The organism is Streptomyces sp. NPDC093111 (genome assembly GCF_040683955.1).
In the GTDB taxonomy this organism is placed as follows: Bacteria; Actinomycetota; Actinomycetes; order Streptomycetales; family Streptomycetaceae; genus Streptomyces.
Window position 1 is genome coordinate 1 of record NZ_JBFBNW010000009.1, and the last position, 57077, is coordinate 57077.

General features: G+C 71.2%; 53 protein-coding genes and 2 pseudogenes (1 of these 55 running past the window's edge). 39 read left to right on the forward strand and 16 right to left on the reverse strand.

What is annotated here, in order from left to right:
* Window positions 1–940 precede the first annotated feature (940 nt).
* The 4 genes from AB0Q96_RS16925 to AB0Q96_RS16940 form a co-directional block, all read right to left on the reverse strand.
* Complete coding sequence (locus AB0Q96_RS16925) at window positions 941–1330, reverse strand: hypothetical protein (RefSeq protein WP_365326082.1); 390 nt, start codon at window positions 1328–1330, stop codon at window positions 941–943.
* A 254-nt stretch (window positions 1331–1584) separates the two neighbouring features.
* Complete coding sequence (locus AB0Q96_RS16930) at window positions 1585–1929, reverse strand: hypothetical protein (RefSeq protein WP_365326084.1); 345 nt, start codon at window positions 1927–1929, stop codon at window positions 1585–1587.
* Window positions 1930–2298: 369 nt separating this feature from the next.
* Window positions 2299–2751, reverse strand: a complete 453-nt coding sequence (locus tag AB0Q96_RS16935; RefSeq protein WP_365326086.1) for a hypothetical protein — start codon at window positions 2749–2751, stop codon at window positions 2299–2301.
* Window positions 2752–3075: 324 nt separating this feature from the next.
* Window positions 3076–3426 (reverse strand): hypothetical protein, encoded by a 351-nt coding sequence (locus tag AB0Q96_RS16940; RefSeq protein ID WP_365326088.1) that lies wholly within the window; start codon window positions 3424–3426, stop codon window positions 3076–3078.
* Between the two features lie 1168 nt (window positions 3427–4594).
* Here AB0Q96_RS16940 and AB0Q96_RS16945 point away from each other — a divergent pair.
* A protein-coding gene (locus AB0Q96_RS16945) for an IS5 family transposase (RefSeq protein WP_365326090.1) occupies window positions 4595–5394 on the forward strand; the annotation gives its coding sequence in 2 pieces (ribosomal slippage) (window positions 4595–4931 and window positions 4931–5394; 801 coding nt in all).
* A gap of 502 nt (window positions 5395–5896) precedes the next feature.
* Here AB0Q96_RS16945 and AB0Q96_RS16950 read toward each other — a convergent pair.
* Both AB0Q96_RS16950 and AB0Q96_RS16955 read right to left on the reverse strand, forming a co-directional pair.
* The gene (locus AB0Q96_RS16950; RefSeq protein ID WP_365326091.1) at window positions 5897–6718 is read right to left on the reverse strand and encodes a hypothetical protein; all 822 of its coding nucleotides are present in this window, start codon (window positions 6716–6718) and stop codon (window positions 5897–5899) included.
* Window positions 6719–6927: 209 nt separating this feature from the next.
* Complete coding sequence (locus AB0Q96_RS16955; RefSeq protein ID WP_365326093.1) at window positions 6928–7317, reverse strand: peptidase inhibitor family I36 protein; 390 nt, start codon at window positions 7315–7317, stop codon at window positions 6928–6930.
* 97 nt (window positions 7318–7414) lie between these two features.
* Between AB0Q96_RS16955 and AB0Q96_RS16960 the strand changes: the two genes are divergently transcribed.
* Window positions 7415–7624, forward strand: coding sequence for a hypothetical protein (locus tag AB0Q96_RS16960; protein ID WP_365326095.1), 210 nt, complete (start codon window positions 7415–7417; stop codon window positions 7622–7624).
* A 369-nt stretch (window positions 7625–7993) separates the two neighbouring features.
* On the opposite strand, the gene AB0Q96_RS16965 is transcribed toward AB0Q96_RS16960, so the two are convergent.
* On the reverse strand, window positions 7994–9040 hold the full coding sequence (locus tag AB0Q96_RS16965) for a PIN domain-containing protein (protein WP_365326097.1): 1047 nt from the start codon (window positions 9038–9040) through the stop codon (window positions 7994–7996).
* A 1127-nt stretch (window positions 9041–10167) separates the two neighbouring features.
* On the opposite strand from AB0Q96_RS16965, the gene AB0Q96_RS16970 reads away from it, so the two are divergent.
* The 15 genes and pseudogenes from AB0Q96_RS16970 (at window position 10168) to secD (ending at window position 24820) form a co-directional block, all read left to right on the forward strand.
* Window positions 10168–10524: a DEAD/DEAH box helicase family protein gene (locus tag AB0Q96_RS16970; protein WP_365326098.1), complete on the forward strand. Its 357-nt coding sequence runs from the start codon at window positions 10168–10170 to the stop codon at window positions 10522–10524.
* 83 nt (window positions 10525–10607) lie between these two features.
* Entirely contained in the window at window positions 10608–10805 is a 198-nt protein-coding gene (locus tag AB0Q96_RS16975) for a hypothetical protein (protein WP_365326680.1), read from the forward strand.
* Window positions 10769–11368 carry a hypothetical protein gene (locus AB0Q96_RS16980; RefSeq protein ID WP_365326100.1) on the forward strand — a complete coding sequence of 200 codons (600 nt, stop codon included), beginning with the start codon at window positions 10769–10771 and terminating at the stop codon, window positions 11366–11368. The genes AB0Q96_RS16975 and AB0Q96_RS16980 overlap by 37 nt, the downstream gene beginning before the upstream one ends.
* Before the next feature lie 140 nt (window positions 11369–11508).
* A complete protein-coding gene (locus AB0Q96_RS16985) occupies window positions 11509–12813 on the forward strand; it encodes a CHAT domain-containing protein (RefSeq protein ID WP_365326102.1) in 1305 nt (434 codons plus the stop codon).
* A gap of 33 nt (window positions 12814–12846) precedes the next feature.
* Window positions 12847–13218, forward strand: a complete 372-nt coding sequence (locus AB0Q96_RS16990; protein WP_365326104.1) for a hypothetical protein — start codon at window positions 12847–12849, stop codon at window positions 13216–13218.
* Window positions 13215–13874, forward strand: a complete 660-nt coding sequence (locus tag AB0Q96_RS16995; protein WP_365326106.1) for a hypothetical protein — start codon at window positions 13215–13217, stop codon at window positions 13872–13874. The genes AB0Q96_RS16990 and AB0Q96_RS16995 overlap by 4 nt, the downstream gene beginning before the upstream one ends.
* Window positions 13871–15625, forward strand: a complete 1755-nt coding sequence (locus AB0Q96_RS17000) for a hypothetical protein (RefSeq protein ID WP_365326108.1) — start codon at window positions 13871–13873, stop codon at window positions 15623–15625. The genes AB0Q96_RS16995 and AB0Q96_RS17000 overlap by 4 nt, the downstream gene beginning before the upstream one ends.
* A gap of 129 nt (window positions 15626–15754) precedes the next feature.
* A pseudogene (locus tag AB0Q96_RS17005) lies at window positions 15755–16033 on the forward strand (hypothetical protein); the annotation flags it as partial.
* A gap of 474 nt (window positions 16034–16507) precedes the next feature.
* Window positions 16508–17866, forward strand: a complete 1359-nt coding sequence (locus AB0Q96_RS17010) for an alpha/beta fold hydrolase (RefSeq protein WP_365326110.1) — start codon at window positions 16508–16510, stop codon at window positions 17864–17866.
* Entirely contained in the window at window positions 17866–19455 is a 1590-nt protein-coding gene (locus tag AB0Q96_RS17015) for an alpha/beta hydrolase (protein ID WP_365326681.1), read from the forward strand. Before AB0Q96_RS17010 ends, AB0Q96_RS17015 begins: the two co-directional genes overlap by 1 nt.
* A 558-nt stretch (window positions 19456–20013) precedes the next feature.
* Window positions 20014–20778 carry a class I SAM-dependent methyltransferase gene (locus AB0Q96_RS17020; protein ID WP_365326112.1) on the forward strand — a complete coding sequence of 255 codons (765 nt, stop codon included), beginning with the start codon at window positions 20014–20016 and terminating at the stop codon, window positions 20776–20778.
* Between the two features lie 132 nt (window positions 20779–20910).
* Window positions 20911–21144, forward strand: a complete 234-nt coding sequence (locus tag AB0Q96_RS17025) for an alpha/beta hydrolase (RefSeq protein WP_365326113.1) — start codon at window positions 20911–20913, stop codon at window positions 21142–21144.
* Window positions 21077–21217: pseudogene (locus AB0Q96_RS17030) on the forward strand (alpha/beta hydrolase); the annotation flags it as partial. The gene AB0Q96_RS17025 and the pseudogene AB0Q96_RS17030, both read left to right, overlap by 68 nt.
* Window positions 21218–22009: 792 nt before the next feature.
* The gene (locus AB0Q96_RS17035; protein WP_365326702.1) at window positions 22010–22387 is read left to right on the forward strand and encodes a hypothetical protein; all 378 of its coding nucleotides are present in this window, start codon (window positions 22010–22012) and stop codon (window positions 22385–22387) included.
* Between the two features lie 99 nt (window positions 22388–22486).
* Entirely contained in the window at window positions 22487–24820 is a 2334-nt protein-coding gene (gene secD, locus AB0Q96_RS17040) for a protein translocase subunit SecD (protein WP_365326115.1), read from the forward strand.
* A gap of 421 nt (window positions 24821–25241) precedes the next feature.
* Here secD and AB0Q96_RS17045 read toward each other — a convergent pair whose 3' ends face one another.
* The 3 genes from AB0Q96_RS17045 to AB0Q96_RS17055 form a co-directional block, all read right to left on the reverse strand.
* Window positions 25242–25709, reverse strand: coding sequence for an NUDIX domain-containing protein (locus tag AB0Q96_RS17045; RefSeq protein ID WP_365326117.1), 468 nt, complete (start codon window positions 25707–25709; stop codon window positions 25242–25244).
* A gap of 167 nt (window positions 25710–25876) precedes the next feature.
* Window positions 25877–26167: a hypothetical protein gene (locus AB0Q96_RS17050; RefSeq protein WP_365326119.1), complete on the reverse strand. Its 291-nt coding sequence runs from the start codon at window positions 26165–26167 to the stop codon at window positions 25877–25879.
* Between the two features lie 85 nt (window positions 26168–26252).
* Window positions 26253–26720, reverse strand: coding sequence for a DUF2809 domain-containing protein (locus tag AB0Q96_RS17055; protein ID WP_365326121.1), 468 nt, complete (start codon window positions 26718–26720; stop codon window positions 26253–26255).
* A 719-nt stretch (window positions 26721–27439) separates the two neighbouring features.
* On the opposite strand from AB0Q96_RS17055, the gene AB0Q96_RS17060 reads away from it, so the two are divergent.
* Both AB0Q96_RS17060 and AB0Q96_RS17065 read left to right on the forward strand, forming a co-directional pair.
* Window positions 27440–28123, forward strand: a complete 684-nt coding sequence (locus AB0Q96_RS17060; RefSeq protein WP_365326123.1) for a phosphotransferase — start codon at window positions 27440–27442, stop codon at window positions 28121–28123.
* 294 nt (window positions 28124–28417) lie between these two features.
* Window positions 28418–28885 (forward strand): NADAR family protein, encoded by a 468-nt coding sequence (locus AB0Q96_RS17065; protein WP_365326124.1) that lies wholly within the window; start codon window positions 28418–28420, stop codon window positions 28883–28885.
* Between the two features lie 288 nt (window positions 28886–29173).
* Here the strand turns inward: AB0Q96_RS17065 and AB0Q96_RS17070 are convergent, their stop codons facing one another.
* A complete protein-coding gene (locus AB0Q96_RS17070; RefSeq protein ID WP_365326126.1) occupies window positions 29174–30166 on the reverse strand; it encodes a helix-turn-helix domain-containing protein in 993 nt (330 codons plus the stop codon).
* 52 nt (window positions 30167–30218) lie between these two features.
* Between AB0Q96_RS17070 and AB0Q96_RS17075 the strand changes: the two genes are divergently transcribed.
* Complete coding sequence (locus AB0Q96_RS17075) at window positions 30219–30614, forward strand: cupin domain-containing protein (RefSeq protein ID WP_365326128.1); 396 nt, start codon at window positions 30219–30221, stop codon at window positions 30612–30614.
* Between the two features lie 290 nt (window positions 30615–30904).
* Here the strand turns inward: AB0Q96_RS17075 and AB0Q96_RS17080 are convergent, their stop codons facing one another.
* Window positions 30905–31072, reverse strand: a complete 168-nt coding sequence (locus tag AB0Q96_RS17080; RefSeq protein WP_365326130.1) for a hypothetical protein — start codon at window positions 31070–31072, stop codon at window positions 30905–30907.
* A 327-nt stretch (window positions 31073–31399) separates the two neighbouring features.
* Between AB0Q96_RS17080 and AB0Q96_RS17085 the strand changes: the two genes are divergently transcribed.
* Window positions 31400–34531 (forward strand): phosphocholine-specific phospholipase C, encoded by a 3132-nt coding sequence (locus AB0Q96_RS17085; protein WP_365326132.1) that lies wholly within the window; start codon window positions 31400–31402, stop codon window positions 34529–34531.
* 157 nt (window positions 34532–34688) lie between these two features.
* Here AB0Q96_RS17085 and AB0Q96_RS17090 read toward each other — a convergent pair whose 3' ends face one another.
* Window positions 34689–35636, reverse strand: coding sequence for a LysR substrate-binding domain-containing protein (locus AB0Q96_RS17090; protein ID WP_365326134.1), 948 nt, complete (start codon window positions 35634–35636; stop codon window positions 34689–34691).
* 200 nt (window positions 35637–35836) lie between these two features.
* Here AB0Q96_RS17090 and AB0Q96_RS17095 point away from each other — a divergent pair, with 200 nt between their 5' ends.
* The 15 genes from AB0Q96_RS17095 to AB0Q96_RS17165 all read left to right on the forward strand — a co-directional run bounded on the left by AB0Q96_RS17095 (window position 35837) and on the right by AB0Q96_RS17165 (window position 52961).
* Complete coding sequence (locus AB0Q96_RS17095; RefSeq protein ID WP_365326136.1) at window positions 35837–37252, forward strand: 2-hydroxymuconic semialdehyde dehydrogenase; 1416 nt, start codon at window positions 35837–35839, stop codon at window positions 37250–37252.
* 74 nt (window positions 37253–37326) lie between these two features.
* Complete coding sequence (locus tag AB0Q96_RS17100; protein WP_365326138.1) at window positions 37327–38121, forward strand: fumarylacetoacetate hydrolase family protein; 795 nt, start codon at window positions 37327–37329, stop codon at window positions 38119–38121.
* Complete coding sequence (locus AB0Q96_RS17105; RefSeq protein ID WP_365326140.1) at window positions 38118–38969, forward strand: fumarylacetoacetate hydrolase family protein; 852 nt, start codon at window positions 38118–38120, stop codon at window positions 38967–38969. Before AB0Q96_RS17100 ends, AB0Q96_RS17105 begins: the two co-directional genes overlap by 4 nt.
* Window positions 38966–39385, forward strand: coding sequence for a RidA family protein (locus AB0Q96_RS17110; protein WP_365326142.1), 420 nt, complete (start codon window positions 38966–38968; stop codon window positions 39383–39385). The genes AB0Q96_RS17105 and AB0Q96_RS17110 overlap by 4 nt, the downstream gene beginning before the upstream one ends.
* Window positions 39382–39954, forward strand: coding sequence for a 3-hydroxyanthranilate 3,4-dioxygenase (locus tag AB0Q96_RS17115; protein ID WP_365326144.1), 573 nt, complete (start codon window positions 39382–39384; stop codon window positions 39952–39954). The genes AB0Q96_RS17110 and AB0Q96_RS17115 overlap by 4 nt, the downstream gene beginning before the upstream one ends.
* Window positions 39951–41021, forward strand: coding sequence for an amidohydrolase family protein (locus AB0Q96_RS17120; protein ID WP_365326146.1), 1071 nt, complete (start codon window positions 39951–39953; stop codon window positions 41019–41021). Before AB0Q96_RS17115 ends, AB0Q96_RS17120 begins: the two co-directional genes overlap by 4 nt.
* The gene (locus AB0Q96_RS17125; RefSeq protein WP_365326148.1) at window positions 41018–41950 is read left to right on the forward strand and encodes an acetaldehyde dehydrogenase (acetylating); all 933 of its coding nucleotides are present in this window, start codon (window positions 41018–41020) and stop codon (window positions 41948–41950) included. Before AB0Q96_RS17120 ends, AB0Q96_RS17125 begins: the two co-directional genes overlap by 4 nt.
* Entirely contained in the window at window positions 41947–43044 is a 1098-nt protein-coding gene (gene dmpG, locus AB0Q96_RS17130) for a 4-hydroxy-2-oxovalerate aldolase (RefSeq protein ID WP_365326150.1), read from the forward strand. Before AB0Q96_RS17125 ends, dmpG begins: the two co-directional genes overlap by 4 nt.
* Before the next feature lie 5 nt (window positions 43045–43049).
* Entirely contained in the window at window positions 43050–44309 is a 1260-nt protein-coding gene (kynU, locus tag AB0Q96_RS17135; protein WP_365326152.1) for a kynureninase, read from the forward strand.
* A 188-nt stretch (window positions 44310–44497) separates the two neighbouring features.
* Window positions 44498–46273 (forward strand): hypothetical protein, encoded by a 1776-nt coding sequence (locus AB0Q96_RS17140; protein ID WP_365326154.1) that lies wholly within the window; start codon window positions 44498–44500, stop codon window positions 46271–46273.
* Between the two features lie 83 nt (window positions 46274–46356).
* Entirely contained in the window at window positions 46357–47790 is a 1434-nt protein-coding gene (locus AB0Q96_RS17145; protein ID WP_365326156.1) for an amino acid permease, read from the forward strand.
* A gap of 497 nt (window positions 47791–48287) precedes the next feature.
* Window positions 48288–48854: a dihydrofolate reductase family protein gene (locus AB0Q96_RS17150; protein WP_365326158.1), complete on the forward strand. Its 567-nt coding sequence runs from the start codon at window positions 48288–48290 to the stop codon at window positions 48852–48854.
* A gap of 410 nt (window positions 48855–49264) precedes the next feature.
* Window positions 49265–50542 (forward strand): pyridoxal-dependent decarboxylase, encoded by a 1278-nt coding sequence (locus AB0Q96_RS17155; protein ID WP_365326160.1) that lies wholly within the window; start codon window positions 49265–49267, stop codon window positions 50540–50542.
* Between the two features lie 101 nt (window positions 50543–50643).
* Window positions 50644–51735 carry a sulfotransferase gene (locus tag AB0Q96_RS17160; RefSeq protein ID WP_365326162.1) on the forward strand — a complete coding sequence of 364 codons (1092 nt, stop codon included), beginning with the start codon at window positions 50644–50646 and terminating at the stop codon, window positions 51733–51735.
* Entirely contained in the window at window positions 51732–52961 is a 1230-nt protein-coding gene (locus AB0Q96_RS17165; RefSeq protein WP_365326164.1) for a cytochrome P450, read from the forward strand. The genes AB0Q96_RS17160 and AB0Q96_RS17165 overlap by 4 nt, the downstream gene beginning before the upstream one ends.
* A gap of 212 nt (window positions 52962–53173) precedes the next feature.
* Here the strand turns inward: AB0Q96_RS17165 and AB0Q96_RS17170 are convergent, their stop codons facing one another.
* Window positions 53174–53569 (reverse strand): hypothetical protein, encoded by a 396-nt coding sequence (locus AB0Q96_RS17170; protein WP_365326166.1) that lies wholly within the window; start codon window positions 53567–53569, stop codon window positions 53174–53176.
* Window positions 53570–53898: 329 nt separating this feature from the next.
* Here AB0Q96_RS17170 and AB0Q96_RS17175 point away from each other — a divergent pair, with 329 nt between their 5' ends.
* Genes AB0Q96_RS17175 through AB0Q96_RS17185 form a run of 3 tightly spaced genes read left to right on the forward strand, consistent with a single transcriptional unit; the run spans window position 53899 to window position 55884 of the window.
* Window positions 53899–54942 (forward strand): S66 peptidase family protein, encoded by a 1044-nt coding sequence (locus AB0Q96_RS17175; RefSeq protein WP_365326168.1) that lies wholly within the window; start codon window positions 53899–53901, stop codon window positions 54940–54942.
* 7 nt (window positions 54943–54949) lie between these two features.
* Complete coding sequence (locus AB0Q96_RS17180) at window positions 54950–55219, forward strand: hypothetical protein (protein WP_365326170.1); 270 nt, start codon at window positions 54950–54952, stop codon at window positions 55217–55219.
* Window positions 55220–55236: 17 nt separating this feature from the next.
* A complete protein-coding gene (locus AB0Q96_RS17185; RefSeq protein WP_365326683.1) occupies window positions 55237–55884 on the forward strand; it encodes a transposase in 648 nt (215 codons plus the stop codon).
* Between the two features lie 113 nt (window positions 55885–55997).
* Here the strand turns inward: AB0Q96_RS17185 and AB0Q96_RS17190 are convergent, their stop codons facing one another.
* Together AB0Q96_RS17190 and AB0Q96_RS17195 are read right to left on the reverse strand one after the other, a co-directional pair.
* The gene (locus tag AB0Q96_RS17190; protein ID WP_365326172.1) at window positions 55998–56729 is read right to left on the reverse strand and encodes a DUF6193 family natural product biosynthesis protein; all 732 of its coding nucleotides are present in this window, start codon (window positions 56727–56729) and stop codon (window positions 55998–56000) included.
* A gap of 270 nt (window positions 56730–56999) precedes the next feature.
* Window positions 57000–57077, reverse strand: the 3' end of a protein-coding gene (locus AB0Q96_RS17195; RefSeq protein WP_365326174.1) for a DUF4259 domain-containing protein. The gene runs 330 nt beyond the window's last position; 78 of the gene's 408 nt are visible here — the last part of the coding sequence; its start codon lies beyond the right edge, outside the window; its stop codon occupies window positions 57000–57002.

Below are 57077 nucleotides of genomic sequence, written 5' to 3' on the forward strand. Positions count from 1 at the left end.
CCCCTTAGTTCTACTCTTGTGTTTCCCCAATATTCCCCGCCCCGACGGTCTTCCTATGTCCTGCGGAGACACGACGCGGAGTGACTGCGTCACTCCAAGGGGACTGCGCCGCTGCGCGGCGCCGGGCGAAGTGAGCCCGGGAGGGCAGTCACCTTCGGTGACTGCGGGGCGGACCGGCCGACCGGGGGCGCGGCCCGTGGGGTGGGGCCGGTCGGTGGGTCATACCCGCCTTCGGCGGGCATTCCTGCTGGTCAGACACCCTAAGGTGAGCTTGTGGCCGTGGTCCTGGTGGTGAGGCGCCTCTGGCCCCTGCGGGGCCGGCGGCTCCACATCAAGCCCTGAACCTGATCACAGTATGCACCCGAACCCTGGACACGTCCAGCCCCTACACCCGGAAGAGGAGGCCACTCCCCCGTAGCACATCGAGAGCGTACCCAGATGACAGGTGGTCTACTCCAATCTCCTGAAAAGCGCAGTAAGAGGGTGGGGGGTCAGCCGCATCCGAACACCTCACGCCGTGCCAGTGAATGCCCAAAACGCATAGGTCGAAAGGCCCCTGAATGGGGATCAGCAATCCTCGGTAAACCCACATGCATAATCCGAAAACTCGCCCGTAGAACGGCCCCTGACAAGCCGACAAAACCCCTACGACAAACCCGCATTCCCGCCCGGCGTCAAAACCGATACAGGGTCGATGCGACTTCCGCAAATCAGGGCCGGGCTGCGGGCCTGGGCTGTCACGATGCCCCGCATGAGCCTCACTACGTCCTCCTGCTGGGACTGCAACGGCACCGGAACAATCCCCAACCCCTACCACCACGAGTGCCCCGGACCCCTGTGCCAGGACCCCACCACGATCCCGTGCGACACCTGCGACGGGAAGGGCACCGTGTGTCCTCTGACACGCGATCTTGACCGATTGACAGGCGACTTTGACCAGTCAGATTTGGTAGGGGTACAGCTCCACCCTGTCCGCTTCGATGCCGATCTCCACCCAGGTGTCGTCGGGCGGCGGCGGTGAACCGACGTCGAACAGCACCTGCGAGTCGCCCAGCTCAAGGAGAGCTGCTCCGTCTTCGGCGAGCTGGAGCCGTCCTCGCAGGACAACCTGACCGGCCTCCTCGCGAACCCCTGGTTCGGCGAGCAGGGCCGGCCGGATGTTGAGGCCCCAGCGAATGTCCTCCCCGATGGTCCACTCGATGTGGTGCTGGCCCGCCGCGTCATGCGGTTCGCCGCGCCACACCGCCACGGCACTGCCGACGGGCGTGTGGACTCGGACCATCACCTGCTCCGTCTCGGACGGCGGCATCAACTCTGTCTGCACCAGCACAACCCGATCATCCACCACCCTGCCCGGCCCGGCCGGGCAGGCCGGTCAAGATCGCTTGGCAATCAGTCAAGATCGCCTGTCACAGGACACCGTGCCCGCGGACACCCACGCCAGCTAGCTCCCTCACACCTCACAGACCACCCTCCCACCAGGGAAAACAGCCTGTGAGCCTCACAGACCGCCCGCTCACCACCGCCGTGTGGTGAGCAGCTGCTCCTCTGGGCCTGGTCCTCGTCGAGGTGGGCCCAGGCTTCTTACTCGTCCTGGGCCGGTCGCCGGCGCTTCCTTCGCCGGGCGGCGTGCTCGGCGGCCTGGGCGATCCGTACTGGGCACACGGCGTTGAGGACCGCCTCCGGCAGCCGTCGCCGCAGGGCCTGGTTCGGAGGGAAGAGAGCGGATCCGCGGGCGTGCCGGCGGATGGTCCGCGGGCGGCTGTTCAGCAGGGCCGCCACGATCCTGTCGTCGCCGTGGTGCTCCAAGAGGAACACGAGCTGCTGCTGGATGCCGCGCGGCATCAGCCGCGCGCACTCCTCCCGCACGGGCCGGCCGAGGAGGTCGTGGACGTCGCAGATCGGCGCGGGGGCGCTGGTGTTTCGCATGGGCCCCACGCTGGCCTGGAAGTCCTGTGGACAGAGAACGCGGGAGCGGCGTCGGCTCGGGTGTCACGCTCCCGCACACGGCGCGGCTGGGGCGGGGGTTTGGGGGTCTGACCTGCGGCGGAGCGCGTGAAGGCCCCTGCGTGACAGGCAGCGTGACAGGCGCAGTGGCGGGCGGCGTGACAGCAAGCGGGTCGGTGAGACGCTCTCGCATGCGCGCACGGCACGCGGGGCGCGGGTCACGCGCGGCGCGCGGTGGGCAGTGTCTGCGTCGGTGAGTTTTGGCCCCACCCGATCACTGCTTGGTCTCCTACGGCCAGTACCGGCGTTCTGTCACCCGTTGTTGAGCTCAAGGGTATGCGGGAGCGGCTCTCACTCCGGCATCCAGTCGGTGGCCGTCCCGCCGGTCAGCGCGAGGTGGAACCAGTCACTGAAGCCGAGTTCGGTGTCGTGCCAGTCCGCCCTGCCGCGGCGGAACGCCGAGACCGTCCAGGTCCCGCAGTCGTGGGGAACGAGGAACAGCTGGTCGCCTTCGATCGTGTTTCCCCAGACCAGGGCCCCGCCCGGGGTCGGCAGGACCATGTGGGGAACCGTCCGGGACGCCTCCAACTGCCGGCCCATCCCTTCGGCGTACCTGCGCAGCGTCCTGGCCCCGCAGAAGTAGATGTAGTCCGAGACGACCGCGTCGCCGTACGCGCCGGCAATCGCGATGAAGTCCTCGGGCAAGACGACCGACCAGGACGAAGCGATCTCCTTGATCAGGTGCCCTTCGTCCTGCCGAACGGGAGCCCTGAGCAAGGGGACGAAATCGCTGACAGTCTTCACCAAGTCTCCTACCACTCACAGCGCTGACCGCCTGGTGGGGCCAACTTAGACCGTTACTCGGTGGAGCCACTTGCAGCCGTCACCCCGGGGCCAAGAAACACCGTCCAAGACAGGCGGCCTTCGGCGGGCCAGGGCACACCCCAGGCGGCGTGCTGAGCACGCGTCCACGCGCCCTTGGGCGTCTTGGCGGCCTCGATCTCTTCAGGCGGACGGAAGTACAGGCATGTGGGGTCAAGGAACGACCAGCCTGCGGTGTCCCCGCCGGCGGCTGCCAGCCGGGCCGGAGGTGGAGGCGGATGCCTCTGGTGCCGGCCAGCCGGGCGTTCACCGGGTGCTGCGGGGGCGTTCGCCGCCGAGCTGGACCTCACGGCGGCACTCGGTGCAGTCGGGCAGGCCGCTGATCCGGCGCGGCTTGTCGCCCTCGGCCCACCTGAACCCGCACAGGGCCGTGGTCAGGTCGTGGGGCTGGACCTGGTCGTCCTCGGAGGCGTGGGAGCCGTACCCGCGGATGTCCCACGTGTAGGTGGGACCGCCGTTGTAGGGGGCGGTGTCGGGCCACTCGTAGACGGGGGCGGTGGTGTCGCAGCGCAGTCGCGGGTCGGGGCCGGTCCAGTGCTTTCCGTAGCGGATCCGGGAGGCGGCGTCGACGACGTCGGCCAGGCGCTCGAAGGACAAGTCTCGGCGCAGACAGGCTGTGTGCCTGACCTCTCCAGCACACGCCGGAGGTCAGTCGTTTTCGACGTTGGCTCCGTGTTGGGGGCCGCATCCCTCGAAGACATTTGGGAATCCGTGGGTGATCACAAGGCCATATGAGGCGGCGAGGTCACAGTCCTGGTTCTTCCACTGAATGGCGCCGAGGGTCCAGATCGCGAACGCAATGACGACAATGTAGGCCGTGAGATTGCGTGGGGACCGCCGCCCTCCCGGGCTGTCATTGTTTCGGGGAGGCAGCTGGTTACCCCCACTGTTCGGAGGTAACCAAGGGTACTTGCTGTCTGCGGGACGCCATCCGGCTTCGTCGTCTGCCATGCACTGATTGTCGAGCGCGGTGATTCGTATAGCCAGAGCCCTGCACATTGGGATGCAAGACCGCTCCCGACTGGGTCCGGCCGCGCCAGCTCGCCGTACGAGCCGCCCCGGGCGGCGTGCTGGCGCACGGCAGCGTCCCGGATGCCCTCCAGCCGGTTCATCAGGCCGTCGGACATCAGGACGGTGGTGGCGAGGTCGTCGGTGCTCGCCCGCCGGCGCGCAGCTGCGCCAAGCCGTGCAGGACCGCACCGAGCCGCATGGCCATCTGCCCGACGTCGTCGCCCAGCGCCCGGGGCATCGGCGACGTCCAGGGCGGGCGCGCCGGGGGTTGGGGGTTGGTTCTGGGCGTGGCTGTGCCCCCGGTGGCCCTTGATGAAATCCCGGTAGCCGGGACCATCCCCGCGGGCGCGGGGAGCAGAGTCACTGACCAGCAGTTCTGAACTCACGAAACTGACACAGCATCACCCCCCATGCGATAACGCTCCACGACAGCGATGCTCTATGGATCTCTCACTTCCAGGACAGTGGCCTTCCAGCCCCAAAACAATCCATGACCAGCATCAACACCCTCACAACCCGCTGTCCCTCATGCCACTGTCACCAAACCGAGAGATCGCACCCGCGCGGGCGGGGAGCAGGACGCCGATCGGCATCGGCGCGGAGTCGACCCCGGGGCCATCCCCGCGCGAGCGAGGAGCAGCGCGGCGCACTGTCCCTGGAGGCGGTCATCCTGGGGCCATCCCCGCACGCGCGGGAAGCAGGCCGCCGGGTCCCCCGCGCGGGGAGCAGCAGACCGGGCCAGGTGTTCAGGTGCTTGAGCAGGGGCCATCCCCGCGCGCGCGGGGAGCAGGTCGCTCCTCTGCTGCCGCCCCGGCCGCCGCGGCGTCATCGGTATCCCGGGCGTCTGCCGGCGGACGACCGTGCGGCCTTGCAGGGCATCATGTACGTGCTGCGCAAGAACGTGAGCTGGAGGGACGTGCCGGCCGAGCGGACCGGCTGCAGCGGAGTGACGGCCTGGCGGCGGCTGCGGGACTGGACCGAGGCCGGCGTCTGGCCCCGCCTGCACGAAGTCCTCCTGGCCGAGCTGCGCAAGGCAGGTCTGCTCGACATGAAGGACTGCGCGATCGACGGCTCGCGCATCCGGGCCCTGAAAGGGGGGCTCACACCGGACCTTCGCCGGTCGACCGCGCCCGGCCAGGCAGCAAGCACCACCTGATCGTCGACCGCCACGGCACACCCCTCGCCGTCACCCTGACCGGCGGGAACAGGCACGACGTGACCCAACTGACGCCCCTGCTGGAAGCGATACCCCTCATCCGCGGACTTCGCGGGCGGCCGCGGCACCGGCCGGGCCGGCTCTTCGCCGATCGCGGCTACGACAAGTACCGGCGGATCCTACGGGCCCGCGGCATCACACCCAAGATCGCCCGCCGAGGCGTGCCACACGGATCAGGTCTGGGCAAGACACGCTGGGCCGTCGAGCGGACCTTCGCCTGGCTCCACCAGTTCAAACGCCTCCGCACCCGCTACGAGATACGCGCCGACCTCCACCTCGGCCTTCTCCAACTCGCCTGCAGCATCATCTGCTTGCGACGCCTACGAACCTCATTCTGAAACGACCAGTAAGAGCAACACGAGCGCGGCCGTCGCTCCGCCAGCATCACGACCCGACCCGCAAGCGCGCCGGGCATCAGGGCCACACATGCCAGAACCTGAGTACGGACAGCGAATGTTCACCGCTTTGATAGGCACCCGAGATTCGAACAGCCCGTGACCTGCGGCCGGTCATTATGGAGCGGTCCTGCTCACCGGGGTCTGCACGGGCAAGCACGGCCGCTGGGGGCGAATCTGCGTGTTGCCCAGCGGGCACGAGACCTCGATGGGCGAACCGCACTGGGGCCACAACAGCAGGGGCCGGCCAATCTCGTGGGTGGGCAGCCCGTCCAACGACTGGTGAGTGGCGACCGGGCCCCGTGCGCGATGGCGACGCGGCCCGGCTCACAGCCGCTTGCGCAGGCAAGCACGGCCATGGGGGGCGGATCTGCGTCCTGCCCGACGGCACGATGGGACTGGGGCGTCGTCGGGGGATAGTGCGCGCAGGGTTACCATGCGGCGGTCAGCTCAGCAGGGTCTCGGCCCGCTTTATAGCATCGACGCGTGTCCTGCGGTTGGCGTCCAGTTGCAGCGCCCGGATCTTGGCGAGACGTTCGCGGTATGTGTGGGTGAGCTGTTGCAAGGTTGTGGACAGACGGCTGCTGGTGCGGCATTCGCCGTCGGTGACAGCGATGGCAATCTCGTTAGGGGCGGGGCGGGTGCGCGTCTTGCGGGTTTTTATGGCCGTGCTGATCGCCATGCCTGGATCATCGAAGTGGTAGCTGCGATCGCGCATGCAGCGCTGCCACCTTGCGAGGGCCTTCGTATACGCAGGGTCGGCGGTGACCCGTTGGTAAACAGCCAGGCCAAGGTTGTCAGCGATGTAGTCGTTGCGCAGGTATGCGGCGAGGTCGGTGCCGTAGAGCGCACGGCGCATCTCGGAAGTGCAGCCGTCGGTGTTAGTAGTGATGTTCTCTCCGTCAGGCAGAGAGATTTCTATCTCCTCTTCTTTACTGCCGAAGAGAGCTTTGTCGTATCCGTTGCGGCGGTCGTCGTTCAGTGATTCTGCGTAGGCCGCGTTCGGATCCTCCGACACGAAGCGCTGGACTTCGACAGCGTCGTTGTCCGGGTTCCCGTAGCCGTGCGTGCGGGCCTCGTCCGGGTCGAGAGTGTGGAAGAGAGCGGGGGCGTGCACGGTCAAGGCGCCTTCCGGGGGGGTGCGGACGATGTACTCGTACCCCTGGCGTGCCATGCAGCGGCTTATCAGGTGGCCCTCAGCCAGGAGGCGATAGCGCTCGGCCTCCTTTGTCAGTTCTCCGTCGGGCGTCTGGATCTGGAAGGGCATGGCGGGCAATGGGGCGGACTTCGCAGGGGGCTCTACCGCTGTGGGGGCTGTGGCACAACTAGTGAGCAGCATGCCGAGCAGCGCGAGCGGGGCGACGTGCGGGCGGCATAGCAGCATGTGGGGGCCGGTCCTTCTTTGAAATGTGCGCCGGGACCGGCGCCGTTTCGGGGCCCGTGCCCGAAACGGCGCCGCGGAAGGTGGGAGCTGGATCAGCAGTTGCCCCAGCTGTTGGAGCTGCCCTTATAGGCCCGGTTGGCGTCTGACGGGGACGAAGTGCCGCTCGCAACGGACTTCAGCCCGCCGCCCCAGCCCCAGATGACGCTGTACTCGTCTCCCCAGATACAGGCTTTCAGGCCGGAGGTTCCGTGGTTGTACCAGGAGGCGTCGCGGTTGTTGATGGACCAGGAGCTCCAGGACTCGTTGGTCCCGGCGAACCTGTACATGCTTCCGTTGTAGGAGGTCTGGTCCCACACGCACAGGTTCCCACTCGGGCAAGAAGCGGTTCCGGTGACGGAGGCGGACGCGCTGGAGGCGGGGCCGGCAATGGTCAGCGCGGCGGCGAATCCGGCTGTCAGGACGGGTGCGAGTATGCGGCGCATTTCGATGCTCCTCAAGTCTGGGAGAGGGATGTGAGTCCATTTCGCACCACGAGAACGTATTACTCGCCCCCCTTGCGCAACCATGCTTTAGCACAAGGTGGCAGATTCTCTTCAGGGTATTGACTCACCGTGCGGTCTTGCGCCGGGCGAAGGCGAGTGGGTGTATCTGGCGGGTCTGCTGGGCGAGGACGCGCCCGCCAGCACGGACGAGACAACGCTCGGCCTGGAGCTTTGCGCCCGTCTCCAGCCGTTCCAGGACCGCTACAACCAGGCCGTGGCGGGCGGCGACACGGGCCCTGTTCACTGAGGGCCTGCGTGGGCAAGCACGGCCGCTGAGGGCGGATCTATGTCCTTCCCGACCGTCACGAGACCTCGATGGAGAACCGAACTGGGGCCTCAGCAGCGAGGGCCGGCCGATCGCGTGGGTGGGAAGCGCACCTGTCGGCTGGTGAGCGGCGGCGGTGAGGCTGGCGGCAGGACCCCGGGGCGCAGGGCGGCCCGGGGTCCTTCGCTGTCCGGGGCCAGCGGCACCGCTCCCAGGCCCTACACGCACTGCGGTGCGATGCCCGAGGGTTATGAGCTGCGGCATCGCAATGGCGTGCGTGTAGCCCCTGGGCCTCTGGACGCCTCCCTCCCGCGGCTTCATGGCAGCGCTGCGTGTCCCAGTTCGTCACTTCTATGCTGGTCGTCCTATGGTCCACAGATCGCCTGGGGCGCGGACGAACGCGGCGTGGGCGGTCATGTCCCGCTTCAGCTGCGCGACGGAGACGGTGTGGCCGCGCCGGGCGAGCGCGTCGCGCAGTTCGCCAGGGGTCAGGGATCGGTCGCAGCGCGCGAGGTGCCGGGCGGCGAGCTGCTCGGTGGTGGGGTAGGGCGGGGGCTGGACCACCAGGAGGGAGTCGCTGAGCGTTCGGTGCTCGGTCATCCCGGCGTTCGCCAGCTCCAACAGTGGTGTTGTCGCCTTGCCCGCCTGGGAGAGGCGGCGGCGCCAGTTGTCACGCGTCAGATAGCCCTTTCGGTAGCACCACCACAACAGCGCGCTCACGGCGGTCGTCGCTGCCAGCGGATTGCTCCGGGCAAGGACGGCAAGGCGGTGGGCGCCGGTACCGAGCAGGCGCAGTGCCCAGTCCATGACCAGCAGCGCGTTCGCGGCGGTAGCCTCCAGGCCGGCTATTCGCAGCACGTTCTGGACGACGGGGATCCAGTCGATGATGGCGACTCCGAAGCGGGAGAAGACGCTGTCCTGGGTGACGATGACGCAGGGGGCGAGGAACTCTGCCAGCGCCATCGTGGGCGCGTCGTCCGGGTCGCCCCGGTGCCTCCGCGGCATCTCGTGGTCGACCCGCAGGAAGTGGCGGGTCTGCGGCGAGAGGTGGTCACGGATCTCCAGGTCGACCACGCGAAGAGAGGGCAGTATCCACTGCTCGAGCGCGCGGCGTGCCAGGCTCTCCGATACCTCGTGGTGGTTGGCCATCTTGGCCAGGTGCTCGTCGATCTCACCGGGCACGTGCGCGGCGATGTAGGGGGCGGCACGACCTGTGAGAGCCAGCGCGGTGAACTTGTCCTGACGGCTGCCGCTCTTGGCCAGAGCGCACGCTTCTACCAACAGCGCGTTGGCGTCGAGGACGGGCAGCAACATCGGCCGGTCCAGCACCATCGGGTTGATTGCCGCTCCGGAAGGAACCGACGGCGGCAGTGTCGAATCGACACGATCGAATGTCATGGAGGTAAGTGTCGTCATCACCACTGACACCCGTGGAATCGTCCGCTGGGATGGTCCCGTTGCGCGGGGCGCGGACGAGGCGGCACGGCTTCAAGGGCCCCGCGAGCACGCCCTTTGAGCGACGGTGTGCGGGCCAAAGCCCCCCGGGGGCTGACGCCCCTACCGCGAGACCATGTCTGATCTTCCGGACCTGGACAAGGCGAGTACCTGTCTATCGTGGAGCTGGAGACCGACGAGGGCCGGGAGGCCGGGTGATCTACGGTCCCGGCCCGGAGTACGCCGTCCACAACGTGACGTTCATGCCGTTGGAGCTGCTGGCCGAGTAACCCTAGTGTCCCGCGCCTGAAGTTCGTAGATAGTTCCAGCGGCGCCGCGAACGGGCAAGCGAAGTTGGCGCGAAAGACAGGGAGCACGCTCCCCGCGTACGCACGCAGGTCGTGCGCGCCCCACAAGCCGCCAGCCGAGCGTCGTACCCGGCGAGGCTTGACGTTCGGGGCGACTGGATGGACGAGTTGGGTGTCAGCCGGATCGGCAGGCAGAGAAATCGCTCGCGCTCGCGGTGAAGCCCATCCAGCCGGAGCGTGCAAAGCCGCCATGACCTGCTTGAGTTCGCCGTACGCCCATGAGCGCCCGGACCAGGCCGTGCATGCCGGACCGGCACAAGCCGCCAACTAGCGCACGTCACCAGGGCGCTGCGGAACGTATGACGGCCCCTGTGTGCGCTTCTTCCAGTTTCTGGATTTGATCTGCATTTCTGACGTCATACGTAGATCATGAATCAGCTGCTGCACATGGACGTGCTGCTTGCTTGGCCCGGCGTCCCGCGGGGGGCCCATACTGCCGCGCTGGCATGCGCGTCTGGCCGAGTGCGGCATGCCATGGGCGTGTGCAGACAGGAGTGATGCAGGCGTGGCGGCAGATTTGCGTACAGAGGATGTGGGGGCGGTGCCTCAGTACTGGCAGCGCAACATGGTCAGCCAGCTCCTGATCCCGGCCAGTTCTTTGAGTCTTGGCGAGGAATCCGGAACCCGATTCGTTCACAACTCTTTCGGGCGCTTGCCCGCCACAGCCAGCCAGGCAAAGAGCCTGACCGCGCAGCTGCCTGGCGAGCCCGGCGGCGAGGTGCGGTGGTCGGCTCTCAGCCGCTGTCCACCCCGCAGGAGGTCCTGGACTCATGCACAGACGCGATCCAGTTGCACGATCTCGTACGGGAAGGCGGGCTGCGGCCACCGCAGGCCGGCGCGTTGCATTCGGTCCTCGGCTCCTGGTACTCGCAGCTGCCCGAACCGGGCCTGATCGTCATGCCGACTGGCACCGGCAAGACCGAGACCATGCTCACCCTCGTCGTGGCATGCCGTCCCCCACGGCTTCTGGTGCTGGTGCCCAGCGTCGCGCTGCGCGACCAGATCGCTGAAAGTTCGAGTCGCTGGGCATTCTGCAGAAGCAGGGCATCGTCGCCGCAGACGCGCTTCGGCCATGCGTAGGCCGTGTGACCCGGCGGTTCACCGACGCGGCTGAGGCATAAAAGTTCGCATCGGCCTGCAACGTCGTCGTGGCCACACCGAGTGTGTCGAACTACTACACCCCGGAAGCGCGAGAGGCTCTGCTCCGCGAGTTCAGCCATCTGATCGTCGACGAAGCACACCATGCACCGGCGACGACCTGGACAAGTGTCATCTGCCGCCTCGAAGCCGGACTCGGCAGTCCGATCTCCAGTACACCAGCGACGTGGCCTGGCAGCGGAAGCCCTTCTTCTCCTCCATGAAGATTCGAGGGAAGAAGACCGCGGACAACCCGAGCGGTGAAACGTACCTCGTCGACGCAGCGGAAGGTTCGTTCACGAAGACCGACAAGATCCCCGGCAAGGAATGGTTTCGCATGGACCAGAACGGCCGACAGGGAGAGAAGGAAGACGACCGGTCGCGTGCACGCGGTCTACTGGCGGAACTCCTCGGCGCCTTCACCGCCACGGGCGACGCCTCGTGGGTCGGCCCCGAGAACATCGGCGGGCGGATCACCGACCATCTCCGGGGCACCGTCGTCGTCGCGGAACTCGCTAAGTACCAGGAGTCGGCAAGGGAGAGCAAGCAACGTGACTGGTACGTCAACGCTCTGAAGAAGGCTGGTACGAAGCAGGTGGTCATCGACATCTGGATCGGTGCGGACGGCTTGGGGGTCAAGAGCCAGGAGGCGTCCCACGGCACCAAGGGGCAGCAGCCCATCGTCGAGGAGTACCGGGATTACGGCGCCGACCTCAAGGACGAGGTCCCGCCGGCTCACAAGGTCGCCTCGTTCGACGAGTACATCGAAGCGCTCTCGAAGCGCTAGTCGTCCTAGGAGGCGGCGCACCTGGCGGGCGTGGGCGGCGTGGGTGAAAGCGGGACATGCGGACGGAGGACTGTCTAGGCTCGCTGGGGGGGGTGGGAGGTGGGCGCGTGGGGGGTGCCGAGGAGGTGGGCGGGTATGCAGTGGATCGGCGTATCGCGCTCTCTCGGAAGTGGGATCGGATCGTCGCCGCGGTACGGGAGTTGGGGAGTTCGCGCGGGATACCCGAGCTGGCCGACTTCCTGCAGCCTCCGAAGGCCGCTCTCCTCGCGGACGCCGGGCGTGAGGGCGCCGTGGTGGTCGTCAACGTCAGTCGGACGCGGTGCGACGCTCTGCTGATCGCGGACGGCCGGGTCCGGAGTCTGCCGCTGCCCGGTGTCACGGCCGAGGGGGTCGAGGCCCGCACCGTCGCCTACCTGGTGGCCTTGCGCACGCTGGAGCTGGTGACGTGGGAACTCCATGAGGCGATGGCGATGTTCGCGGAGGGCGGGCGGGCGCCCGAGGTGTTCTTCCGCGTATCCGGCGTACGGGCCGCCCTCGCCGCCGTACGGACCCGTGCCGAGGAGGAGCTGGCCGGACTCACCGCATGGCTGTGGGACGAGATCTGCGGGCCCGTCCTGGACGCCCTGGGGCATACCGGGGCTCCGGCCGGTACGGCACCGCTGCCGCGGGTCTGGTGGTGTCCCACGGGTCTGCTCAATCTGTTGCCGCTGCACGCGGCAGGGCATCATGACGAGCCCGTCGGTGACCGGCCGCGGACGGTTCTGGACCGTGTCGTCTCCTCGTACACGCCCACCGTCCGCACGCTTCTCGCCGCGCGTTCTCGAAGTGCCCCGACCACCGAGGGGGACGGGCGGATGCTGTTCGTCGCGCCCGAACCGGCCGGCCTGCCGGTCCTCGAGTCGATCGCCGACGACCGCGCGGTCCTGGCCGGGCTGTTCGGCGAGCGGCTGACCCCGCTGGAAGGCTCTCAGGCGAGCGCCGCTTCCGTCCTGGAGGCCCTGCGGCACCACCGCTGGGTGCATTTCAGCACGCATGCCGGGCAGAATCTCGACGATCCCGGACTCGGCGTCATCGCCCTGCACGACGACGCCCTCACCGTGCACCGCCTCGCGGCGGGCAGCTACCGCGGCGAGCTCGCGTTCCTGTCGGCCTGCCAGACGGCCGTCGGAGGCATCGACCTCGCCAACGAGGCGATCACCCTCTGCGCCGCCCTGCACGTCGCCGGCTTCCGCCACGTCATCGGCACCCTCTGGTCCGTACAGGACCGGGCCGCCGCAACCGTCACCCGGGAGTTCTACGGCGCCGCCGGCACGGACACGGCGACCGAGCCCGCCTTCGACTCCTCCGCGGCCGCCCACCACCTGCACCGCGCCGTGCGCGCCCTGCGCGAGCAGCGCCCGGGACAGCTCACGGCCTGGGTCCCCTTCGTCCATATCGGTCCCTGAAAAACAGCGCACGAAACAGCAGGGAGAACCCGCATGACCACATCCCCGCCGCCCGCCGGTCCGCCGTCCTCGTCGCCTAGCCATCTGCCCCTCCCGTACGAGGAGACGACAGACCCCCACTACGCAGAGGAAGTCGTGCGCAACCACGCACTCCAGCAGGTGAAGAAGAACGACTACGTGATCGTCTTCACCTGCCCTCGCTGCGGCGCCGCACAGGAGGATCCGCTCTTCGAGCCCGGCTTCCGCTCGCTGCGGACGGCCAACGCCCCCACCGCCGGGGCTGCTGCGGCCTCCTCCACGAACACCGTCCTGCCGATGAGCTGCCGCTGCCCAGGTGACGTCCATGCCGGGTGCCCTGCCGGACGCAGCGGCTGCGGAGCGTACTGGACCGTGGAGATGGTGTGACGCCCCGACGTACTCCCCAGCGCACTCCCCCATCCGCTCCCCCTCGGATCGCCGCCGGCCCCGCGGCCACGGCTGCGGACCTGCTCGCCTCGCAGGAGCGCCACCGGCTGGCCGCCGAAGCCCTGCCGAGGCTGCGTGCCGCCGCGCTGGGCTGGCGTAACGCGGCCGGGGCGCTCATGGCCGGGCTCGTGGCCTTCGGCCTGGTCAAAGGGCGCACTGACGTGGGCCAGTTGGCCGAGCGGTGGGCTTTGGGCGTCGGGGTGCTGCTCCTGGCGGCCCTGATCTGCGGGGCCTGTGGCGCGTACCTGCTCAACCGGGCTGCGCACGGGGCGCTGAAGCCGTCCCCGTTGGGGACGCACGTCACGCGCTCGGCCACCGAGCACCTCGAAGTCGGCTCGGCCCTGCGGGCCCTGCGGGTCGGCATCGCGGTGACGCTGGGGTGCGTGCTGTTCCTCGTGTGCGCCGTCGCGAGCACCTGGTACGGGCCGAGCGCGAAGCCGCCGGCGGTCGAGCTCAGCACGCCGGCGACCGGCAAGCTGTGCGGCACCGTGACGGGGATGCGTCAGGGCCGGCTGGTTCTGAAGACCGGCGGTACGACGGTCGAAGTCGTGGCGGCAGCGCTCACGCAGTTCAGGACGGTGGAGGACTGCCCGTGACCCCGCGACCGTCGACCACTCTGCGCAGCTCTCTCCGCTTCCAGTGCCTCTTCCTCATGAAGTGGCGGCCGTTGGGAGTCCGCGCCTTCCGGGCGGTCGAACGCGGGGACGCCGCCGCGCTCCCGGACCTCATCCGGCGCATCGCAGAGACCCGAACGGCGGACACCCATCCGCGCTGGGTACGTGACCTGATGCGCAGGCTCGAGGTCATGGTGCTCGTGCCCGCCGCCGACGTTCTCCACGACCCCGGCCTGCTCGATCGTGCCGTGGCCCTGGGCCTGGAGGCGGTCACGTACACACCCACCAGGTGGGAATCGGAAGCCTTCGACCGCGCCCTCCTCGCGGACTGCCTCCTGCAACGGTTCGAGAAACGCGGCGACAGGGCCGACGTGGACGAGGCGATCACCCACCAAAGGCGGGCCGCGGAGCTGTGCCGGGCCTGGCTCGCCGCGCCGAGGGGACCTCGGCGCGCGTCACTGCGGCAGTGGTGGCGGGTCCAGTGGTACCCCGACGAGGGTCAGGTGTGGCCTCCGCTGAACAGGACGATCTGCTTCTCCGTCTTCCTCGGACTCGGCGACGCACTCCATACCCGCTTCGAGTTCCTACGCACGTACGACGACCTCCAGCGGGCCGTCGAAGCGAGTGACGATGCCGAGGCCCTCAGCCGTACGTTCCGGTGGGCCGCGTCTCCGTGGGCCGGCAATTACAAGCAGGAGCGGGGATCAATCCTTTCCCAGCTCGGCGCCCTGCTGACCTTCCGCTACGAGCTCCTGCACAATGCCACGGACATCATCCGGGCCGTGTCGCTGCTCGAGGACGCCGACCGGCTCACGCCCCGGCGTGACCGCGGCGGTCGCTCCGTCGCCCGGTACCGGGTGCACGCGCTCACCACGCGGGGCCTGAGGCTGCAGAGCCTGGACGACTTCACGAAGGCGGAGGCGGTGCTGCGGCGGCGGACGCCGCACGATCCCGCGTGGCGTCCCCAGGTGGAGATCCTGACGGGACGCGCCGCGATCACCGAGTCGTCGGACGGTCTCGGCGAAGCCGTGCACATCCTGGAGGCCGCCGTCTCGCAGGGCGGCGCCGACGTCCACGAGGCACTGATCTGGCTCGCCGCGACCTTGCGGCAGTGGGCCCTGCACGCCGCGAGCGTTGCCGACAGCCTCGCCGGGGGCCGTGACGAGACCGGTGCAGAGAGCATGGCCGAGACCGGTGCCCAGCGTGAGCCCTGGACCCGTCCTGAAGTGCCCGACGCCGTGGTGGCTGCTCAGCAGGAGGCCGCCGTGCTCTGGCGCAGGTCCTCCGACGCCTGGCGGCGAGCGGCCCTGCTGGAGACGGCTCCCGCCTGGCGCAGGCTCCACGCCGCCTCCCGGTGGAGGAGCCAGGTCACGCAGCCGCGTGAGGCGGCTGACGCGAGCTCGTTGGCCGTGCGGCTGCTGCCGCTCGCCGCCTGGCGCGGCCTGGACCGCCTCAGCCAGGAGGAGGTGCTCCAGACCACCGACTTCGACCTGGCCTCCGGCGCGGCGGCCGACCAACTGGAACTGCACGACGCGGACCACGCGCTGGAACTGCTCGAACTGGGCCGCGGGGTGCTGTGGTCCCAGACACTCGACGTACGCACCGACCTGCAGCAGCTCCGGCAGGAGTCGCCCCGGCTGGCCGAGCGCCTCACCCGGTTGCGCGTACTCCTGGAGGAGTCGCGCGACCCCGCGGCTCGAGCAGAACGCGCCGGTCTACGCCCGCCGGTGTGACGACCCGCAGCGGGGCGACGGCCCCCTGCGGGGTTACGCGTCGACCGTTCCGGTCGCCTGGGCGCCGAGCGGGCCGTAGCTGTTCTCCATCGAACCCCTCGACCGTTCCCACCGCGAGAACGCCGCGCCCTGGATGCACATCACCCTCGCGCCCGGTCCGGTCATCCTGATGTCCGGCCCCGCGTGGCGGCCTTCCCCGTCGCCGACTGCGACGAGCCGCTCATCGACGTCCACGGAACCCTTCTGGTCGACGACCGCAGAGCCGACGCCACCAGCTCGTACGCCCATCTGCGCCGCGGCGTCCTCGAACGGTTCGTCCGCGCCCAATCGCTCCTGCCCGACGGGCTGCGTCTCCTCTGCGTCGAGGGCTACCGCCCGCCCGACCTCCAGCAGCGGTACTTCGAGGAGAGCGACGGCGCCCGCTCCACAGACGCCCGGACTGCTCCGACTGGCGCGCCCCGGTGGTGGGGGTCCTGACGGCGGCTGACGCTGGCCTGGCGGTGGCCGCCCCCGCCGCGTGGGGTGCGTGGAGCCGCGCTGCATCGTCGTCGGGTCTCGGAGCGGCCGAGGTCCTCGGAAGGACGGGACCACATGGCGGAACAGGAGATCGGAACAGGCTGCCTGCCGTTCGCTCGTAGGAGCGGCAGGCTCGTACGAAGGCGGAGGCTGCGGTCCTGCGCGCCACGACTCGCCCGGCGGTCGCCCGCCAGGACCGTGATCGTCGCGGCCGGTCTGGCACTCCTGGGCGCGGTCGGCACGGCACCGAGCGGTGCCGTACCGACCCCCACCGTCGAACCCCGCCCGGGAGGTCCGGCACGGTTCGTCCCCGGTCCCTGCCCGACCACGCCCGACCCGATCCCGGGACACTGCGGAACCCTGGAGGTGCCCGAGAACCGGGCCCACCGCGGCGGACGGACCATCAAGCTCACGGTCGCCATCGTTCCGGCCGCGTCGGCGGCTCCGGCGCAGGACCCGGTGGTGTTCATGGAGGGAGGCCCCGGCGGCGAGGCGATCAGCGCCATCCCCTTCCTGGTCGGCTCCGGCGTGAACCGGGACCGTGACCTGATCGTCATGACCCAGCGCGGAGCGCTGTACTCGCGGCCGAACCTCGCCTGCCCGGAGATGGACCGGTTCAACGCGAAGGCCGTCGGGCTGCGCTATGACGCGCCCTCGACCGGGCGGCTCCTGGTGCGCGCCGCGGAGGAGTGCCGGGACCGTCTGACGGCCGACGGAATCCGGCTGAGGAACTTCAACACCACGGAGAACGCCGCGGACTTCGCCGACCTGCGCAAGGCGCTCGGCATCAGGAAGTGGAACGTCTACGGCTACTCCTACGGCACCGACCTGGCCCTCACCTATCTACGCCGGCACCCCGAGGGGATCCGTTCGGTGACGATCGACTCGGTCGTGCCGGCGCAGATCGTGAGCCTGCCCTGGGCCTGGGACAGCGCGCAGGAGGGAATCCGTGCGATCTTCGCGGCGTGCGAGGCCCAGCCGGCCTGCAAGAGCCGCTACCCGGGCCTCTCCCGAACGCTGACCGAGCAGGTCCGGCGCCTTGAGGCGAACCCCCTGAGGCTGACGGTGCAGCCGCCCGGAGGCGGCAGTCCGGTGAAGGTCGTCCTCGACGGCGGCACGCTGATCAACCTGCTGGTCTCGGACGGCGGTGCCCTGCCGTCCGTCGACGTCCCCGCAGCACTCGACGAACTCGCCCACGGGAACCCGGAGCGCTTCGCCCAGGCCCAGGCGGCCGGCGCGACACCCGCCATCGGCGAGTTCGCGCACGGTCTGACGCACTCGGTGGCGTGCAGCGAATGGGCTCCGGGCTTCACGAAGGCCGACATCCTGGAGGCCGGGCGCCGGGCGTTCCCCGGCTGGCCGGACACGGTCCTGGCCCACGCGCCGCAGCTCCCCTTCGAGTACGACCTGTGCCGCGTCTGGAACGTCCCGGACCGCACCGCGATCCAGCGGGTGCCCACCTTCAGCGAGGTGCCGACCCTGATCATCTCCGGAACCTTCGACGCGAAGACGGGGGCGAGCTGGGGACCGTACACCGGCCGTACGCTGCCCCGCTCGACCGCCGTGCGGATCCCCGGGATCGGCCACTTCGTGGTCCCTCAGTCGCCGTGCGCGCAGCGCGTCCTGGCGTCCTTCCTCACCCGTCCGTCCGCGCCCGACACCGGCTGCGTGGCAGGACTCACGCCGGCACCCTTCACCATCACCCCCGAAGTGGAGACCCGATGATGTCCCCCACCACGCCCCGGCCCGCGCGTCCCTCGCGCCGGCTCCCGGCCGTGCTGGCCGGAGCCACGGCCGGCGCCCTCGTCGTCGGCCTCGCCGCGCTCCCCGCCCGGGCCGAGTCCGGCGCCGGAGCGGCGCTCGGCACGGTTGCCCGGACGACGGGCGGCGGCCACTTCGAGCCGGGCCCCTGCCCGAGGACGGCGGACCCGATCCCCGATCTGGCGCGCGCGCACTGCGGAACGCTCACCGTGCCCGAGAACCGTTCCCGGCGCCACGGGCGAAAGATCACCCTCGCGGTCGCGATCATCCCCGCGGTGGGCAAGAGACCGGCGTCCGACCCGATCGTGTGGCTCGCGGGCGGGCCGGGTGACGACGCGGTCTCCGAGATCCCGATGGCGGTCGCCGGCGGCCTCAACCGCGACCGCGACGTGATCTTCATGTCCCAGCGCGGAACCTACTCGGCCGACCCCCAGCTCACCTGCCCGAACGTCGACGAGTTCGCCGCGGACTCCCTCGGTCTCGTCTTCGGCGCGCCGTCCACCGGACGCCTGCACGTCCGGGAGACGAAGAAATGCCGGGACCGGGTGGTGAACCGCGGGGCCGACCCCAGTGCCTACAACGGACCCGAGAGCGCCGCGGACTACGACGCCCTGCGCAAGGCACTCGGCATCAGGCAGTGGAACGTGTTCGGCATCTCGTACGGCACCAACCTGGCGCTCCACTACATGCGCCTGCACCCGAAAGGCATCCGTTCGGTGGGCATCGACGGCGTGCTGCCGCCTGCTCTGTCCGGCGGGGCCGTGACGTGGAAGGCCGCACGCGAGGGCTACGACGGCCTGTTCAAGGCCTGTGAGGAGCAGCCCGCCTGCAACCACCGCTACCCGAACCTCAAGGGCACGTTCGAGCGCCTCGTGAGCGAGGTCGAGGCGCGACCCGTCACCACCACCGTCACGGTTCCCGGCCGGTCCCGGCCGGTGAAGGTCGTGCTGGACGGCGGAGTCCTGGTGAACTGGTTGGCCTCGGCCACCCATGTGGCGGCCGGAGTACCCCGCTCCATCGACGAGCTGGCCCACGGCAACCCGCAGCGGATCGCCGCGCAGTGGGCGGGCGGCAAGCTCAGCCCGCAGGCCATCGGAAGGACGTCCCACGGGCTCGCCTACGGCGTGTTCTGCAGGGAGTGGACGCCGTACGAGAGCGAGGACGACATCGTCCGGGCGGGGCGGCGCCTGTTCCCGTCGTTCCCCCGATCGGTACTGGTCAACGCTCCGTTCCTCGCCTGGCTCCACCCGGACTGTCGTGCCTGGGACGTCCCCCCGGCGGACCCCTCGGTCCGGCAGCGGACGTACAGCGACATCCCGACCCTCGTCCTGTCCGGCGGGTTCGACGCGCAGACCGCTCCGAGCAACGGGGCGTACGCCGCCCGGACGCTGAGCCGGTCGATCGCCGTGACGGTTCCGTACGTCGCGCACGTGGTCTTCGCCGACTCGAAGTGCGCGCAGACGATGACCGTCTCGTTCTTCGACCATCCGGGCGCGCCGGACACGCGTTGCCTCGCGGGGCTCAAGCCACCCATGTTCGAGATCGCGCCGTAGACCGTCCTAGGTGGGGGCGTCGTCCGTCCGGAGGGCGGTGCGGACGACGCCCGTGGCCACCACGACGATCAGGCACAGCGCGATGACAGTCTCGGCCCACGGGAACGCGAACCAGTCCGGCACACAGCCGATCGGAGGTGTGCCAGGCCTGCCTGCGCGACGGTTTCCTGCAGCGCGGTGCGTGAGCTGTCCTCCAGCTCCGAGGGGTGCGCCTGGTAGGAGACCTGTTCGTAGGCGGTGGAGCCGTCCGCGCTCACGCACCGGTTCGCGTACGGTCGGGTCGCGTACGGTCGGGTCGCGTACGGGTCGGTGACCCGGGCGACCTGATGGCCGCGCGCTGGAGAGCGTCGGTCGCCAAGCCGGGAAGTCGCGCCGCGAGGACAGCGGGCCGGTCCCGGTACACAGGATGCCGAAGCCGGACGAGAACACGGCCACCACTTTTGAAGTTGGCCCCGCGAAGAAGACGGTGGCCGCGCCGCCACAGGTCCGCCTCGGTCGCGGTGCGCTACCGTCACGAGGGTGACAGGGGTCAATGCCGACCGGTGGTGGTCCGCATCCATGCCGGCGGCCTATGAGCAGTACCTCGTGCCGGTGGTCTTCCGGCCCTTCGCAGAGGACCTGACCGCCCGAGCGACGGCACTGCGACCTCGGCGCATTCTCGAACTCGCCGCAGGGACTGGCGTGTTGACAGCGGGCCTGCTCGCAGCGCAACCCTCGGCGGAGGTGACGGCCACTGACCTCAACGAGGCCATGGTCACTTTCGGGTCTGCGCGGGCCCCAGGGGCGGTGTGGCGGCAGGCCGACGCGCAGCAGCTCCCGTTCCCGGCCGGAGGTTTCGACCTCGTGGTGTGCCAGTTCGGGGTGATGTTCTTTCCCGATCGTGTCAAGGCCTTCACCGAGGTCCGCCGGGTGCTGGCCCCGGCCGGCCGATTCCTGTTCAACACCTGGGGCCCGCTCGGGACGCACGCCTTCGAGGCCGCGCTGCAGGCCGGGCTGGAACGGGCCTTCCCGCTCGACCCGCCGCGGTTCTTCCAGACGGTCCCCCACGGCTACGCCGACCCCGGGATCGTGGCCGCTGATCTGGCGGCCGCCGGGCTCGCGGTCGAAGACGAGCAGGAGCTGACGCTTCAGGGCCGGGCCGCGTCGACCGCCGACCTCGCCACCGGATACCTCACCGGGACACCCGTACGCGCGGCCGTTGAGGAATACAGCGACGGACCCGCCGCCCGGGCCACCGTCATCGAGGAAATGACCGCCCGGCTCGGCCCGGGGCCGGTCACCGCCCCCATGACGGCGTACGTCTTCCGCGCCGCCGCCCGATAACGCCCCCGCCGCGCCAGAACAGCGCGTCGGGCAGTGCAGGTGGCCTCGTCGAGGAGGTGGCCTCCGCTGCTACGGACACCGCGCCCGGCAAACACATTGCATGCGCAGGCCGCCGTCCTCCAGGCTCGGAGCATGCGGATCACCAGCAGAGGCGGTCTGACCATCGAGTTCGAGGCTGTCGGTCGCGGAGATCCGCTGGTAGTGCTGCACGGCTTCTTCGGCGACCGCACCACCTCGTACTCCGCCGGCCACGTCGACGCCCTCGCCGGCGGCTTTCGCCTCGTCATGATCGACGCCCGTGGGCACGGCGACAGCGAAGCGCTCCCACGACGCCGACAGCTACGCGATCAGCCGTCAGGTCGATGACGTCCTCGCCTTGCTCGACGCACTCGCCATCGGCCGGGCCGCCGTGTGGGGTGCCTCGATGGGCGGCAGCATCGGCCTGCACCTCCTCACCCGGCAGCCCGAGCGACTGACCTCGCTCGTCGTGGGCGACGCCCGCGCCGGTCCGGTGGCCGCCGAGGCGGCTGAGGCGGAGGAGGAAGCCGCCGTGTTCCGGGCCCAGGGCACCGCTCCGTTCGTCGAGACGCTGGAACGCCAGGGACCGCTGCCCGCCTGGATGCGCACCGTCATCCAGGCCGCCGACCCGCAAGCGCTGGCCACGTTGACCCTCGCCTTGGACCGCCGCGACAGCGTCATGGACGCGCTCGCTTCCTCAGCCGTCCCGGTGCTCCTGCTCGCCGGAGCACCGGGACCCTCGACTTGCCGCGATCCTGCAGACCGCCGACCGGATGCGCAGCACTGCCCTCGCGGAACTGCCCGGCTGCGGCCATTTCGAGACGTTCCTGCGAACGGATCTCACCTTGCCCGTGGTCCGGGTGTTCCTCACCGGCCAGAAGGCCGCTCCCTGAGAATCGTGCTCCGATTACGCCCACCGCGCTGTTCCGCTCCGACATCCGCAACACGGTCGGGGCCGTCCGCGCGATCGCTCCCTGCCCACGTCCGGTGGCCCGCCCGGCGCCGTCGCCGGCTTCGACGACTTCGAACGCGCCGACGCACTGTGCCTGGCGCTCACCCTTGTCGCGTGCGAGAGCGACAAGCTCGGCAAGGTCGCGGGCCTGCTTCCGAAGAACATCCGAGGAACACGGAACGGACTGGGCTGCCCCGTACGTTGAGCAGGGCGGGGCCACGCCGTGCGCACCCGGCGAGCACCGAAGGGGCGGGGGGACGCGTGTCGCAGCAGAGCCGTTCCGCGCGCCTGGCCGCGTCCGCGCTGACCCTCGTCGTCACCGTCCTCGCGCTGTTCGTCCCGGTGGCCGGGGCGCAGGGCGTGCCCCTGCCCGCCGACAGGCCGCTCGCGCACCACGCGGTGGCGGGGTACGCCGGGCATGAGGCAGGACGGGACGACGTCCCGGCGCAGCAGGTCGCGGTCACGCACCGGCCTGACGTCCACATCCCGGGCCCGCAGCCTGCCGGCCCCGCGCGTACGGCCGTAGACACGGCTCCGCGCCGCGCCTTGGGCGGGCCCGACACGGGCCCCGGCACCGTACTCGTACCGCCGCGCGGGCCGGCCGAGTCCGCCGCCCCGCGCGGCCCGCCCCATCGATGAGCACGCAGACCGTCATCGACGCCTGACCGTCCTGCCCCGGCGCACACCGCGCGGGGCTGGTCACGCGTCCCCCTGTCCTGCCCTCATCGTGGAGTACGCATGTCTCGCGCACCCTTGTGGAGGGCGATCGTCGCGCTGGCGGCCGTCGCCCTGTCCCTCTACATCGCCCTCACCCAGTCCGCCCGCCTCGGCCTCGATCTGCGAGGCGGCACCCAGCTCGTCCTGGAGACCCGGGACTCACCCACCGTCAAGGCCGACGCCGCGTCCACCGACCGTGCTCTGGAAGTCCTCAGGCAGCGCGTCGACGCCCTCGGCGTATCCGAACCCGGGATCGCACGCTCCGGCGAGAAGCGGATCATCGTCGAACTGCCCGAAGTGCAGGACCCCCGCAAGGCCGCGGAAGTCATCGGCCGTACCGCACAGCTCACGGTCCACCCGGTGACCGGGGCGACGGCCGACAAGGGCTCCGCGAAGCCCGCGGCCGACGGATCGCGCACCCTTCCCGACCCGGACCAGCCGGGCACCTACCTGAAGCTGGGCCCCACCGCCCTCACCGGCGAAGGGGTCAAGGATGCCGAGGCGGTCCTGGACCAACAGTTCCTCAACGGATGGATGGTCTCCCTCGACTTCCGCAAGGGCGCGGGCGACACCTGGGCGAAGATCACCTCGGACGCGGCCTGCGCGCCTCAGGGTGCTCCGGACCGCCGTGTCGCCATCACCCTCGACAACAAGATCATCTCGGCGCCCGGTGTCAATGCGGACGTGGCGTGCGGGGTTGGTATCACCGGCGGCTCCACGCAGATCAGCGGCCAGTTCGACCAGGCCGAGGCGCGCGACCTGGCGGCGCTCGTGAAGGGCGGCGCGCTGCCGGTGCCCCTCGACGTCGTGGAGCAGCGCACGGTCGGCCCGACGCTCGGCGCCGACGCGATCGAGGCGAGCGTCAAGGCCGCGCTCATCGGCATCGTCCTGACGGCGCTGTTCATCACCGTCGTCTACCGGCTCCTCGGTGCGCTCGCGGCCTTGGCCCTCGCGCTGTACGGCCTCATCTCGTACGCCGCTCTGGTGGCGCTCGGCGCGACGCTCACGCTGCCGGGGCTCGCCGGGTTCGTCCTGGCGATCGGCATGGCGGTGGACGCGAACGTCCTGGTCTTCGAACGGGCCAGGGAGGAGTACCTGGGCGTCCGTTCCAAGGACCTGGCAAAGCCGGTGCGGACGGGCTTCGCCAAGGCGTGGAGCGCGGTGATCGACTCGAACGTGACGACGCTGCTCGCCGCGGGACTGCTGTTCTTCTTCGCCACGGGCCCGGTCAAGGGCTTCGGGGTCACCGTGTCGATCGGCGTCCTGGCATCGATGCTCACGGCGCTCGTGATCACCCGCGCGCTCGCGGACTTCGCCGTCGCCCGCAGCTTCGTACGCAAGCGCCCCGGTCTGACGGGCATCGCCTCGACGGGCCGAGTCCGCACGTGGCTGGCCCGCCGCAAGCCGGACCTGGTCCGCCACCGGCGCCGCTGGCTCGGCGCGAGCGCACTCCTGGTGGCGGTGGCCGTCGCGGGAATCCTCGTCCGCGGCCTGGACTTCGGCGTGGAGTTCACCGGCGGCCGCCTCGTCGAGTACAGCACCAGCAGGTCCGTCGACGCGGACACGGCCCGCAACGCCGTGTCCGACGCGGGGTTCCCGCGCGCGGTGGTGCAGGAGTCCGGCGACGGCGACATCACCGTACGCACGGAGAAGCTCACCGACGACGAACAGCAGCGCGTCAAGGCGGCCTTGGAGAAGCCCGGCGGAACCGTCACGGTGGAGCGGGACGAGCAGATCGGTCCGAGCCTCGGCAGCGAACTGCGCCAGAAGGCACTCCTGGCCCTGGGCATCGCGGTGGCCGCCCAACTGGTCTACCTCAGCGTGCGGTTCCGCTGGACCCTCGCGGCGGCGGCGGTCTCCGCGATGGTCCACGACGTCCTCCTCGTGGTGGGCCTTTTCGCCTGGCTGGGCAGGCCGGTGGACAGCGTCTTCCTGGCGGCGCTGCTCACGGTCATCGGCTACTCCGTGAACGACACGGTGGTCGTCTTCGACCGCGTCCGCGAGGCGCGTCGCCGAGACCCGCGAGGCAACCTGGAGAGGACGGCCAACCACGCGGTGGTCCAGACACTGCCGCGCACGGTGAACACGGGCATGGGAGCCCTGTTCATCCTGACCGCACTGGCGATCCTGGGAGGCGACTCGCTGGCGGACTTCTCCGTGGCGCTGATCGCGGGCGTCCTGGTCGGCACCGCCTCGACCGTCTTCACCGCGGTCCCGATCGCGATCGCCCTGGAGCGCCGCAACCCGCAACCCCCTTCGGCACGGGGCCGCCGGGCCGAGGAGGAGGTCTCCGGCAGGTACGGCTCGTTGGAGGCGCGGAGGAAGAAGGAAAGGGGGACGGGGGCGGTCGTCTGACCCCACGAGTACGGTCCTGAGGTCTAGGGCAGCCGCCGTCACACGCCGATCGGGCCTCCACGGAGCTCCGACCACCGCGGCCAGGCTCGATGGAGTGCCGGTCGGCACGAGGGCCGGGGAAGCGGCACCCCCCGTCACCATCGTGACCCGCGTCCTGGCACCCGGAAGCCGCTACATGGTGTCCCCCTCGTTCACGTCGCCGGCTGCCCGGTGGCGGCACCGGCAGGATGGCGTCCACCTTCGGCCAGGCTCCGGGCCGGCCCGGAGCTTTGACGCCCAGCGGACCGGGTTTCCGGTGGACGCGGCGGGGCCGTCGAGGGTACGTCGACATGTCGGCGTACCCTCGTCCGGTGCCGCCCTCTGCGACGGGTGGACGGCGGCGACGTTCCCGGGGCGGCCTGGTGCGAGGACCGGACGATGCCTAGTGCTGGATCAGACCGCCTACCGGGACCGGGGCGACGTGGCCGGTTGCCGGAAGGGCCTGGGCCAGGGAGAGGCCGATGTCGACCAGCGATGACCGACGCAAGCGGGCGATGTCGGGGATCCTGGTCCAGACCGACTCGGCGACCTCGCCGTTCGGCTCCGGCCGGAGGCGGCCGCCGGTGATGCGGACGCGGTAGAAGACACCGACGTTGTGATGCTCGGTTCCCGCGCGCGCCTCGGCCGCGGGAATGACCCGCGAGTCCACACCGAGCAGACGATCCACCACCGCCATGCAGCCCGTCTCCTCGGCGACTTCCCGGATCACCGCATCGAACGGATCTTCGCCGTGCTCCACCCGGCCGCCCGGAAGAGTCCAGGTGCTCTCCCCCGTCTGCGGTACATGGCGGGCGAGCAACACCCGCCCGCCATCGATGCACACGGCATACGCCGCCAACCGAAAACTCATCCTTGCGCCTCCCCACCCGTACCTGCCCGACGTCCAAGGGCCGCGTACCGTCCCAGCGCCCGCACCGTATCCGCGAAAGGCCCGTGCCGCGGACGCGCGGCCGCACCGAACGGCGTCCGTCAGCTCACCAGCAGGGTGGCGGCCAGCACGACCAGGCCCTGGGCGGGTTACCCCAAAGGCTTGGGGTGTTCGCCCGGCATGGGGCGGTAGAGGGCCAGCAAGGCGCAGTTGTACGCGGCCCACACCAGCAGAGACAGCGGCTGGAGGGACAGGCGGATGAGTGCGTCGATGCCGGCCACTGTGTACGTGGTCAGCCGGGTGCGGCGCTCGCCGCGCACGGCCGGCAGCGTGTGGGGGCCGTCGCGGCGGTCGGCGCCGGCGAGTGCAGCAGGTGTGGAGCCGGCGGCAGGTCCGACGCGGACCACGTCAGCGGAGCCGCGGCAGGCGAGTCCGGGCACGAGCGGGCAGCGAGCGGGCAGCCGGCTGTAGCAGGGACACGACAGGTCGACAGCAGGCGCCCGCAAATCGGCAGGAACAAGCGGCCTATCCCGCCCCGCTGCCCGTGCCGTACCGGGCCCGCCGCAGCGCGGCGTGGACGAGCCAGCCCGCAGCGGCGCCGACGGTGTACCAGGCGAGGTCCGGTGCGTTGAAAGTGGAGCCGAGCACCAGACGGGCGAGGGTGCTGCGCCGGGAGAGCTCCGCGGGCACGGGACCGAGCTGAAGGAACTCGACCGCCCAGCTGACGGCAAGCGCGATCGCGGCGGCACGCGCGGGCGACAGCCGCGGGGCGACCGCGACGACGAGCGTCAGAAGCAGGACGGTGTACAGCGCGTCGCCGCCGTACTTCGCCATGTCCCCCGCCGCCATCGCCCTGAGCCCCAGCCCCGCGCCGACGGTCAGCGCGGCTGCCGCCACCGCTGCCGCGCGGGTCCGGACCTGGCGGGCGGCGGCACGGTCCGATGCGGCGGGGTCCGGGGACTCGCGGTCGGGGTTCGCTGGTGCGGAGGTCATCCGGTCATGGTGCCGGATGGCCGGGAGGGCCCCGTCCGGGACCCTGCAAGGTGCGAAGGAGCCGGCCGGAAGCGGGCCCGGGCGCGGTCGAATGTGCGGGGCTGAGCCGTTGCACAGGAGCAGCGCTTCAGGGTGCAGGCATCTACGGGGCTTTCGACAACGCCTGCGTCGCCGGCGTGAGCCGCGCACGAGCCGGTCAGCTGCCGAATGCCGTCAGGGCCAGTCGTCGGGCGACGGCGGGGACGCCGTCGACGGGTCCGGCTGTGCCCACCGCGTATACCGCGCGCAAGCGGAGATCCCGGGAAGCGAAGACGCCACTGCAGCACCCCGGATCCGATCCCGTCGTGCCCCACAGCAGCTTCCCGTCAGACAGCGGCGCGGACATCAACCCCACGCTGAAGCGGGCAGTACCCTCGCCAGGACCCGTGTCGCAGTGGGAACCGCCCACGTGCGGCCGCGGCTTGTGATCGATTCCCGTCGGTACGGTGAACAGTTCGGCGGTCTGCGCCGGGCGCAGCAGTCGGCCGTCGAACAAGCCGGATGTGACCTGAGCGTCCGCCAATGGGCCGTCAGATGCGGGGGCTGTCGGGACGGGGGGTCCAGCGCCGGGTGAATCCGGGGCGCCGGATTCAGGCTAGGGATGGTGGCCTTGACGCGGTGGCGGGAGCGATGAAGAACTCGACGAAGATCCAGCCGGTGTCAGGTGTAGATTCTGCCGGATGGAGATCGGTGAGTTGATCGGGGCGGGGCGGACGGCGGATGTGTTCGCCCTCGACGAGGACCGCGTGGTGCGGCGCTACCGCGACGGTGAGGACGCCACCGGTGAGGCGGTCGTGATGACGTACCTGACCCAGCACGGATATCCGGTGCCGAGGGTGTGGCCGGGCCCTGTGGCCGCAGAGTTGGTGATGCAGCGGCTGTCGGGGCCGACGATGCGTGAGGCGCTGGTCGCGGGCACGCTCAGCGGCGAGCAGGCGGGCGAGTTGCTGGCCGATCTGTTGGTGCGCCTGCACGCTGTCCCGCCCCGGACGGGAGCCGATCCCACCCACCGCATCGTGCACCTCGACCTGCACCCGGAGAACATCTTCCTCACCCCCGACGGCCCCGTGGTGATCGACTGGGCCACCGCCCAGGAGGGCCCTCCCGGCCTGGACACCGCGATGGCCGCGCTGATCCTCGCGCAGGCGGCGCTCACCATGCCGGCCGCCGCCGAGATCGCGCGGACCGTCCTCCCCACTCTGGTGCGTCGGCTCGGCGGCACCGACGGCATGCTGCTGTCTGAGGCCCGAGCCCGGCGGGCCGCCAATCCCACCCTCACTGAGGACGAGATCGCCGCCCTCGACGAGGCCGTCGCCTTGATCCTGGCGGCAGGAGCCGACGCCGACGAGAGCGTTCGCCGGTAGGAGGCGAGCTGGGGATGTCGGATGCGGGGGGGGCTGGTGGGTCGGGTGGGTCGGTGTGTCGGTTGTGTCGGCGGTGGGTGGATCAGGCCCGGCGGATCAAGCTGTCCGTCCACCGCGGTCCGAACAGGCCGGGCGAGGGATCCGTGGAACCAGCACGGGGCGCCGATCCCCGCCACGTACCGGCACCTGAACCGGTGGGATGAGCCGAAGCCCGTGAGGAGCGAGCGAAACCGGTTGCGGGTGCAGCCCGGTGCCTGAGACCGTGCGGGCTCCCGCAACTGCGACGAGGCTCGGATGACGATCTACTTCTATGGCGCGGACGAAGTCCCCTACGGCTGCTTCTCCAACTTCTCCGCCCACGACCTGGAACTCGACGGGCACGTTTGGCCCACCTCGGAGCACTACTTCCAGGCCCAGAAGTTCATCGGCACCCGCCATGCCGATCTCATCCGTCGGGCCCGCACGCCGCTGCGGGCCGCCGAGCTCGGCCGTGACCCGTCCAGACCGCTCCGGCGGGACTGGGAGCGCGTCAAGGACGACGTGATGCGCCGTGCCGTGGCGGCCAAGTTCCGGGCCCATGCGGACATCCGCGGCATCCTGCTGTCCACCGCCGACGAGGAGATCGTCGAGAACACCGGCACCGACCACTACTGGGGCCGCGGCAGAACCGGGACCGGCAAGAACATGCTGGGCCGTATCCTCATGCGCACCCGCAGGCAACTCCGCGCCGAATCCCGGGGAAGCCATCGCCAGCTCGGCTAACGCACCATAGAAATTGCCGCATTCCACGGCAGCGGCGCGTCCACAGGGCTCTGTGTGCTCGACGGGGCACCCTCCCGCGGGTGCGACCGAGCCGTGTCCCGCGCCCACCGGGCAAGGCCGGGATCGAGCCCGAGGGACACGGTGGCGGGATGGGGCGGTGTCCGACTCCCTTCCTGAACTGTGGCTGCTCGGCCTCGCCTTGAATCCGGCGGCGCCCTCCGGCGTGCTGATACGCCGGTTGAAGCGAGCGTTCATCCCGGTGCCGGAGGGGAGGTGGGCGTCTCCTTGTCATGGCGCTTCCGGCCCGAATCGGGCCTTGTACGCCGACGGGGTGATGCCGGTCTCGCGGCGCATCAGCGCGCGCAGGTTGGCAGCGGTGCCCAGGCCGCTGCGCCGTGCGACCGTCTCGAAGCGGTACTCGCCTCGCTCGATCAAGCGGCATGCCAGGGCGAGTCGTTCTCCGGTGAGCCATGTCAGCGGTGTCGTGCCCAGCTGTTCGCGGAAGCGGCGATGCAGTGTTGCCGGGCTGACCGCCGCGCGTGCGGCGAGGTCGGCGACCGTGAGTGGGGTGTCCAAGTGTTCCTGTGCCCAGGCCAGGACGGGGGCCAGGGACTGGTCCGGCAGGTCCGGCATGGGGCGCTCCACGAACTGCCGCTGGCCGCCGTCCCGGTGTGCGGCGAACACGAGCCGCCGGCTCACCGAATTGGCGACCTCCGCACCGTGGTCGCGGCGGACCACATGCAGACCGAGATCGAGTGCGGCCGCGCTCCCCGCCGCGGTGAGGATGTCGCCGTCGTCCACGAACAGCACGTCGGATGCGAGGTGGACCGAGGGGAAGCGGGCGCGGAAGGAATCCGCCCACTGCCAGTGTGCGGTGGCCCGGCGGCCGTCGAGGACTCCGGCCTCTGCCAGCGTGAAGGCGCCGCTGCAGAAGCCGACGAGGCGGGCACCGCGTGCGTGCGCCCGTCTGACGGCGTCGAGCACGGCGGGACGGTGGGGCGTCTCGGTGTTGGGGCGGTTGGGGACGATCAAGGTGTCCGCCGCGTCGGCCGCTTCCAGCCCGGCGACCCCGGTGAGCGTGAAGAACCCGTCTCGCATCAGGGTGCGGGGCTCGGGCGAGCACAGCCTGAAGTCGTAGAGGTCGCGACCGATCTCCGGTCTGCGCAGACCGAAGACCTCGGTCGCGCAGCCGAGCTCGAAGGGGTTCGAGTTCTCGTCGACGATCACGACGACCCGGTGTACGCCCGCCGGGTGAACTGTTTGCGAGGATTCTTGCGCCATATGCGATTCCTAGCACTCACGCCGGTGGTGCGGAACGGCTCAGGATGGGCCCATGAGCAACGAACCCATTCTCCTCGGCAAGGCTCTGGCCTCCTTCGATGCCTTGTGGAGCCCCCGCATCGTCACGCGCGTCAACGACTACGACGTCCGGATCGCCAAGGTCGCGGGCGAACACGTCTGGCACGCCCATGACGACACCGACGAGTTCTTCCTCGTCATCGAAGGCGAACTGCACATCTCCTTGCGCGAGCCCGAGGGCGAGCGTACGGTCCTGCTCCCGCAGGGGGCCGTCTTCACCGTCCCCCGGGGCATCGAACACAAGCCGTACGCTCCGTCCGGCGCCGCCATCCTCATGTTCGAGCCCAGCGGGACACTGAGCGTGGGCGATCGCCATGACGAGGTCCCGGACCACGTGGACGCGACGACCGGACACTCGCTCGACTCCTGAGCCCCCAGGGCCCGCTCGTCGGGCGTCGGGCGTCGGCACATCGGCGGCGAGGCGGCGCTGCCTGGCGCGGACCGGCCGGCCATGCGGGCTCTCGACGGTGCGGCGGTTTCCTTGGGCGTCGCAGGGGAGTTCGGCGGCCGGGTGGTTGGCGGTGAAGTCGCGTTCCGCCTGTCGTTCGGCTTCGCTGATCGCGGTGGGTTCGACGTTGATGATGCCGCCGAACGGCCGGTCGACGCCGCGGATGATGCACACCGTGGTGGTCAGCAGCGCGGTGATGACCACCAGGGTGATCACCTGGCCGCGGTTGTTCTGCGCGGCAGGCAGATGCCGAGGCCGATGACGGTGACGGTCAGGGTGGCGAGCAGGAACCAGAAGTTCGCCGACGGAATGCTGGCGGTGGCCTGGGTCAGCCGCTCCTCGCGTTCGTCGGAGCGCCTGTTGTCGGCGGCGATCAGCATGCCGAAGGCCGGCTTGCCCTCCAGCGTCTTAGAAGACGGTCCGGCACCGCCCCGCCCTCATCTCCGACCGGGTCCCATGCGTCTACGACACCTGCCGATCCCGAGGCGCCCGGCGCCCGGCCGGGCGCCCGTAGCTAGCGAGCAGATGCGGTGGGGGTGCGTGAACGTGCGCGACCCGGGGCCGGATCCGGACGGAATCTGCCGATTCCGCGCTGGTGTTCGTCTTCTGTTCACCGACAACCTGAATGCATGCCTCCGGTATCTCCTAAACATAACGGGTCTGGACCACAGAGGTCCGCACGCGAAAGATCCAAGGAGTCCCCCGTCATGCCTCCCTCCCCCGACGTCTCCCGCCGCACGCTGCTCGGCGGCGCCGCCGGTGCCGCCGTGCTCGCCTCGCTGCCGTTCAGCGTGCGCGAGGCGCTCGCCGCGCCCGCCCGCCCCGGCCGGCTGGAAGACATCGCGCATGTCGTCGTCCTGATGCAGGAGAACCGTTCCTTCGACCACTACTTCGGGACCCTCCCCGGCGTCCGTGGCGTCGGCGACCGCGTGGCCGTGCGCGGCGTCAACGGCAAGTCGGTCTTCCACCAGCCCGACCCCTCGCGCACCGAGGGCCACCTCGTCCCCTTCGCGATGAACGCGGCCCACACCAACGCCTACCGCAACGGCGCCCCCGCCTTCGGGTTCGTCGACTCCTTCCCCCTGTGGAACGACGGGCGGGCCGACGGCTACGTGACCGGGCGCAGCAGCGGCTGGCTCGGGCACGGGTTCTACGAGCCTGCCGACATGCCGTTCTACAACGCCCTCGCCAGCACCTTCACGATCTGCGACCAGTACCACGCGTCGGTCCAGTGCAACACGAACACCAACCGCGACCACTTCATGACCGGCACGAGTGGCGGCACGGTCAACGACACCGTCGTCTACAACAACAGCTACATACCGGGCGGTTACACCTGGACCACGTACGCCGAGCGGCTCCAGAGCGCCGGCGTCAGCTGGAAGACGTACCAGGCCCGGGACAACTACGACGACAACGCCCTCGCCTGGTTCCGGCCGTTCCAGCAGGCCAAGCCCGGCGAGCCGCTCCATGACCGGGGCATGGCGATGGTCGGCGCCGCGGCCGACCAGGACGACGGCCACAAGATGGGCGACGCGCTCGTCGAGGCGTTCCGCGCCGACGTCGCCGCCGACCGCCTGCCGCAGGTGTCCTGGATCGTCGCCCCGGAGGCACTCTCCGAGCACGCCAGCTGGCCCCCGCCGTTCGGCGAGCACCTCACCGCGCGGCTGATCGAGGCGCTCGCGGACCACCCCGAGGTGTGGGCCAAGACCGTCTTCATCCTCAACTACGACGAGCACGGCGGCTTCTTCGACCACTGCATGCCGCCGGTGCCGCCGCTCTCCGCCGACCGGGGCAAGGCGACCATGTCCGTGGACGGCGAGGTCGTCGTCCGGGTCAAGCGCACCGACGGTGCCGTCGCGATGCGCGTCGTCTCCCAGGACGGCCGCTACCGGGTCCGTGCCGCCGACGGCTCCCTCGCCTGGTCGGACACCCTGCCGGCCGGGGAGACCCTGGTCTCCGGACCGCACGCCATGGGTCTCGGCCTGCGGGTGCCGATGCTCGTCGTGTCCCCGTGGACCCGAGGCGGCGTCGTCGACTCCACCGTCCTCGACCACACCTCCGTGATCCGTTTCCTCGAGCGCCGCTTCGGGGTGCGCGAGCCCAACATCAGCGCCTGGCGCCGCTCCGTCTCCGGCGACCTGACGTCCGTCTTCGACTTCTCCGGCGAGAACATCGTCTGGCCCGAACTGCCCGACACCAGCGGCAACGTGGCGAAGGCCGACGCGGCCGTCGGGAAGCCGTCGATCGCCGTCCCCTCGCCGCAGTTCTTCCCCCGGCAGGCGCGCGGCACCCGGCCCGCCCGGCCCGTGCCGTACGCCCTGTCGCTGCGCTCCCGGGTCCGCGACGGCAAGGTCGAACTCGATCTCCGCAACAAGGGCCGCCAGGCGGCCGTCTTCCAGGTGTACGCGGAGCCCGGCAGCACCCCCGACTTCTACACCGTCGGTGCGGGCGAGCGGCTCTCCGGCGCCCGCGCGCTCCAGGACGGCAGCTACGACCTGCGGGTCCACGGCCCCAACGGCTCCCTGTGGGCCCTGCGCGGAGACGCCGACGACGCTCTGGAGGCCCGGCTGAAGGAGGAGTCCGACGGCGACCGCGCGTACGTGGAGATCGAGATCGAGAACCGCGGCCGGCGCTCCCGTACCGTCCTCGTCGGCGATTTGGCGTACGGCGGCGGCGTCCGTGAGGTCCGGGTCGGCGCGCGCGACGAGCGCGGGGTGAAGCTGCGGGTGCCGGCCGAGCGCTGGTACGACGTCGCCGTGAGCGCAGCCGACGACCCGCGGTTCCTGCGCCGCTTCGCCGGCCGTTTCGCCGACCGGCACGAGAACGGGCACCGGGACCGGCACCCGGGCCGTGGCGGGGGCCGCACCCGTGCCGTCACCGACCCGGCGATGGGTCTCGCCGACGCCCTCGTCGCCGAGCTCACCACGGCCGCCGGTGACGAGCCGGTCGTCGCGGGCGGGACCACGTCCCGGTTCAGCGCCACCGTGACCAACCGCGGGCCCGTCGAGCTCCACGACGTGACCGTCGCCCTCACGGTGCCGTCCGGGTGGACGGCGAAGCCGGTCGCGGACACCCCGCCGCGGACCCTGCCCTCCGGTTCCTCGTACGTCGCGAGCTGGGACGTCACCGCGTCGGCCGACGCCCCCGCGTACGGCTCCGCCCGGCTGCTCGCGGTCGCCCGCGGCCGCGCGGCGGACGGTCTGCGCCTCGCGGACGGCGAGATCCAGGCCCGGATCGCCCCCTCCATGAGCGGGCACCTGCTCGCGGAGGACTTCCAGTCGCTCGCCGGGAAGCTGGTCCCGCGCGGCCAGGTGCTCGGCTGGACGGCGACGGCGCCGGAAGGCTGGTCGGTCGTCAACGCGGCCGCGATGCCCAAGGGCACGCCGATGTTCCAGGGCTGGACCTTCCACACCCGGCGCGCGTGGTCGGCCGGGGCCCAGAACCGGCCGAACTTCACCCGGGGACTCGGCATCATCGCGGTCGCCGACCCCGACGACTGGGACGACACGGGCGCGCCCGCGAGCAAGGGCCGCTTCGACTCGACCCTGGTCTCGCCCTCGGTCCCGATCCCGGCCGGACGCACGACCCTCCGGGTGGACTTCGACTCCCACTACCGGCAGGAGGCCGATCAGAAGGCCGAGGTCCGCGCGGTCTTCGACACGGGCGAGGAGCAGATCGTGCTGCGGTACGGCCCGGGCTCGCCGGACGCCGAGAACACGGCGGTCGGCAAGGACCTCGTCGTCCCGGCGGGGGCTCGGACGGTGACCCTCCGGTTCCGGATGTACGACGCCGGGAACAACTGGTACTGGGCGGTGGATCACATCCGCGTGAGCTGACGTGAGTACGGGCGGCGATCGGCGACCCCGGTCACCGCCCGGGTTCCTCGGTAGCCGGTGTCGGCCCGGTCCTTGGGGATCCAGGGCGTGCGGGGGCGCCGCGCCTCCGGCGGAAGGACCGGACCGGAGAAACGGCGGGACGGCGGGACGGCTCCGGTCAGCTCTTCGCCCGGGGCCCGCAGAGGGCTTCGCGCAGGTGGGCCGCCTCCTCGTCGAGGTGCTGGAGCAGGGCCTGGAGGGCGGGGCTGCGGGTGCGGTGGGCGACCTCGGTCGTCCCGACGGTGCGGCCCACCGAGGGGAGTTCGACCGGGAGGGCGGCGAGCTGCTCGTCGTCGCGGAGGACCAGTTCGGGGAGCAGTGCGACCATGTCGGTCTGGAGGAGCAGGGCCCTCATGGTGAGGATCGACGTGCACTCGACCCGGTCGCCGGGGAGCTCAAGCCCCCGGTCGGCGAAGAGCGCCCCGAGTTCCTGGCGCAGCGCGGTCTGTTCGACGGGCAGGATCCACGGGTGGCCGAGGGTGTCGGTGAGGGTGACGCAGGGGTCGTCGAGCAGGGGGTGACCGGAGCGGACGGCGAGCCGGATGCGTTCCCGGTAGAGCCGGCGCTGGCGGAGTCCGTCACCTTCCTTCGGCGCGGGGCCCACCCGGCCGACGATGACGTCGAGTTCACCCGCGAGGAGCGCCGGGTGCAGGACGTCCGGAGTGCCCTCGCGGACGACGACCGTGAGCCGGGGCCGCTCCCGTTTCAGCCGGGCGACGGCCCGGGGCAACAGGACGTTGGTGCCGGCGAGGAGCGCGCCGACGGTCACCGTGCCGTCCTGGCCCTGGCGTAGTCCGGTGAGGTGTTCGGCGGCGCGCCGCATCTCGGCGAGGACGGCGCGGGCGTGTTCGGTGAGGGCCTGGCCGTAGAGCGTGGGCCGCATGCCGCGGGGGACGCGGACGAAGAGCGGCAGGTCGGCGATGGTCTCCAGTTCGCGCAGGGTGCGGGTGGCGGCGGGCTGGGTGAGGTGGAGGGTCTCGGCGGCCCTCGCCACGCTGCCGTGGTCGACGATCGCGACGAGCAGGGTCAGGTGACGGAACTTCAGGCGGCCGTCCAGGAGGTCCATCTGCGGGGCTCCTCGTGGGAGGGGTGAGGGGGCGGGAGGGGCGCCACTCCCCCTGCCATAGCGATCTCGGTATGGGGAGAGTGCTTTTTGGCATTGGTTCGGCATAGCTTGATGGGCGCATGATACCGGCACGCGCCGGGACACCTGATCCGAAGTCCCGGCCTGGTATCGCAACGGAGGTCTGCAAGGTGCGCTCACCTGTGCGGCATTACGTAGGGGGCGGGTTCGACGGCTCGGGCGTGCCGTTCCCGCTCGTCGACCCGGTCCGGGGCATCACCGCGGGCGAGGCGCCCGCGGCTTCCCGGGAGCTGGTGGACCGCGCGGTCGACGCGGCCCGCGCCGCTCTGAGCGGGCCGTGGGCCTCGTGGAGTCCGGCCGAGCGCGCCCGGCTGCTGCACCGGATCGCCGACGGCATCGAGGCGCGGTTCGAGGAGTTCGTCGACGCCGAGTGCGCCGACACGGGCAAGCCCCGGGAACTGGCCTCGACGGTCGACATCCCGCGTGCCGTCGCCAACTTCCGCTCGTACGCCGACCTGCTCGTCGGCCGTGCCGAGCGGTCCTGGAACACGCCCACGCCGGACGGGCGCGGCGCCCTGAACTACACGGTGCACAAGCCGCTCGGCGTGGTCGCGGTGATCTCGCCGTGGAACCTGCCCCTGCTCCTCCTGACCTGGAAGGTGGCCCCGGCGCTCGCGACGGGCAACACCGTGGTCGCCAAGCCCTCCGAACTCACCCCGGGCACGGCCTGCCTGCTGGCGGAGGTGATGGCCGGGGCGGAGCTGCCGCCGGGTGTCTTCAACCTCGTGCATGGCGGTGGCGGGGACGCCGCCGGCCAGTGGCTCACCGAGCACCCGGGGGTGGACGCCGTCGCGTTCACCGGGGAGTCCCGCACGGGTTCGACGATCATGCGGGCCGTCGCCGGGCGGCTGGCCCCCGTCTCCTTCGAGCTGGGCGGCAAGAACGCCGGGCTCGTCTTCGCCGACGCGGATCTGGAGCGGGCGGTGGAGGGCACCCTCCGCTCGGCGTTCACCCACAGCGGGCAGGTGTGCCTGTGCACCGAGCGGGTGTACGTGGAGCGGCCGGTGTTCGACGCGTTCGCCGAGGCGCTGGCGGCCGGGGCACGGGAGTTGACCGGCTACGGCCCGATGGTCTCCGCCGCGCACCGCGACAAGGTGCTCGGCTACCTCGGAAAGGCGGCGGCCGACGGCCGGGTCCTCGCGGGCGGCGGGGTGCCGCGGTTCGGGGACGACCGGGACGGCGGCTTCTGGGTGGAGCCGACCGTGCTGACCGGACTGCCCGAGGAGCACCCGGCGGTACGGGAGGAGATCTTCGGTCCCGTCGTGCACCTGGCGCCGTTCGACACCGAGGAGGAGGCGCTGACGCTCGCCAACGCGGGGCCCTACGGGCTGGCCGCCACGGTGTGGACGGGCGACGTGAGCCGGGCGCACCGGGTCGCCCCGGCCCTCGACGTCGGCGTCGCCTGGGTCAACACCTGGAACCTGCGCGATCTGCGCACCCCCTTCGGCGGCGTGAAGGCGTCCGGCATCGGCCGTGAGGGCGGCGACCACTCCCTCGACTTCTTCTCCGAACCGATGAATGTGTGCGTGAAACTGTGAACACCGTCGCCGCGAGCGCCACGAACACTGCGCGCAGCGCGAATACCGTTGACGCGCCTGCCGCCGACCCGGCGGTGGAGTCTGCCGCCGAGCGCCTCGACACGGCGCGCCGGACGGGCGTGCCGTGCGCCCCGGTCCGTGACCTGCTGCCGCCCGGGGACCTGGACGCCGCCTATGCCGTCCAGAGCCTGCTGAGCGACCGGCTGGTGGCCTCGGGGCGCCGGATCACCGGCTGGAAGATCGGGCTGACCTCACCGGCTGTGCAGGCCCAACTGGGTGTCGACACCCCGGACTTCGGCCCGCTGTTCGACGACACGGCCGTCCCTGACGGCGCCGAGATCCCCTGGGGCGCGGTGCTCCAGCCCCGCGCCGAGGCCGAGGTCGCCCTCGTCCTCGGCCACGACCTCCCGCACGAGCGGCACACCGTGGCCGACGTGATCCGGGCGACGGCCTTCGCGCTGCCCGCCGTCGAGGTGGTCGGCAGCCGGATCCGCGACTGGGACATCACGGCCGTGGACACCATCGCCGACAACGCCTCCAGCGGCGTGTACGTCCTGGGCACCCGCCCCGTACTCCTGCGGGAACTCGACCTGCGGACCGCCGGGATGGTCCTCGAACGGCGCGGCGAGCCGGTCTCCACCGGGGCGGGCGCGGCCTGTCTGGGCAATCCGCTGCACGCGGCCGTCTGGCTCGCGGACACGCTGGCGCGGCTCGGCCGACCGCTGCGGGCCGGGGACACCGTGCTCACGGGGGCGCTCGGCCCGATGACCGCCGTCGAGCCCGGCGACGTCCTCGAAGCCCGTATCGACGGTCTCGGTTCGGTCCGCGCGGCCTTCGGCCGCCCCGCGCCGGAAGGAGGCGCCCGATGAACACCGGCGCACTGGCCGAGGCCCTCGACGGCGCGGCACGGGACGGCCGCCCGCTGGCCGGCGGCGGCAGCGGTCTGACGGACACGGCCGAGGCGTACGCGGTCCAGGGCGCCCTGGTCGCGCGGCGGCTGGCCAGGGGCGAGCGGCTGACCGGCTTCAAGCTGGGCTTCACGAGCGTGGCGAAGATGCGGCAGATGGGGGTCTCCGATCTGATCCACGGCCGGCTGACGGACCGGATGGAGGTACCGGACGGGGGGCGGCTCGACGTCTCCGGGCTCATCCACCCCCGGGTGGAGCCCGAGGTGGCGTTCCTGCTCGGTGACCGGCTGGTCCCGGGCGGGGACCCGATGGCGGCGGTCGCGGCCGTGGCCCCGGCCCTCGAGGTCATCGACTCCCGCTACGACGGCTTCCGCTTCTCGCTCCCCGAGGTCATCGCCGACAACACCTCGGCGGCGCACTACGCCGTGGGCGCCTGGCGGGCCCCGCGCGAACTGGGCGGCCTCGGCGTCCTCCTGGAGCTCGACGGGCGGACCGTGGAGACCGGGTCGACCGCCGCGATCCTCGGGCACCCGCTGCGCGCGCTGGCCGCCGCCGCCCGGCTCGGCGGTCCGCTGGAGCCCGGCACGGTGATCCTCGCGGGCGCGGCGACGGCGGCCGTGCCGCTGCCGCCGGGCACGTACGTACGGGCCACGGTCGCGGGGCTCGGCACGGTCGCCCTCACCACGGCGGCCTCCGGGGACGCGGAGTCCGGCGAGGGCGCGGTGTTCGCCGAAGCCGCTGGGCACGCAGAGGGCGCGGAGCCCGCCAGGACCGCCGCCGACGCCGAGACCGCCGAGGGGGACGCGTGATCGTGCCCGGTGCCGCGCCGCCGCGCGGCCGTTTCCCGCACGTCCGGCGCGCCGGCGACCTCGTCTACGTCTCCGGCACCAGCTCCCGCCGACCCGACGGCACCTTCGCAGGGGCGAGCGCCGACCCGATGGGGGTCACGGACCTCGACATCCGCGCCCAGACCCGGGCGGTGATCGAGACCGTCGGCCGCCTCCTCGGCGCCGCCGGAGGGGGCCTGAAGGACCTGGTCTCCGTCACGACGTACCTGGTCAGCATGAACGACTTCGGCGGCTACAACGAGGTGTACGCCGAGTACTTCGACGAGACCGGCCCGACCCGCACCACCGTCGCCGTCCACCAGCTTCCCCATCCGCACCTGCTGATCGAGATCAGCGCCGTGGCCCACATTCCGCAGGACAAGGAACCACCCCGATGACCATGAAACCGTTCAACCTCCACGCCTGGATCGAGGAGCACCGCCACCTGCTCAAGCCGCCGGTCGGCAACGTCCAGATCTGGCAGGACTCCGATCTGATGGTGACGGTCGTGGGCGGCCCCAACCGCCGCACCGACTTCCACGACGACCCGACCGAGGAGTTCTTCTACCAGCTCAAGGGCGACATGGTGCTCCGCGTCATGGACGAGGAGGGGCAGCCGCCGCACGACATCCACGTCCGCGAGGGCGATGTCTTCCTGCTCCCTGCGCACGTGCGGCACTCCCCCCAGCGGCCGGAGGAGGACAGCGTGGGCCTGGTCGTCGAGTACGTCCGGCCGCAGGGGGCGCGCGACGCCTTCGAGTGGTACTGCATGGAGTGCCACCACCAGGTGCACCGCAGCGAGGTGCAGCTCGGCTCGATCGTCGACGACCTGCCGCCGGTGTTCGAGGCGTTCTACGGCGACGAAGCCGCCCGCGTCTGCCCGAACTGCGGCGCCGTGCACCCGGGCAAGGACTGGCCCGAGGACCTGCGGCCGCGCACCCGCCGCGACGAGGCGGGCCTGATATGACCGTCGTCGACATCCACGCCCACGTCTTCCCGGAGATCGGCCGTGCCGAGGCCCGGCGCCTCACCGGCTCCGACGACGCCCCCTGGCTGCGGACCACGGACGGTCCGGACGCGGGGATGATGATGGCCGGGTCCGCCGAGTACCGGCCGGTCCGGCGCACCCTGTGGGACCCGGCGGAGCGCGTCGCCGACCTGGACCGGCTCGGCGTGGACGTCCAGGTGGTGTCCAGCACTCCGCTGCTCTTCGGCTACCAGCTGGAGACCGGGCGGGCCGTCGACTGGTGCCGTACCGTCAACTCCCACCTCCTCGCGTACGGCTCCCACGCCCCGCACCGGCTGGCCCCGCTGTGCCAGGTGCCGCTCCAGGACACCGAGGCGGCCTGCGCGATGGTCACCGAGGCCATGGCCCAGGGCTTCCACGGCGTCCACATCGGCAACCACCTCGGCGACCTCGACCTCGACCACGGGGCGCTCGTCGAGTTCCTCGCGCACTGCGCCGAGGAGGACGCGGCCGTCCTGGTCCACCCGTGGGACCTGCCGTCCGGCCCCCGGTACTCGCGCTACATGCTGGCCTGGCTCGCGGGCATGGCGGGCGAGACCCATCTGACGATCCTGTCGCTGATCCTCTCCGGCGCCTTCGAGCGGCTGCCGGCCTCGCTGCGCCTGCTCTTCGCGCACGGCGGCGGCAGCTTCCCGTACCTCCTGGGCCGCGCCGACAACGCGTGGCACCGCCGTGACCTGGTCCGCGCGGACAGCCCGCACCCGCCCTCGCACTACACCGACCGGTTCTCCGTCGATTCTGCGGTCTTCGACCCCGGCGCGCTGCGGCTGCTCGTGGACGTGATGGGCGCGGAGCGGGTGCTGCTGGGCTCCGACCACCCCTTCCCGCTCGGCGAGGAGGAGATCGGCCGGCTGGTCCGGGAGAGCGGGCTCACCCCGGAGGAGCGGGACGCGATCCTCGGCGGCAACGCCGTCCGCTTCTTCGGTCTCACGCCCGCACCCGCACCCGCGCCGGCCCCGGCTTCCGCCGCCGCGCTCACCCCCGCGGGGAAGGGGGCCGTCCGATGAGGGCCGCCGTGATCGGGTCGGGCAACATCGGCACCGACCTCCTCATCAAGATGATCCGGGGCTCGGGGGCGGTCACCGCCGCCGCGATGATCGGCATCGACCCGGAGTCCGACGGCCTCGCCCGGGCCCGCAGGCTGTCCGTCGCGACCAGCGCGAACGGCGTCGCGGGGCTCATCGCCCTCGACGAGTTCGACTCGATCGACCTCGTCTTCGACGCCACCTCCGCCGCCGCGCACCACCACAACGCCGCCGCGCTCGCCCCGTACGGCAAGCGGATCGTCGACCTGACCCCGGCGGCCATCGGTCCGTACGTGGTCCCGCCCGTCAACCTCGACGAGCACCTCGACGCCCCCAACCTCAACATGGTCACCTGCGGCGGTCAGGCCACGGTCCCGATCGTCTCCGCCGTCTCGGCGGTGGCGCCCGTGCACTACGCGGAGATCGTCGCCTCGATCGCCTCGCGGTCGGCGGGCCCCGGCACCCGGGCCAACATCGACGAGTTCACCGAGACCACCTCCCGCGCCCTGGAGCGGGTCGGCGGCGCCGCCCGGGGCAAGGCGATCATCATCCTGAATCCGGCGGAGCCCGCGCTGCTCATGCGGGACACCGTCCACTGCGTCGTCGACGACTGCGACACCGAGCGGGTGGCCGCCTCCGTACGCGCGATGGCCGAGTCCGTCGCCGCGTACGTCCCCGGCTACCGGCTCAAGCAGGAACCGCAGTTCCGCCGGATCCGCGAGGACGACCCGCTCGCCCGGCTCGCCGGCGGCCCACGGACCGGCGGCGGTGTACGGCTCCTCGTCTCCGTGTACCTGGAGGTGGAGGGCGCCGCCCACTACCTCCCGGCCTACGCCGGAAACCTCGACATCATGACCTCCGCCGCGCTGCGCACCGCCGAGCGCCTGGCCGAACGGAGCCCGGCCCGATGACCTCCGTCTACGTCCAGGACGTCACCCTGCGGGACGGCATGCACGCCGTGTCGCACCGCTACACCCTCGACCAGGTCCGGGCCGTCGCCGCCGCCCTGGAGGCCGCCGGCGTCGACGCCGTCGAGGTCGCCCACGGCGACGGCCTCTCCGGCTCCTCCGTCACCTACGGCCCCGGCGCGCACACCGACTGGGAGTGGCTGGAGGCGGCGGCCGAGGTGCTCGACCGCGCCCGGCTCACCACCCTGCTGCTGCCCGGGGTGGGCACGGCCGAGGACCTCCGCCGCGCGCACTCCCTCGGCGTCACCTCCGTGCGGGTCGCGACGCACTGCACCGAGGCCGACATCGCCGCCCAGCACCTCGGCCTGGCCCGGGAACTCGGCATGGACGTGTCCGGCTTCCTGATGATGTCCCACATGGCCCCGCCGGCCGAACTGGCCGCCCAGGCCCGGCTCATGGAGTCGTACGGCGCGCACTGCGTCTACGTCACGGACTCGGGCGGCCGGCTCACCATGGACGGCGTACGGGACCGGGTCCGCGCCTACCGCGACGTGCTCGACCCGGCCACCGAGATCGGCATCCACGCCCACCACAACCTGGGCCTGGGCGTCGCCAACAGCATCACCGCCGTGGAGGCGGGCGCGTACCGTGTCGACGCCTCGCTCGCGGGCCAGGGCGCCGGAGCGGGCAACGCCCCGCTCGAACCCACGGTGGCCGTCTTCGACCTGCTGGGCTGGGAGCACGGCTGCTCGCTGTTCCCGCTGATGGACGCGGCCGAGGAGCTCGTACGACCGACGCAGGACCGGCCCGTGCGGGTCGACCGGGAGACGCTGACCCTCGGCTACGCCGGGGTGTACTCCAGCTTCCTGCGGCACGCGGAGGCCACCGCCCTGCGCCACGGGCTCGACACCCGGGACCTGCTGGTCGAGGCGGGACGGCGGCGGCTCGTCGGCGGGCAGGAGGACCTGCTCGCGGACATCGCGCTGGACCTCGTCGCAGCGCGAGGTCCGGCCGGCTCCCCGCCCGCCGCCGGCTCCACTCCCCCCGCCGCCTCTCCCTCCCCCTCCCTCTCTCCCGCCCACGTCACGACGGAGTGACCGCCATGCCGACCACGTCCACGACCACGACACTCGCCGACCGCGCCGCCGCGCTCGACGCCGCCGACGCCCTCGCTCACGTCCGGGACCGCTTCCTCCTCCCCGAGGGGGTCGTCTACCTCGACGGGAACTCCCTCGGGGCCCTCCCCGCGGCCGTGCCCGCCGCCGTCGAGGACGCGGTGCACCGCCAGTGGGGCACCGACCTGATCCGCTCCTGGAACGCCAACGGCTGGTGGGAGGCGCCCGTGCGGACGGGCGACGCCATCGGCCGGCTCGTCGGCGCCGCCCCGGGCCAGGTGGTCGCCGGAGACTCCACCAGCGTCCAGCTGTTCAACACCCTGCTCGCCGCCGCCCGGCTGCGCCCCGGCCGCCGGCTGCTCCTGACCGACCCCGACCACTTCCCCACCGACCAGTACATCGCCGACTCGGTGGGTCGGCTGCTCGGTCTCGACGTCCGCCGGGTGCCGGCCCGCGAGGCCGCCGCCGTGCTGGCCGCCGAGGGCCGGGACGTCGCCGTCGCCGCGTACGCCCCGGTGGACTACCGCACCGGTGAGCTGCACGACATGGCAGCGCTCACGGCCGCCGCGCACGCGGCCGGGGCCCTGGTCCACTGGGACCTGTGCCACGCGGCGGGCGCCCTGCCCGTGCGACTGGACGCGATCGGGGCCGACTTCGCCGTCGGCTGCGGCTACAAGTACCTCTCCGGCGGCCCCGGCGCCCCCGCGTTCGGGTACGTCGCCCACCGCCACCAGGCGGAGTTCGACCACCCGCTGACCGGCTGGCACGGGCACGCGGAGCCGTTCGCGATGTCCGGTGCGTACGCCCCCGCCCCAGGGATCACCCGCGCCCGGATCGGCACCCCGCCGCTCCTCTCGCTGATCGCCCTGGAGGCCGCGCTGACGGCCTACGAGGGCGTGGACATGGAGGCGCTGCGGGCCAAGAGCCTCTCCCTGACCGGCTTCTTCCAGGAGTGCGCGGACTCCCTGCTCGACGGCCTCGGCTTCACGATGGCCACCCCGCGCGAGCCCGCCCGCCGGGGCAGCCAGGTCGCGCTGCGGCACCCGGAGGCGTACCCGCTGATCGCCGCTCTCACCGCGCGCGGCGTCATCGGGGACATGCGCGCCCCGGACCTGCTGCGCTTCGGCTTCAACGCCCTCTACCTCACGCACGCGGACGTCCTGCACGCGGTGGGCGAGCTGCGGTCGATCGTGACCTCCGAGGCCCACCTGGCCGCGGAGCACCAGCAGCGACCGACGGTCACCTGAGGTCCCCGGACCTCCCCGCGCACCCACCCACAGCCGGTCCGCGCGATCCCCGAACCGACGCCAGGCCGTCGCCAAGCCGATGGCAAGCCGCCGCCCCGGGCGGTCGGGCCGCCGCGCGGACCGGAACCCTCGCACGTCTCTCCCACCCGTTTCTCACCGCCGAGAACCCGAGCACCCCGAGGACCCCCATGCGATCACTGCGTACGAAAGCGGCCCTGGCCACGGCGGTCGCCGCCGCCACCGCCGCGACCCTGCTCGTGCCCGGGGGGTCCGGCGCGGCCTCCGCGTCCGCCGCCCCCCGCACGACCGACCCGAACATCCCGGAGGTCTGCGCCGACCGCCGTCCCGGGCCGGCCGACCCCGGCGCGTACGGCATGCAGTTGGACGGGACCTTCCGGCACCCCGCCCTCACCCCGCTCGACGAGGAGAACGAGCACTCCTTCCCGGGCCGCAACGCGGAATACGACACCCGCTCGTACATCAAGAACATGAAGGTCGAAGCCGCCTACGAGGGACCGGACTTCACTCCCGACTACTTCCACACCTGGCAGAACATCGTCGACTTCGACGGCCGCCGCTACATGTTCCAGTACGACCGCTCCGAGGGCCGGGTCTACGACATCACCGACGTGAAGAAGGTGCGGGTCGTCGAGCGCCTGAGCCGCGAGGACGTGGACGGCGACGAGACGAAGGCCAACGGCGACTGGGCGGCCAACGACTACTGGGGCGCCTCCACCATCCAGTGGAACAGGAAGCTCGGCGCGTACGTCATGGTCCAGAGCTTCGAGAACAAGCGGCAGATCCACGAGCTCACCGACGACCCGGCGCAGGACAAGTACGGCAACCCGGAGGGCGTCCGGAAGGTGCGCGCCAAGCCGGGCCTGAAGGGCTTCAAGGTCTTCCGGCTGGACGGCCCCCGTAAGAAGGACTGGAAGCTGCTCGCGACGGTGTCCACCGACGCCACCCAGCAGGACCCCCTGCGCAGCGACACCGGCACGGCCCAGCAGGGCTCCGGTTCGCTCGACACGCCGTACTGGACGGGCGACCGGTACATGTTCATCGCGACGGCGCCGGACGACACCTACTCCCGCACCGAGTACCCGACCAACCTCCACTCGGCCGGCTACCAGTCCTGGGACATGGCCGACCCGGCCCACCCGAAGCTGCTCGACACCTGGCACCTGCCGGGGCAGCGGACCGGTGAGGACGCGGAGTACCGGAAGAACCCGCGCTGCGGCAACCGCACGAGCTGGATGGGTGCGCGCATGCCGCTGTTCGTGCCCAGGCCCGTGGAGAAGGGCGGGCGTTACGCGTTCGCCGCGATGGGCGGCTACGGCCTGACCGTGCTCGACATCTCGGACCCGGCGAACCTGCGGACGGTGAGCCACCTCGACCTGCCGCCGTCCGTCGCCGGCACCGAGGGCGACAACATCGACGTGTCCCAGTACGAGCGCACCGGCATCGTCTACTACTCCGGCTACCCGCTCACCGAGGACTGTTACGAGCCCTACAAGGACGTCTACCAGATCGACGTCAAGGACCCGAAGAACCCGCGGCTCGTCGGCGCCCTGCCCCGCCCGGTCCCGCCGAAGGCGTCCGGCATCACGGACTTCTGCCAGCGGCGCGGCAGCTTCGGCCCCAAGCGCACCGGCTCCTACACCAACCCGGGCCGGCACACCCCGGGGGTTCTCGGCTACGGCTTCTACAACGCGGGCGTGCAGTTCTTCGACGTCTCGAACCCCGCCCGGCCCGAGATCGAGGCCTACTTCGTCCCGAAGGCGTACGGCAGCGGCACCCCGGACTACGCGTACGGCAACCAGACGCACGGCGTGTACGTGGAGTGGGACCGGAACATCGCCTGGGTGCTGACCAACCACGGCATCTACGCGCTGTCCTCGCCGAAGGTCCTCGGCAAGCCGGACCTCGACCGCCCGGCCGAGCCGTTCCGCAACAGCGCGTTCTGAGCCTCCTCGGCTCCCCTCTCCCTCCGCACCCCCAGCCCCGCCCGCCCCGCCCCCGTACGGGCACGCACAGAAGGACACCCGCCATGGCCACTCAGGAAAGACCCGTCCCGGTCCCCGGCCCCGCATCCGACTCCGGTACCCGGGACGGCGGCCTCGTCCGCTCCCTGACCCCCCGCCAGACCACCATGATCGGCCTGGGATCCGCGCTCGGCACCGGTCTGTTCCTCGGCTCCGGGTCGGCGATATCCGCCGCCGGACCGGCCGTGATCATCGCGTACGCGATCGGCGCCGTGCTGGTCGCCATCATCGCGGTCCTGCTCGGCGAGATGTCCGCGGCCCATCCCGTGCAGGGCTCGTTCGGTGCCATCGCGCACAAGTACCTCGGGCCGTGGGCAGGCTTCGTCACCCGCTGGATGTACTGGTTCAGCGCGGTCGTGGTCATCGGCACGGAGGTCGTCGCCTCCGCGCTGTACATCCGGTGGTGGTGGCCGGGGGTTCCGATGTCGGCGGCGATCCTGGCCGTCGCGGCGGTGGTCCTCGCGGTGAACATCATCAACGTGAAGTCCTTCGGGACCACGGAGTTCTGGCTCTCCACGATCAAGGTGACCGCGCTGTGCGCCTTCATCCTGTGCGCGGCGCTGCTCGTCTTCTTCGGTCTCCCGGACACGGAGGCCACCGGTTTCGCGCACCTCACCGACGACGGCGGGTTCATGCCGCACGGCGCCAAGTCCGTCTGGATCGCGATGTCGGTGGTGATGTTCGCGTACGCCGGTTTCGAGGTCGTCGCCATCGCCTCGGCCGAGGCCACCGACCCCCAGCGGTCCATCAGGACCGCGATGCGCCAGCTCGCTTGGCGGCTGAGCGTCTTCTACGTGCTCGCCATCACGCTGGTCGTGGCGCTGATCCCGTGGCGGCGGCTCGCGGAGAGCGACGGCAGCGTCGAGGCGAGTCCGTTCGTGCGGGTCTTCTCCGACGTCGGCGTGCCGGCGGCGGCGACCCTCACCAACCTCGTGGTGCTCGTCGCTGCGATCTCCGCCGCCAACGCCCACCTGTACGGCGCCTCCAGGCTCCTGCACTCCCTCGGCGACGACGGCCTCGCCCCGGCGCCCCTGGCCCGGCTCACCGCGCGCGGCGTCCCGGCCGCGGCGCTGGCCGCCTCGACCCTGGGCATCGCGGCGGCGGCGCTGCTCGCCTTCTACGACGTCGGGGGCATCTTCGGCATCCTGATGTCGATCGCCCTCTTCGCGGTGCTGCTCGTCTGGCTCCTGATCCTCGCCTCGTACGTGGCCTTCCGGCGCCACCGGGACGCGCATCCGACGGAGTTCTCGGGCTTCAGCATCCCCGGGGGCAGCAAGCTCGCGCTGGTGGCCGGGGTCGGAGTGCTGGCCGTCGCCGCCACCGCGATCGAGGTCCCGGACATGCGGCAGGCGGCGGGCATCGGGCTGGCGTTCACCGCCGTGCTCCTGGTCTGCTACGCCCTGACGGCGCTGCGCCGCAGGAGCACCCGCCAGAACTGAACGGAGCCCGCCGGAGGGGGCCGGCGGAAGGGGGGCGGCGGCGCCGTGCCACGGTCGAGGGCCCGTGGCACGGCGCCGCGGCGCGTCTGGGGGCGGGCGGGTCCTCGAGGCCGGGCGCGCGCCCAGGCAGGTGGGGGCTCCGGCGCGTCGGGGCGTACGTCGGGGCGTTTCCGCACCCGGCCGACCTGGCGGGGCGGGACGGGTCGCGGTGTTCCGGCCGACACGGCGCAGACGTCGGTCTCACCGCCGTCGACGTCGGTCTCACCGCCGGGTCGCCGACGGCGTCGCCCGGGTAGCGGCGTTGTCACCCGTGATCAGTCTCGTATGCGTGGCATTCTTCGCGCGGGTGAGGCCGAACTCGGACGCCTCGCCCGAGTCGACGAGTACTCCACGCTGACGCGGGAGCACGGGGACTCCCGGCGAGCCCGGACGGCGCGCCGACGGGTTTCCCGCGCCGGGTCGGCATTTCCGGACACCGACGGACTGAAGGCTGGGCCATGCGGAAACTGATCTACGGCATGAACCTGACCCTGGACGGCTACATCGCCGCGCCCGGCGACGACATCGGCTGGAGCGGACCGCCGAGCGAGGAACTGTTCCAGTGGTGGCTCGACTACGAGCAGCAGAGCGACCTGACCCTCTACGGGCGCAAGCTGTGGGAGACGATGAGCGCCTACTGGCCGACCGGCGACCAGCAGCCCGGCGCCACCCCGGCGGAGATCCGGTTCGCGCGGAACTGGCGGGACACGCCGAAGGTGGTGTTCTCCTCGACGCTCGACGAGGTCGACGGGAACGCCCGCCTGGTCACCGGCGACGCGCTCGCCGAGATCACCCGGCTCAAGGCCGAGGACGGCGGCCCGATGACCATCGGCGGCGCGACGCTCGCCGGGGCGGCCGTGCGCGCAGGGCTCGTCGACGAGTACGCGATCGCGACCCATCCGGTCCTGGTGGGCAGCGGCACGCCGTTCTTCACCGCGCTGGACGACTGGGTGAAGCTGAATCTGGTGGAGACCCGGACGTTTCCCGGCGGCGTGGTCCTGACCAGGTACGTGACGAGGCGCTGAGCCGCAACGCCCGGATCAGCGCACGTCCACGCGGCCTTGTCGCCTCGCCGTACAGGCATCACAGTGTGACCTCATGGACGCTATGCGTGACCTCTCCGTGGCTGGTCGTCGTGACTGATGTCGTGGGTGACCGACCGCCGCAGCAGGTGGGGCCGACCGCGGCGAGCAGTTCGGTGGATGGGTCGCTCACCCTGCCTGCGGACGTGGTCGCCGAGTTGGGGCGCCGGGTCTGGGAGCTCGTCTCGGGGCATGGGGACGCGCCGGGGCAGGGGGCGGGGAAGGAACGGGCGGCGGAGGAGCGGGCGGTCGAACGGGCTCTTCCGGTTGCTTCGCCCGAGACGGGTGGACTGGCGGCTAGGCTGCGCGGGGAGTCCTTACCCGAGGCGGCCGCCGGCGATCCACTCGCCCTGGTGGACGATGTCGGACGGCTGCTGCGTGAGGGCAACGCGCATCCCGACCATCCGGACTTCCTCGCGTTCGTGCCCTCCCCCGGGACCGTCACCGGGGTGCTCGGCGCCGCCCTGGCCGCCGGGTTCGCGGTGCCGACCGGGTGGCGGTTCACCGGGGCGGTCTCCAGCGCGATCGAGTCGGCCGCCGTCCGGTGGCTGGTCGAGCTGCTGGGTCTGTCCCCGCGGTACTCGGGGTTGTTCGTGTCCGGGGGCTCGACCGCCAACCTGACCGCCCTGACCGCGGCCCGCGACGCCCTCGTGGGCACGGAGGCCCTCGGCGCCACCGCCTACTTCTCCGATCAGACGCACCTCTCCGTCCCCCGCGCGCTCCATGTCCTGGGCATCGGCCGGGACCGCATCCGGGTCCTGCCCGCGGACGCCCGGCGGCGGATCCCCGTGGCCGGCCTGGCCCGCCGCGTGGCCCAGGACCGCCGCGACGGACTGCGGCCCTTCCTCGTGGTGGCCAACGCGGGCACCACGGCCACCGGAGACATCGACCCCTTACCCGAACTGGCGGCCTTCTGCCGCGACGAGGGCCTGTGGCTGCACGTGGACGGCGCCTTCGGCGCGCCCGCCGCGCTGACCGCCCGCGGTCGTGCCGCGCTGGCGGGCCTGGACGCGGCGGATTCGGTGAGCGTCGACCCGCACAAGTGGCTGTTCCAGCCTGCCGGAACAGGGTGCGTGCTCCTGCGCGACCCCGCCCACCTGGGCCACGCGTTCGGTGTCGCCCTCCCCGGCTATCTGGAGGCGGGCGCCACCGGGGGCGGAGACGGGGAGGTGGACTATCTGCAGTGGGGGGTGGAGCAGACGCGGGAGTTCCGGGCGCTGCGCCTGTGGATGTCGCTGAAGGTGTTCGGCGCGGACGCCTTCCGTGCCGCTGTGGAGCGCGGCATGCAGACGGCCGACGACATCGCCGCGTACATCCGCTCCCGGCGCGAGCTCGAGGTGGTCACGGGGCCCTCGCTGGCTGTCGTCACCTTCCGAGGGGTTCCGCCGGCCGACGCCCCTCCGCGGAGTCCTGCGGATGTCGACTGGCTGGTCGAGGAGGTCTGCCGTGATCTGCGGGCGGAGGGACGCGCCATGGTCGTCCCCGTCGGCGTGGGCGGCCGTCGGGTGTTCCGGCTGTGCGTGATCAATCCGCGTGTGGAACGGGACGGGGTCCGTGGTGTCGTCGACCGGATCGCCGAGCTGTGGACGGCTCGTGCCGGGTCCCGCGAGCGGCCGGGGGACGCGGCGTGACCACGGGGCGGCCGGTGCGAGGAGGGCCTGATGGAGAGGGGAACGGTGACCGGGACGGGTGTGCAGAGCCTCTCGACGCGGACGTTCTACGGGCCGAGGCCGTGCGCAGCGCCGGTCTGGACGACTTCGGCGACCCCGGTCACGTACCCGCCCTGGACCTGCTCGTATCGGCGTTGGAGACCGAGGCCGGGCTCACGCCGGCCGGTCGGGCCGAGGTACGGGGCACCCTCCTCCGCGCGCTGCGCACCCGCCTGTGGCTGCACGCGCGCCCCGTACCCGCCGTACCCGCCGTGGAGCAGCAGCCTCCCGTCGTCCTCGTCGGGCTGCCCCGGACCGGCAGCACGGTGCTGCACCGGCTGCTCGCCCTCCATCCGGCACTGCGGGCGCCGTGCCTGTGGGAGCTCCTCTCACCGGTCGCTCCGCCCGGAGCCGTGAGGGCGGGCGATCCGGTCGCGGAGGCCGAGCGGTACGTGGCCGACCTGCACCGGACCGCGCCCGAGCTGGCCCGCGTCCACCCCACCGGGGCGTACGAGCCGGAGGAGTGCGAGCACCTGATGAACACGGACTTCCGCAACAGCGTCCTCGGGCTGCTCAGTTACCGTGTCCCGAGCTACGCCTCCTGGCTACTCGCGCAGGATCTGACATCCGCGTACGAGCTCCACCGGGCGCAACTCGCCCACGTCCTGGCCCGGCGTCCGGCTCCGGCCGGCGCGCGGCTCGTCCTGAAGAGCCCCTCGCACCTGTGGCATCTGCCCTCGTTGGACCGGGTGTACCCCGGCGCGCGGTTCGTCGTCCTCGAACGGGACGTCGAGGAGGCGATCGGTTCCGTCTGCGGGCTGGTGGTCGCGGCCCGACGCAGGCGCAGCGCCGGGGTCGATCCCGTGGAGATCGGCCGGGAGATGACCGCCGCCACGCGCACCGGTCTCGCGAGGCTGTACGCGTTCACCGGCGACCCGTCGGTCGGCGAGCGGTGTCTGTCAGTCCGCTTCACGGATCTCGTGGCCGGTCCGGTGGAGACCGCGGCCCGCGTTCTGGCCTGGCTGGGCCTCAGCGCCGACCATGCCTTGCGCGGGCGCTGGCACGAGCACCTCGCGCACAACCCCCGTCCCCCGCACCTCCACCCCCGCGCGGCCTGCGGCCTGCCGGCGGCAGGGTCACCGGCCGCACCGCAGACCTTGGAGGCGTCGTCATGACCGGACCTTCCCCGCACCGCGGCCACCTGCCCTACCCCTTCGACCGGGAGCACTGTCTCTCGCCGCTGCCGCACACCGGGCTCCTGGCCGCGCCGGGCCTGGCCCGCATCACCCTGCCCAGCGGCGATCCGGCCCACCTCGCGGTGCGCCACGCCGACGTCGTACGGGTCCTGACCGACCGTCGGTTCAGCCGCCGGGCCATGCTCACCACGCCTGGCGGCCCCCGCTGGACCCTCGCCGACCTCGAAGAGCCCAGCCTCCTGGGGCTCGATCCGCCCGACCACACGCGGGTCCGCCGGCTCTGCGCCCCCGCGTTCCGCCCCGACTGCGTCGACGGGCTCACCGGTGCGGTCGACCGCCATGTGGGCCGGCTGCTCGACGGGCTCCTCGCCGCGGGCGCCGGGCGGGCGCCGGTCGACCTGCTCGCGACGGTGGCGCTGCCGCTGGCCGAGGCTGTCCTGTTCGACGTCCTCGGCGTCAGCTCCGTACAACGTGCTCCGCTGGCCCGTTGGGCACGCCGGAAGCTGTCGCTGACCGCGCTGCCGCCGGAACAGGCCCTGGCCGGGCACCTGGCGCTGCGCGCCCACTACGAGGGGTTGTTCTTCCCGGCGCGCGGGGGCGATGCCCTGGTGCCGGGCGGGCTGTTCCACCGGCTGCGGGACGCCCACCTCGGCGGTGGGCTGAGCCGGCCGGAGCTCCTGGCCACGGCCGTCAACCTGTTCGTGGCCGGGCACGCCACCACGGCCGCCACCCTCACCAACGGCGTCCTGGCGCTGATCAACCACCCGGACCAGTGGCAGGCCCTCCGTCGCGACCGGACGCTCCTCGGACCCGCCGTCGAGGAGATCCTCCGCTTCGACACGATCGCCGACGTGGGACTGCCGCGCCTGGCCGTGGCGGACGTGGCCGTCGGGGCGACCCTCGTCAGGGTCGGGGAGGCGGTCGTCCCCTCCCACGCCCACGCCGGCCGCGACCCCGCCGTCTTCGACCGGCCCGACACCTTCGACATCACCCGCCCGCCTGGCCCCCACCTCGCGTTCGGGCACGGCCCCCACCACTGCATCGGCGCCGGCCTCGCGCGGCTCGAACTGCGGACCGCGATCGGCGCCCTGGCCGACCGGGTGCCGGACCTGCGGCTCGCGGAGCCCGCCATCGCGCTGCCGTTCCCCGGCGGGTCCCTGATCGGCGGAGTGTCCCGCCTGCCCGTGTACACGGATGCCCCATGAGCCGAGGCCGGCACCGACACCAGCTCGACGACGGCCGCGCAGGCCCAGGCACAGGTGCTGACGCAAGCCCCGTGGACTCGGCGTCAGGGCATGGCGCAGTGTGTCCGTCCCGATGGAGTGCGGTATCAACCGCCTCAACAGGCACCGATCCGCGGCCGCAAGGTACGACAAACCAGCCGTCCGCTACGAAGCGCCTGTTCTGGTGGGAGCGATCAGCGAGTGGCTGTAGAGGGATGATGACGGGCGCATGACTCTGCGGGTGACCACGGAACCCACGAGAGAGTGTCGCGCCAGCCAGGTCGCCCGCAGGCCCAGCCCTGGAGCACCTGGGCCACAGGTTCCACTGCGAAGACCTCGTGCGTGCGGGGTACCCATGCCTGGAAGTGCTTGTCCGGCCCTCCCTCACGGTATTCCACCTGGTAGCTCAGGTCGTCATTGAGATAGACCTGCATGTAATGCTGATCTGCGGGCTCCAGATCAAGCCGCCGCACGACGACGAATCGTGACCCGAGACTCATGTCAGCCAGCAGGTCGTGCATCTGGTCGTCAGAGGGGTCGTCCCAGGTCGTCCCGTTCGCCTCAACTGCTTGCAGTACTGGTGTTGCCATGCCTCTGACTCTAGCCACCACACCGGGATCTCCACCTCGGCGGGCTCGACCTCCGACAGGCGCTCTTCGTCCAGTCGGAGCCGACCAGGATCGTCGATGAGCGTGGGCCGGTTCGGTGGAGCAGGCGGACCTCGGCAGCGCTCCGGCCCCCTCGTCGTGCAGAGCACACGCGTAATCCCGAAGCACCCGGGCGCTCCCAAACCGCGCTTCTGGATACCGCCACGTCCTTTAGGCAAACGACGGCGGCGAGTTGGTGCGCAAGGCAACTGAAGATCAAGGACCGGAATAATCCCTGCGGCGCCAGGTGCGCCGGCTCCTAAGATCATCGGATGACGGAGCCTCTTTACCCCGCCAAGCCCCGCCCCGGAGACCGCGTCGCGGTGCTGTCTCCTGCGGCCGGCCTTCCAGGTCTCTTCCCTCTGCCCTACGAGTTGGGGTTGCGCAGACTCCAGGACGACTTCGGGCTGGAGCCAGTGGAGTATCCGACAACCCGGAAGATGGGGGCGACGCCGGAGGAACGGGCCGCGGACATCCACGCGGCATTCGCGGACCCTGACATCAAGGCGGTGATCGCCACCATCGGCGGGGACGACCAGATCACGGTCCTCCCCCACCTCGACCCCGATCTTCTCCGTGCCGATCCCAAGCCGTTCATCGGCTACAGCGACAACACCAACCTGCTGCTGTTCCTACGGAACCTGGGCATCGTCGGCTACCACGGCGGCTCGGTGATGGTCGAGCTCGGACGGCCCGGCGCGATGCACCCGTTGACCGCCGACTCCCTCCGGGCGGCGTTGTTCACGTCGGGGGCGTACGAACTCACCCCGCCAAGCACCTCCGGGGACGTCAACCGCCCCTGGGAGGACCCGCACACCTTCGACTCCGAACCGGAGATGCAACCCGCCGAAGGGTGGTCCTGGCACAACGCAGACCGGGTGGTCGAAGGGATCAGCTGGGGCGGCAACCTGGAGATCATCTCCTGGCTGCTGATGGCCGACCGGGCGGTGCTGCCGGTCGACGCCTACGCCGGCAACGTGCTCTTCCTGGAGACCTCCGAGGAGATGCCGCGCGCCGAGGAGGTCTTCCGGATCCTGCGGAACATGGGCGAACGCGGGCTGCTGCGACAGTTCCCCGCGCTGCTGATGGGCAGAGCGAAGAGCTGGTCGTTCCAGAACCGGTTCAGCACGCAGGAGAGGGCGCAATTCCGCCGGCAGCAGCGAGAGGCCGTGCTGCAGGTTCTGCGAGAGTACGCCCCCGACACCATGGTGGTGTTCGACGTCGACCTGGGCCACACGGACCCACAGTTCGTGGTCCCCGTCGGAGGGCGTGTCCGGGTGGACGGCCTTGCACGCCGGATCGTCGTCACCTACTGAGCGGCACATGGGGGCGAGCTGCGGCGCAGCCGGTCGGCCACCCGCGTTCGACAAAGAACCTACCTACAGGCGCTACAACGAGGTCGATCGCGCGATCGATCTGGTCGAAGCGTTGCCCGACCCCGAAGTCCCGGCCCCGCGGGTGGTCAGCGTCGATGAGTACGCCACCCGCACAGGCCGCCATCACTGGACTGTCCTGGTCGACGTCGAAAGCCGGCGTCCCATCGATCTGCTGCCCGACCAGGGGGGGGCGTCCAGCCTGCCTCTTGGCTCGTGAAACGGCCCGGGGTGGAGGTGGTCTGCCGCGATCGTGCACCGTTCTTCGCCGAAGGTGCTACGGCCGGGGCACCACAAGCGGTGCAGGTCGCGGACAGGTGGCATCTTCGGCGCAACCTGAGCGAGGCCGCAGAGCGATGCGTCGCAGACCACCGAGGATGCCTGCAGGTCCTGGCACCGGATCCAGCCCAGCCTGCCCCCCCGAGCCGAAGAATCTCGAAGGCCCCTCCGGCTCGCCCTGGCCAAGGGGACAACGCTCGCTTCGCTGACCGCACCCGCGACAAGCACGCGACCTTCCACGAACCGCTGACCGCCGGGGTCAGCCGGAGGGCGATCGGCCGCCAGCTTCGGATGACCTCCCGCATCGTCAAGCTCCTCGCCGACGCAACCGCTCCGGAGGACCTGTTCCGCGGGCAATACTCACCGAGCGCCAGGGCGAACGGCTGCCACAGTCTCAACGCTGTCCGGCGAGACGACCTCCCCGGCCTCCACACACTCGCCGCTGGCATCGACCGTGACCGCGATGCAGTCACCGCCTGCCTCACCCCGCCCTGGAGCTCAGGCGTCGTCGAAGGCCACGTCAACCGAATCGAGATGCTCAAACGCCACATGTTCGGCCGGGCCGACTTTCACCTCTTCCGCAAGCGCGTCCTGCTCTACTCGTAAAGCGCAGGTCAGACCATTGTGGATGGCCCGTCGGAATTTCCCCTCCGCGGCCGTCTGACGGGGAGCCAACTGGCCACGGGACCGGTGACGGTCGGTGACTTGGTTCGCGCTCGTCATCCATCTTGTTCGGCGGCTCCCGCGACGGCCGGACCGAGATCGGTGGGGAGGTGGCACACCGCCAGGGCGACGGCTTCCTCGGCTGTGGCGGCCTCGCCGAGAACGTCGTCGGAGAGAGGATGCTTCTTGAGGCGGAACGGGCTGCCATTGTGTGACGGGACGATGGCCACCTCATCGCGGAACGGGTACCCAGTGCAGGAGCTGAAGCCGAGCGTCCAGTGGCTGGAAAATACATAGAGCTGCCGCAGCCGCCGCTCGGCATGAGCCGCTTCCACGAGTTCGCCGAACCCTGTGAAGTCCGGTTCCTCAGCCGCCTGCTCCCGCATCGTGCGCCACTGCAGCTCCACCACCGCGGCCGGCCCGCGTTCGTGAGCTTCGGCCCGCTCGCTGGAGCGCAGAAACGACAGCTCCGCGCGCAGCTCCCGCAGGCTCCTGCCCGATCCCCACGCCGCTCCGGCCCTGACGACATCCGCCAAGTCGGTTGTGGCTCCGGTGATGAGTTCGACTCCGCGACTCCAGCCGGCGACACCGAACCAGCGGCTCTCCGCCCCGATGCGAACGGACAGCGGCTTGCGCTCAGGGACCGACGAGGCGATACCGGCCGAAACTAGCGGGCCCCAGTCGCCGGGCACCACTGTGAGATTGAAACGGAGTTCGGCCGCCAGCTGTTCCAGCGCTGCGGCCAGGCTGCCCGCAGCAACCAGATCAGGGTAAAGGTCAGAGTCCACCGCCATATTCTGCCGTCGCGACGCCACCATGGGAACGGCGATCAGGCGCCGCAGCGAGGGCCATGGGTACGTGACTCCGAGTGTCTGTTGCCCACGGCCTGGGGAGCCATTGACATCGCACTCAGTCAGACCCCACGGAAATTGAGCCAGAACCATCTCTGGTGAACATCCGCCGCACTCAAGATCGTCAACTGCTGCCCAAAGCGCTGCCCAATCGCTGCTACTTCACGGCTTCTGGCTCAGGTTCTGCGGTGCCGACACGGCGAGTGATCACAGCTGGTCGAATGCGCGAAGGATGAGCTGAACTTCTTGACGCCACTCTGCGGCGCTGCTGCTGTCCACCCATCC

Bases quoted from the DNA above. Each gene is read 5' to 3' on its own strand.
- AB0Q96_RS16930 (WP_365326084.1), bottom strand. From the start codon at position 1,929: ATGCGAAACACCAGCGCCCCCGCGCCGATCTGCGACGTCCACGACCTC.
- AB0Q96_RS16950 (WP_365326091.1), bottom strand. From the start codon at position 6,718: ATGCCCTTCCAGATCCAGACGCCCGACGGAGAACTGACAAAGGAGGCC.
- AB0Q96_RS16955 (WP_365326093.1), bottom strand. From the start codon at position 7,317: ATGCGCCGCATACTCGCACCCGTCCTGACAGCCGGATTCGCCGCCGCG.
- AB0Q96_RS16965 (WP_365326097.1), bottom strand. From the start codon at position 9,040: ATGACATTCGATCGTGTCGATTCGACACTGCCGCCGTCGGTTCCTTCC.
- AB0Q96_RS16990 (WP_365326104.1), top strand. From the start codon at position 12,847: ATGACCACATCCCCGCCGCCCGCCGGTCCGCCGTCCTCGTCGCCTAGC.
- AB0Q96_RS17015 (WP_365326681.1), top strand. From the start codon at position 17,866: ATGTCCCCCACCACGCCCCGGCCCGCGCGTCCCTCGCGCCGGCTCCCG.
- AB0Q96_RS17020 (WP_365326112.1), top strand. From the start codon at position 20,014: ATGCCGGCGGCCTATGAGCAGTACCTCGTGCCGGTGGTCTTCCGGCCC.
- AB0Q96_RS17025 (WP_365326113.1), top strand. From the start codon at position 20,911: ATGCGGATCACCAGCAGAGGCGGTCTGACCATCGAGTTCGAGGCTGTC.
- secD (WP_365326115.1), top strand. From the start codon at position 22,487: ATGTCTCGCGCACCCTTGTGGAGGGCGATCGTCGCGCTGGCGGCCGTC.
- AB0Q96_RS17045 (WP_365326117.1), bottom strand. From the start codon at position 25,709: ATGAGTTTTCGGTTGGCGGCGTATGCCGTGTGCATCGATGGCGGGCGG.
- AB0Q96_RS17055 (WP_365326121.1), bottom strand. From the start codon at position 26,720: ATGACCTCCGCACCAGCGAACCCCGACCGCGAGTCCCCGGACCCCGCC.
- AB0Q96_RS17060 (WP_365326123.1), top strand. From the start codon at position 27,440: ATGGAGATCGGTGAGTTGATCGGGGCGGGGCGGACGGCGGATGTGTTC.
- AB0Q96_RS17065 (WP_365326124.1), top strand. From the start codon at position 28,418: ATGACGATCTACTTCTATGGCGCGGACGAAGTCCCCTACGGCTGCTTC.
- AB0Q96_RS17070 (WP_365326126.1), bottom strand. From the start codon at position 30,166: ATGGCGCAAGAATCCTCGCAAACAGTTCACCCGGCGGGCGTACACCGG.
- AB0Q96_RS17075 (WP_365326128.1), top strand. From the start codon at position 30,219: ATGAGCAACGAACCCATTCTCCTCGGCAAGGCTCTGGCCTCCTTCGAT.
- AB0Q96_RS17080 (WP_365326130.1), bottom strand. From the start codon at position 31,072: ATGCTGATCGCCGCCGACAACAGGCGCTCCGACGAACGCGAGGAGCGG.
- AB0Q96_RS17085 (WP_365326132.1), top strand. From the start codon at position 31,400: ATGCCTCCCTCCCCCGACGTCTCCCGCCGCACGCTGCTCGGCGGCGCC.
- AB0Q96_RS17090 (WP_365326134.1), bottom strand. From the start codon at position 35,636: ATGGACCTCCTGGACGGCCGCCTGAAGTTCCGTCACCTGACCCTGCTC.
- AB0Q96_RS17105 (WP_365326140.1), top strand. From the start codon at position 38,118: ATGAACACCGGCGCACTGGCCGAGGCCCTCGACGGCGCGGCACGGGAC.
- AB0Q96_RS17115 (WP_365326144.1), top strand. From the start codon at position 39,382: ATGACCATGAAACCGTTCAACCTCCACGCCTGGATCGAGGAGCACCGC.
- AB0Q96_RS17120 (WP_365326146.1), top strand. From the start codon at position 39,951: ATGACCGTCGTCGACATCCACGCCCACGTCTTCCCGGAGATCGGCCGT.
- AB0Q96_RS17125 (WP_365326148.1), top strand. From the start codon at position 41,018: ATGAGGGCCGCCGTGATCGGGTCGGGCAACATCGGCACCGACCTCCTC.
- dmpG (WP_365326150.1), top strand. From the start codon at position 41,947: ATGACCTCCGTCTACGTCCAGGACGTCACCCTGCGGGACGGCATGCAC.
- kynU (WP_365326152.1), top strand. From the start codon at position 43,050: ATGCCGACCACGTCCACGACCACGACACTCGCCGACCGCGCCGCCGCG.
- AB0Q96_RS17140 (WP_365326154.1), top strand. From the start codon at position 44,498: ATGCGATCACTGCGTACGAAAGCGGCCCTGGCCACGGCGGTCGCCGCC.
- AB0Q96_RS17145 (WP_365326156.1), top strand. From the start codon at position 46,357: ATGGCCACTCAGGAAAGACCCGTCCCGGTCCCCGGCCCCGCATCCGAC.
- AB0Q96_RS17150 (WP_365326158.1), top strand. From the start codon at position 48,288: ATGCGGAAACTGATCTACGGCATGAACCTGACCCTGGACGGCTACATC.
- AB0Q96_RS17165 (WP_365326164.1), top strand. From the start codon at position 51,732: ATGACCGGACCTTCCCCGCACCGCGGCCACCTGCCCTACCCCTTCGAC.
- AB0Q96_RS17170 (WP_365326166.1), bottom strand. From the start codon at position 53,569: ATGGCAACACCAGTACTGCAAGCAGTTGAGGCGAACGGGACGACCTGG.
- AB0Q96_RS17175 (WP_365326168.1), top strand. From the start codon at position 53,899: ATGACGGAGCCTCTTTACCCCGCCAAGCCCCGCCCCGGAGACCGCGTC.
- AB0Q96_RS17180 (WP_365326170.1), top strand. From the start codon at position 54,950: ATGGGGGCGAGCTGCGGCGCAGCCGGTCGGCCACCCGCGTTCGACAAA.